The 57,671-nt window shown below is 42.9% G+C and carries 50 protein-coding genes and 1 pseudogene (2 of these 51 running past the window's edge); 16 read left to right on the top strand and 35 right to left on the bottom strand.

Annotated features, from left to right (window positions below):
- The 5 genes from MSG93_RS05360 to MSG93_RS05340 all read right to left on the bottom strand — a co-directional run.
- On the bottom strand, positions 1 to 250 hold the 5' end (the start) of the coding sequence (locus MSG93_RS05360) for a TonB-dependent receptor (RefSeq protein ID WP_324620869.1). 2,912 nt of this gene lie to the left of the window's left edge; the window shows 250 of its 3,162 coding nt (coding positions 1–250); the start codon lies at positions 248 to 250; its stop codon lies beyond the left edge, outside the window.
- A gap of 195 nt (positions 251 to 445) precedes the next feature.
- Positions 446 to 1,456, bottom strand: coding sequence for a FecR family protein (locus MSG93_RS05355; RefSeq protein WP_324620868.1), 1,011 nt, complete (start codon positions 1,454 to 1,456; stop codon positions 446 to 448).
- Complete coding sequence (locus MSG93_RS05350) at positions 1,457 to 1,975, bottom strand: sigma-70 family RNA polymerase sigma factor (RefSeq protein WP_032872596.1); 519 nt, start codon at positions 1,973 to 1,975, stop codon at positions 1,457 to 1,459.
- Positions 1,976 to 2,271: 296 nt separating this feature from the next.
- On the bottom strand, positions 2,272 to 4,680 hold the full coding sequence (locus MSG93_RS05345; RefSeq protein ID WP_420714295.1) for a TonB-dependent hemoglobin/transferrin/lactoferrin family receptor: 2,409 nt from the start codon (positions 4,678 to 4,680) through the stop codon (positions 2,272 to 2,274).
- 106 nt (positions 4,681 to 4,786) lie between these two features.
- Complete coding sequence (locus MSG93_RS05340) at positions 4,787 to 5,479, bottom strand: type 1 glutamine amidotransferase domain-containing protein (protein WP_324620867.1); 693 nt, start codon at positions 5,477 to 5,479, stop codon at positions 4,787 to 4,789.
- 89 nt (positions 5,480 to 5,568) lie between these two features.
- Here MSG93_RS05340 and MSG93_RS05335 point away from each other — a divergent pair, with 89 nt between their 5' ends.
- The 3 genes from MSG93_RS05335 (at position 5,569) to MSG93_RS05325 (ending at position 8,126) form a co-directional block, all read left to right on the top strand.
- Entirely contained in the window at positions 5,569 to 5,988 is a 420-nt protein-coding gene (locus MSG93_RS05335) for a MerR family transcriptional regulator (protein ID WP_324620866.1), read from the top strand.
- A gap of 112 nt (positions 5,989 to 6,100) precedes the next feature.
- Positions 6,101 to 6,904 carry a type 1 glutamine amidotransferase domain-containing protein gene (locus MSG93_RS05330; protein ID WP_324620865.1) on the top strand — a complete coding sequence of 268 codons (804 nt, stop codon included), beginning with the start codon at positions 6,101 to 6,103 and terminating at the stop codon, positions 6,902 to 6,904.
- Positions 6,905 to 7,088: 184 nt separating this feature from the next.
- The gene (locus tag MSG93_RS05325; RefSeq protein WP_324620864.1) at positions 7,089 to 8,126 is read left to right on the top strand and encodes an acetoacetate decarboxylase; all 1,038 of its coding nucleotides are present in this window, start codon (positions 7,089 to 7,091) and stop codon (positions 8,124 to 8,126) included.
- A 310-nt stretch (positions 8,127 to 8,436) separates the two neighbouring features.
- Here the strand turns inward: MSG93_RS05325 and MSG93_RS05320 are convergent, their stop codons facing one another.
- On the bottom strand, positions 8,437 to 9,675 hold the full coding sequence (locus tag MSG93_RS05320) for an NADH:flavin oxidoreductase/NADH oxidase family protein (RefSeq protein WP_005230542.1): 1,239 nt from the start codon (positions 9,673 to 9,675) through the stop codon (positions 8,437 to 8,439).
- A 173-nt stretch (positions 9,676 to 9,848) separates the two neighbouring features.
- Positions 9,849 to 10,679, bottom strand: a complete 831-nt coding sequence (locus MSG93_RS05315) for an alpha/beta fold hydrolase (RefSeq protein WP_199948242.1) — start codon at positions 10,677 to 10,679, stop codon at positions 9,849 to 9,851.
- 426 nt (positions 10,680 to 11,105) lie between these two features.
- Here MSG93_RS05315 and MSG93_RS05310 point away from each other — a divergent pair, with 426 nt between their 5' ends.
- The 3 genes from MSG93_RS05310 (at position 11,106) to MSG93_RS05300 (ending at position 14,369) form a co-directional block, all read left to right on the top strand.
- A complete protein-coding gene (locus MSG93_RS05310; protein WP_324620863.1) occupies positions 11,106 to 12,002 on the top strand; it encodes an acetoacetate decarboxylase in 897 nt (298 codons plus the stop codon).
- A 35-nt stretch (positions 12,003 to 12,037) separates the two neighbouring features.
- Positions 12,038 to 13,282 (top strand): saccharopine dehydrogenase family protein, encoded by a 1,245-nt coding sequence (locus tag MSG93_RS05305; RefSeq protein ID WP_324620862.1) that lies wholly within the window; start codon positions 12,038 to 12,040, stop codon positions 13,280 to 13,282.
- 97 nt (positions 13,283 to 13,379) lie between these two features.
- Positions 13,380 to 14,369: an NAD(P)H-quinone oxidoreductase gene (locus tag MSG93_RS05300; RefSeq protein ID WP_324620861.1), complete on the top strand. Its 990-nt coding sequence runs from the start codon at positions 13,380 to 13,382 to the stop codon at positions 14,367 to 14,369.
- Between the two features lie 58 nt (positions 14,370 to 14,427).
- Here MSG93_RS05300 and MSG93_RS05295 read toward each other — a convergent pair whose 3' ends face one another.
- Positions 14,428 to 15,405, bottom strand: coding sequence for an NAD(P)H-dependent flavin oxidoreductase (locus MSG93_RS05295; protein ID WP_032869637.1), 978 nt, complete (start codon positions 15,403 to 15,405; stop codon positions 14,428 to 14,430).
- Positions 15,406 to 15,683: 278 nt separating this feature from the next.
- On the opposite strand from MSG93_RS05295, the gene MSG93_RS05290 reads away from it, so the two are divergent.
- On the top strand, positions 15,684 to 15,986 hold the full coding sequence (locus MSG93_RS05290; protein ID WP_005230555.1) for a DUF3817 domain-containing protein: 303 nt from the start codon (positions 15,684 to 15,686) through the stop codon (positions 15,984 to 15,986).
- Positions 15,987 to 16,056: 70 nt separating this feature from the next.
- Here the strand turns inward: MSG93_RS05290 and MSG93_RS05285 are convergent.
- The 4 genes and pseudogenes from MSG93_RS05285 to MSG93_RS05270 all read right to left on the bottom strand — a co-directional run bounded on the left by MSG93_RS05285 (position 16,057) and on the right by MSG93_RS05270 (position 20,684).
- Positions 16,057 to 17,092 (bottom strand): annotated as a pseudogene (locus tag MSG93_RS05285) (M20/M25/M40 family metallo-hydrolase).
- A 185-nt stretch (positions 17,093 to 17,277) separates the two neighbouring features.
- The gene (iaaH, locus tag MSG93_RS05280; RefSeq protein ID WP_324620860.1) at positions 17,278 to 18,741 is read right to left on the bottom strand and encodes an indoleacetamide hydrolase; all 1,464 of its coding nucleotides are present in this window, start codon (positions 18,739 to 18,741) and stop codon (positions 17,278 to 17,280) included.
- 68 nt (positions 18,742 to 18,809) lie between these two features.
- Positions 18,810 to 19,541: a helix-turn-helix transcriptional regulator gene (locus MSG93_RS05275; RefSeq protein ID WP_324620859.1), complete on the bottom strand. Its 732-nt coding sequence runs from the start codon at positions 19,539 to 19,541 to the stop codon at positions 18,810 to 18,812.
- Positions 19,542 to 19,664: 123 nt separating this feature from the next.
- Positions 19,665 to 20,684 (bottom strand): AraC family transcriptional regulator, encoded by a 1,020-nt coding sequence (locus tag MSG93_RS05270; protein WP_005285915.1) that lies wholly within the window; start codon positions 20,682 to 20,684, stop codon positions 19,665 to 19,667.
- A gap of 114 nt (positions 20,685 to 20,798) precedes the next feature.
- Here MSG93_RS05270 and MSG93_RS05265 point away from each other — a divergent pair, with 114 nt between their 5' ends.
- From MSG93_RS05265 to cueR, 4 genes are all read left to right on the top strand, one after another.
- On the top strand, positions 20,799 to 22,331 hold the full coding sequence (locus MSG93_RS05265) for an NAD(P)/FAD-dependent oxidoreductase (protein WP_324620858.1): 1,533 nt from the start codon (positions 20,799 to 20,801) through the stop codon (positions 22,329 to 22,331).
- Complete coding sequence (locus MSG93_RS05260; RefSeq protein WP_324620857.1) at positions 22,332 to 23,174, top strand: SDR family NAD(P)-dependent oxidoreductase; 843 nt, start codon at positions 22,332 to 22,334, stop codon at positions 23,172 to 23,174. It abuts the gene before it with no gap.
- Positions 23,175 to 23,483: 309 nt separating this feature from the next.
- Positions 23,484 to 25,970 (top strand): heavy metal translocating P-type ATPase, encoded by a 2,487-nt coding sequence (locus MSG93_RS05255; RefSeq protein WP_324620856.1) that lies wholly within the window; start codon positions 23,484 to 23,486, stop codon positions 25,968 to 25,970.
- Positions 25,971 to 25,981: 11 nt separating this feature from the next.
- Positions 25,982 to 26,440, top strand: a complete 459-nt coding sequence (gene cueR, locus MSG93_RS05250) for a Cu(I)-responsive transcriptional regulator (protein ID WP_005230570.1) — start codon at positions 25,982 to 25,984, stop codon at positions 26,438 to 26,440.
- A gap of 98 nt (positions 26,441 to 26,538) precedes the next feature.
- Here the strand turns inward: cueR and MSG93_RS05245 are convergent, their stop codons facing one another.
- The 3 genes from MSG93_RS05245 to MSG93_RS05235 all read right to left on the bottom strand — a co-directional run bounded on the left by MSG93_RS05245 (position 26,539) and on the right by MSG93_RS05235 (position 30,216).
- Positions 26,539 to 26,727: a heavy-metal-associated domain-containing protein gene (locus tag MSG93_RS05245; protein WP_004653564.1), complete on the bottom strand. Its 189-nt coding sequence runs from the start codon at positions 26,725 to 26,727 to the stop codon at positions 26,539 to 26,541.
- A gap of 164 nt (positions 26,728 to 26,891) precedes the next feature.
- Positions 26,892 to 29,096, bottom strand: coding sequence for an OsmC domain/YcaO domain-containing protein (locus tag MSG93_RS05240; protein WP_324620855.1), 2,205 nt, complete (start codon positions 29,094 to 29,096; stop codon positions 26,892 to 26,894).
- Positions 29,097 to 29,343: 247 nt separating this feature from the next.
- Positions 29,344 to 30,216: a LysR family transcriptional regulator gene (locus MSG93_RS05235; protein WP_324621022.1), complete on the bottom strand. Its 873-nt coding sequence runs from the start codon at positions 30,214 to 30,216 to the stop codon at positions 29,344 to 29,346.
- 89 nt (positions 30,217 to 30,305) lie between these two features.
- Between MSG93_RS05235 and MSG93_RS05230 the strand changes: the two genes are divergently transcribed.
- The 3 genes from MSG93_RS05230 (at position 30,306) to MSG93_RS05220 (ending at position 32,098) form a co-directional block, all read left to right on the top strand.
- Entirely contained in the window at positions 30,306 to 31,205 is a 900-nt protein-coding gene (locus MSG93_RS05230; protein ID WP_324621021.1) for a DMT family transporter, read from the top strand.
- An 85-nt stretch (positions 31,206 to 31,290) separates the two neighbouring features.
- On the top strand, positions 31,291 to 31,650 hold the full coding sequence (locus MSG93_RS05225; protein ID WP_005285929.1) for an ArsR/SmtB family transcription factor: 360 nt from the start codon (positions 31,291 to 31,293) through the stop codon (positions 31,648 to 31,650).
- Positions 31,628 to 32,098: an SRPBCC family protein gene (locus MSG93_RS05220; protein WP_032869608.1), complete on the top strand. Its 471-nt coding sequence runs from the start codon at positions 31,628 to 31,630 to the stop codon at positions 32,096 to 32,098. Before MSG93_RS05225 ends, MSG93_RS05220 begins: the two co-directional genes overlap by 23 nt.
- Before the next feature lie 62 nt (positions 32,099 to 32,160).
- Here MSG93_RS05220 and MSG93_RS05215 read toward each other — a convergent pair whose 3' ends face one another.
- From MSG93_RS05215 to MSG93_RS05190, 6 genes are all read right to left on the bottom strand, one after another.
- Entirely contained in the window at positions 32,161 to 33,324 is a 1,164-nt protein-coding gene (locus MSG93_RS05215; protein WP_324620854.1) for a hypothetical protein, read from the bottom strand.
- Positions 33,321 to 34,613, bottom strand: a complete 1,293-nt coding sequence (locus tag MSG93_RS05210; RefSeq protein WP_324621020.1) for a TolC family protein — start codon at positions 34,611 to 34,613, stop codon at positions 33,321 to 33,323. Before MSG93_RS05210 ends, MSG93_RS05215 begins: the two co-directional genes overlap by 4 nt.
- Positions 34,614 to 34,654: 41 nt before the next feature.
- Entirely contained in the window at positions 34,655 to 36,241 is a 1,587-nt protein-coding gene (locus tag MSG93_RS05205) for a GH3 family domain-containing protein (RefSeq protein WP_324620853.1), read from the bottom strand.
- A complete protein-coding gene (locus MSG93_RS05200; RefSeq protein WP_171067894.1) occupies positions 36,238 to 37,026 on the bottom strand; it encodes a hypothetical protein in 789 nt (262 codons plus the stop codon). Before MSG93_RS05200 ends, MSG93_RS05205 begins: the two co-directional genes overlap by 4 nt.
- 186 nt (positions 37,027 to 37,212) lie before the next feature.
- Complete coding sequence (locus MSG93_RS05195) at positions 37,213 to 38,760, bottom strand: DHA2 family efflux MFS transporter permease subunit (protein WP_005230593.1); 1,548 nt, start codon at positions 38,758 to 38,760, stop codon at positions 37,213 to 37,215.
- Between the two features lie 20 nt (positions 38,761 to 38,780).
- The gene (locus MSG93_RS05190) at positions 38,781 to 39,842 is read right to left on the bottom strand and encodes an HlyD family secretion protein (protein WP_005285944.1); all 1,062 of its coding nucleotides are present in this window, start codon (positions 39,840 to 39,842) and stop codon (positions 38,781 to 38,783) included.
- 718 nt (positions 39,843 to 40,560) lie between these two features.
- On the opposite strand from MSG93_RS05190, the gene MSG93_RS05185 reads away from it, so the two are divergent.
- Positions 40,561 to 41,433 (top strand): bile acid:sodium symporter family protein, encoded by an 873-nt coding sequence (locus tag MSG93_RS05185; RefSeq protein WP_005285946.1) that lies wholly within the window; start codon positions 40,561 to 40,563, stop codon positions 41,431 to 41,433.
- Between the two features lie 54 nt (positions 41,434 to 41,487).
- Here the strand turns inward: MSG93_RS05185 and MSG93_RS05180 are convergent, their stop codons facing one another.
- The 11 genes from MSG93_RS05180 to MSG93_RS05130 all read right to left on the bottom strand — a co-directional run bounded on the left by MSG93_RS05180 (position 41,488) and on the right by MSG93_RS05130 (position 54,189).
- The gene (locus MSG93_RS05180; RefSeq protein WP_324620852.1) at positions 41,488 to 42,489 is read right to left on the bottom strand and encodes a 2-dehydropantoate 2-reductase; all 1,002 of its coding nucleotides are present in this window, start codon (positions 42,487 to 42,489) and stop codon (positions 41,488 to 41,490) included.
- Between the two features lie 155 nt (positions 42,490 to 42,644).
- Positions 42,645 to 43,520, bottom strand: a complete 876-nt coding sequence (hchA, locus tag MSG93_RS05175; protein ID WP_324620851.1) for a glyoxalase III HchA — start codon at positions 43,518 to 43,520, stop codon at positions 42,645 to 42,647.
- A 108-nt stretch (positions 43,521 to 43,628) separates the two neighbouring features.
- Positions 43,629 to 44,633 (bottom strand): NAD(P)H-quinone oxidoreductase, encoded by a 1,005-nt coding sequence (locus tag MSG93_RS05170; protein WP_324620850.1) that lies wholly within the window; start codon positions 44,631 to 44,633, stop codon positions 43,629 to 43,631.
- 4 nt (positions 44,634 to 44,637) lie between these two features.
- Entirely contained in the window at positions 44,638 to 45,516 is an 879-nt protein-coding gene (locus MSG93_RS05165) for an AraC family transcriptional regulator (RefSeq protein WP_324620849.1), read from the bottom strand.
- A gap of 162 nt (positions 45,517 to 45,678) precedes the next feature.
- Positions 45,679 to 45,909: a hypothetical protein gene (locus MSG93_RS05160; RefSeq protein ID WP_324620848.1), complete on the bottom strand. Its 231-nt coding sequence runs from the start codon at positions 45,907 to 45,909 to the stop codon at positions 45,679 to 45,681.
- Between the two features lie 53 nt (positions 45,910 to 45,962).
- The gene (locus tag MSG93_RS05155; RefSeq protein WP_324620847.1) at positions 45,963 to 46,655 is read right to left on the bottom strand and encodes a GntR family transcriptional regulator; all 693 of its coding nucleotides are present in this window, start codon (positions 46,653 to 46,655) and stop codon (positions 45,963 to 45,965) included.
- A gap of 6 nt (positions 46,656 to 46,661) precedes the next feature.
- Entirely contained in the window at positions 46,662 to 50,267 is a 3,606-nt protein-coding gene (uca, locus tag MSG93_RS05150; RefSeq protein WP_324620846.1) for an urea carboxylase, read from the bottom strand.
- Between the two features lie 18 nt (positions 50,268 to 50,285).
- Positions 50,286 to 52,124, bottom strand: coding sequence for an allophanate hydrolase (gene atzF, locus MSG93_RS05145; RefSeq protein ID WP_324620845.1), 1,839 nt, complete (start codon positions 52,122 to 52,124; stop codon positions 50,286 to 50,288).
- Between the two features lie 249 nt (positions 52,125 to 52,373).
- Positions 52,374 to 52,730 (bottom strand): winged helix-turn-helix domain-containing protein, encoded by a 357-nt coding sequence (locus MSG93_RS05140; protein ID WP_324620844.1) that lies wholly within the window; start codon positions 52,728 to 52,730, stop codon positions 52,374 to 52,376.
- Positions 52,731 to 52,789: 59 nt separating this feature from the next.
- The gene (locus MSG93_RS05135; protein WP_032869770.1) at positions 52,790 to 53,899 is read right to left on the bottom strand and encodes an S-(hydroxymethyl)glutathione dehydrogenase/class III alcohol dehydrogenase; all 1,110 of its coding nucleotides are present in this window, start codon (positions 53,897 to 53,899) and stop codon (positions 52,790 to 52,792) included.
- 14 nt (positions 53,900 to 53,913) lie between these two features.
- Positions 53,914 to 54,189: a metal/formaldehyde-sensitive transcriptional repressor gene (locus MSG93_RS05130; RefSeq protein ID WP_324620843.1), complete on the bottom strand. Its 276-nt coding sequence runs from the start codon at positions 54,187 to 54,189 to the stop codon at positions 53,914 to 53,916.
- A 296-nt stretch (positions 54,190 to 54,485) separates the two neighbouring features.
- Between MSG93_RS05130 and MSG93_RS05125 the strand changes: the two genes are divergently transcribed.
- Positions 54,486 to 55,994 (top strand): phospholipase D family protein, encoded by a 1,509-nt coding sequence (locus tag MSG93_RS05125; RefSeq protein WP_324621018.1) that lies wholly within the window; start codon positions 54,486 to 54,488, stop codon positions 55,992 to 55,994.
- A 14-nt stretch (positions 55,995 to 56,008) separates the two neighbouring features.
- On the opposite strand, the gene MSG93_RS05120 is transcribed toward MSG93_RS05125, so the two are convergent.
- From MSG93_RS05120 to MSG93_RS05110, 3 genes are all read right to left on the bottom strand, one after another.
- The gene (locus MSG93_RS05120; protein ID WP_005285974.1) at positions 56,009 to 56,632 is read right to left on the bottom strand and encodes a class I SAM-dependent methyltransferase; all 624 of its coding nucleotides are present in this window, start codon (positions 56,630 to 56,632) and stop codon (positions 56,009 to 56,011) included.
- Between the two features lie 19 nt (positions 56,633 to 56,651).
- On the bottom strand, positions 56,652 to 57,242 hold the full coding sequence (locus tag MSG93_RS05115; RefSeq protein ID WP_005285976.1) for a uracil-DNA glycosylase family protein: 591 nt from the start codon (positions 57,240 to 57,242) through the stop codon (positions 56,652 to 56,654).
- Between the two features lie 151 nt (positions 57,243 to 57,393).
- On the bottom strand, positions 57,394 to 57,671 hold the end of the coding sequence (locus tag MSG93_RS05110; RefSeq protein ID WP_005285978.1) for a hypothetical protein. 646 nt of this gene lie beyond the right edge of the window; the window shows 278 of its 924 coding nt (coding positions 647–924); its start codon lies beyond the right edge, outside the window — the gene reads right to left on this strand; its stop codon occupies positions 57,394 to 57,396.

Here is a 57,671-nt window from a genome sequence, read left to right as displayed (position 1 = left end):
GCGCAAAGTTACCTTTTAAACCCGAACTGCTTTGTCCTTTTAACTGTTGCGCATCAATGGCAATTGAAGTACCGGATTGTTCTGCAAACTGGTTCAATACATTAGCCAGGGATCCTGCCGGAATATCGTAGGTCTTTATATCCACAGTTTCCGCATAGGCGTGTTGTAAAGGCAAAGTCAAACTACCTATACACACCGTATGTATTGCAAATGCGAGTGTTGAAAATCGAAAGAAGTTCCGATTTTGCATTTTCCCTTTTCCAGTGTTGTTCATTGTACCGCCCCGGTAAATCGAAATAAGAATCATTTAACATGTTTGAATAAAATGATCCAAATGAATTGCTTCTACTTACTATGACGAACAGCTTTGAAAAAAGTGGAACCTGAATTTAAAAAAAATTCAATTTTTTTGAAAATGAATAGATAAATGCCCGCCATATTCCGGTCATCGGGTATTTTTTGTGGTAACGACAACCAGATAAGGCGTAATTTGATACACCTCTATCTCTGGAAAAACGCTTGCCAATAATTTGAGTGAATCCTGGGTCTGGTCCAAAGGCAAAACGGCATTGACTTGAATCTTATGTAATGCCGATGAGTTAAATAGGATTTTGCCCTTATAGTTTTGATCCAGTTGTTTTAACACCTGATCAAGCGGCAAATTTTCTACCATCAGCTGATGTTTCTGCCACTTTTGTTGTTCATTATAAATATTGACTGTGGACAGTGCTTGTATGCCGTGCTGATTCAGACTTACAGCCTGCCCTGCGTTGATAATGACAGAGGGTTGGGAATACCCATTGGCCGCATGTACCCGTACCCGGGAATGTAACATTTTTAACTGCGTCGCTTCAGTTGAGTAGTCCACGCTGAACGCCGTACCTAGCGCCTGAATCTGGCCATGCGGCGTTTTGACAATCAATGGCCGGTGCGGATCTTTGGCTACATCGATATAGATCTGTCCTTGTACTAATTCGATCACACGTTGCTTGCCCTGAAAATCGATGTTGACGGCACTCTTTCCACGTAAAATCAGACGAGAACCATCTGCCAGGGTTTGATCGGTCCATTGGGCCGTATTCCCTTGAATATCTGCCGTCAAATAAGCCACAGAATAATTCGTTAAAAATAATATTCCGCAACTGAACGCAAATAAGGCAAGCGAAAAAACACTTCCCGCACGCAGGTATTTATAAGTTTTGCTAGAGCCCAACCCGGCCTTAAGCGCAGATTTAACCAGCTTTTTATCAGGCGTGGCTTGAGATACGATCTGAATCGAATAGATGCATTGCTCAATATCTGCGGCTATTTTCTGATGATGCTGACTGCGCTGTTTCCATTGGTTAAACTTCAATTGAGCATGATGGCGTGTCGATTCGTCATCTGAGCTGAGTTGCACAATCCATAGTGCCGCTTCTTCTACCAGTTGACGCTGATCAGGTTGATCTATCGCCATTTATACCGCATCCATAAGCAGTCGTGCCTGATAGCACTGGACCAGACAGCTTGCCAGATACTTTTGGATCATTTTGCTTGATACACCCAGTTGCTGTGCGGTTTCTTTATGGGTGTAGCCTTCCAGATAGTGCAGAATAAACGCCTGCTGGGCTTTGGCAGACACTCCTTCCAGTGCCTTGCACAGTTGTTCAAGCGCCTGAATAATCTGCATCTGGTCTTCTGGTGAAGCAACGGCGTCCAGCATGTATTCCATCTGGCTTAAACCATCCAGATATGCTTGCTCGATGCGCTTGCGGCGAACCTGATCAATCAGTAAGTTCTTGGCAATAGAGGTTAGATAGGCACGCGGTTCTTTGATCCCTAAAAGTTCATCACGGGTCTGTAGAAGTTTAATAAATGTATCTTGAACCAGATCAGCCGCTTGTTCGGTATTACCCAGTTTTTGCCTCAACCATTGGTGAAGCCAGCCACGATGGTTTTTATATAATTCATCTATAAGTAGCGGGGTTCTGTTCACAATGATCCGACTCAAACAATGTATATTTAAATGATAATAATTATCATTAACAAAAGTCAAGATGGATTGATGCTTTCTCTGATTTTTATGTTAACTAATTGATATGTTGATGGAAATATTAACGAAAACTAAAATTACTAGTGAATTTTAAAAAAGTAAAAATCTTGTCTATTGGTTAATTAATAGTTTTAAGCCAGCAACCACTTCATCTGATTTATACAGCGCCACATGCTGGTTGAAGCGCTGTACGGTTGAGTGATGCATTCAGCTTTAATGAGTGTAGTCTACAGAGACGGTTAAAATTTCTGGGAAATACTGAATTTATAATCCCGGCCTGTGCCAGTCATATATTCACCCAGATACATCTTGTAGTCTCGATTAAACAGGTTATCAATCGACATATTTAAGGTAGGCCCTTTCTGCCCTACAGGTTGCCAGTCCACATAGACACCATGCAATGAATAACCCTTGGTTTTCGGCAGCGAAAATGAAGAGGCAGCGATAGATTTGTCATTGTCCGAAAGACTACGGTCTTGTGCCGCCACAAAAATCCCGCGCCAGCCCATCGTTAGGTGATGCTCTGGCACATTCACGCCCAAAGTTGCTGTGGCTTTTCTCGGTGGAATATCGGTCATCCAGGTTTTCTGGTCAAACCATGGGTTGACTGGGGAGTTATCTCGTTGCCCGCGAATATAAGAATAGGTTAACCCGGTAAACCACATGGGCTGGTTATAGAAAAGCTCGGCCTCATAGGCTTTGATCGTATAATCATTCACATTACGATAAAAACCATGAGGATATTTTCCATTGCAGTCATTGATACTGCCATTGCCGCCGTTGGCATTGTTTTCAGCTTGTGCTTTGCAGAAGGTGGAACGGTTACGGAAGATTTCATCAGATCCACGATTACGATGATAGGTCAGGCGAACTTGTAAATGGTCATCTTCGGCAAATACATCATCGAAGTTCATTTCATTGCCTAAGCGAAGCGCCAGCATTTTTTCAGGCAATAAATAACGACTGGTGGATGGCACAGAGGTGACTGCGGATTGTACATAATATTGTTCATCGACACGCGGTGCACGCCAGGTTTTACTGATATTGGCAAACCAGGTCAGATAATCGGCCTGTTTCCATGCCAAGGCCAAACGCGGCGACCAGCCAGTATAAGTTTTGCTTGAATAATCATGTCCTGCTTCAGGGTCGTTATAGCGTGACGCACGGTTCGGTTTACCCGTGTTGGTAATATGGTCGTAGCGAATAGAAGGCGTAATGGTGACATTATTGATCTGATATTGGTCCTCCACAAAGGCACTCAGCATCTGCTGATCCCCAGCCGGCATATAATTTGGCTCATAATAACCAAAATTATAATCTGGCTTTTTCGAGTTAGTTTTATCGTAAATCAGGGAGTTCTGCTCCATTTTCTGATATTGCGCACCGACTTTTAATTTATGTGTGCCATAGTCAGTCTCAAAATCACTGATATTACTGAGCTTAAGGGCCGTGTTGGTATAAGTGACCCAGCTTTCATTGCCCAAGGTTGCAGCTGATCCATTCACACTTGGTAAGCGCTGGTCATGTTGATCTGTCTTGGAATACGAAGCCGTGGCTTTAAAGTTCACATAAGGATTGGATGCCGGATTGAACTCATATCCAATCGAATAGCTGCTATCTTTCTGGTCACGGTAAACCAGACGGCGTTTCCATGCCTCTTCATAGCCATATTTCTTAATATCGGCTTCGGTTGGTACTGCATCCTGATCACGCATGGCAGCAAAAGGTTCCCAGCCATCATGCCCGCTTTGCATGGCATTGAAAGTGATTTTCTGACTGTCGGTTGGATGGAAATTCAGCTTGGCCAGATAGGTGTTTTGTTCTTGGGCGGAGTATAAAAATTTTGTGCCGTCTGGGCGGGTCACATTGCCACTATCACGATTGGTGTAATAAAACATGCCATCGACCAGGCCATTGTTGCTTTGAGCATAAACCGCGCCGGTATAAGTATTTTGCTGGTTATTGGAAAAACGCGAATACTTTAAAAATGCACCGACCTGCTGATCACCTTCAAGTAAATCCGTTGCATCCTTGGTTTCTAGCGTTACTTTACCGCCAAAACCACCATTACCAACTTCAACATTATGCGGCCCTTTATCGACCGTAATTTTCTTTAAAATTTCGGGTTCAATAAACACTGAGCCCTGCCGATATTTATCAAAACTTTTGACCGAGTCATCCAGGGTAATCGGAACATCCTCGACACCGCCCATCCCTAAAATATTAATGGTCTGCCCACCTGGTCTTGGAGAACCCGCAGATCCTACACTGGGCATATGATCCAGCAATTGTGCGACATTATTGGCTTGATAACGGTCAATGGCTTTCTGGTTTAATACGCTCTGACCAAACTGGATGGTATCGTCTTTTTCGGCCTGTACCACGATCGGTGTCATCTGATAAATCTGGTTCTGGGCATTACTTTGGGCCGAACTCTGAAGTGATTTATTTGATAATGACGCTGTGCTTTCGGCATGGCTTAATGGCTGCACTGCAACGCTTTGGCCCGCATTTAAATTCATGGATAACGCTATCGCAGTTGCCAACAACAACGGTTTACAGACCATACCCTGTGTAAGTGGCTGATTCAGATGTGATTCACCAAGAATTGCACTGTGTTTCTTGGTGAAATTAAGGGAGTGTGTCATTCAATTATAAAACTTTACCTAATTGATAATAATTATCGTTTACATCTGTAATTTTGTAAACAAAATCATGTTATTTTTCTATCAATTAAGCTATTTATCCGCTCATTTAAGCATTTTCTAATGCTTCAATGATGGCTAAAGCAGTCACACGTGCTGAAAAAGGATTCTGCCCTGTAATCAGCTTACCATCCTGAACCACATTTGGCATAAACGGAATCAGTTTCTTTTCATATTTCGCGCCACGTTGTTTAGCAAGTTGTTCGGCATTATAGGGCACTTTTTTCGCCACCCCTGCCAGTACTTCTTCACACCAGGCAAAACCGGTCAGTTTTTTATTGGCAATCAGATATTGTCCATTTGCAAGCTGAACATTGAGCAATCCACAATAACCATGACAGACACTGGCAACGATGCCACCATGTTCATAAATATTGCTGGTGATCTGTTGCAGTTCAGGATTGTCTAAAAAATCCCACATCACGCCGTGCCCACCGGTGTAATAGATCACATCGTAATCTTGCCAGTTGATCTCGGCAGGTTTTTTGGTGGTTTCCAGCAACTGCATAAAGGCAGGATCATTTTTGCGCTTTAAAACAGATGCATCAGCAACGAAACGCTCCAGTGATTTGGGTTCAATTGGAGAGTGACCTCCCAAAGGGCTTACAATATCCTGAATATAACCCTGTTTTTCAAATTCATCGTAGGCATGGGTCAACTCCCCGAGCCATAAACCTGTGGGACGATCAACTGTTTCATATTGAGCAATATTGGTCACCACATGCAGGATACGTTTAGACATTTTTCACCTCAGCTTTTACATTATTTTTAGTCTTGCTTTTAACCCACTATAAGTCTAAAGTTAGCTTTAATGTCAAGAGGAAATCAGTAATGAATATTAGCGAATTATCAAAACAAAGCGGTTTAAGTACGCCTACGATTCGTTACTATGAACAGATCAAACTGTTACCCAAGGCTAAACGTAAATCTAATGGCTATCGGGAATATAGTGAAAATGATCTGAAACAATTGTTCCTGATCCAGCAAGCACAACAGGTTGGCTTTTCGCTGACAGAGATCAAGGCTTTTTTACCGTCGAATGTGACGACTTGGGATCACGATATCCTGATCGGTTTGCTGGAAAGTAAAATTAAGGATATTGAAGAATTAGAACAGAAACTGGCCATAAGTAAACACAATCTTCATATGATGATTACGGCGATTAATAACAAGCCAGATGAGATTACCTGTGAAGAAAATGCACAACGCCTGCTCAATCTTTATTATACCGCTGATAAAGCTGAAAAATAATAATCATCATCTTTTCTAATGGTTTTTCGCTGAGCAACGGATAGGAAGCTATTGACCTTAAAGCCTACTTTAAGCATAGGATAATTGACAGGTGATTGATGAGGAACCTGTCATGTTGCAACGTTGGAATCTTCAAAAGTGGTGGATCAGCCTATTTATGCTGGTCTTTTCGGTTAACCCAGTCTTTGCTGCTGAACTTGGGCAAAATGTACACGCCACGTCCTTAGGCAAAATTCTGGTGGTGATGACCAACCACTCAGCTTACCCCACCCGTTCAGACCATACTGGCTTATGGCTAACCGAACTTACCCACTTTTATGACATTGCCCAAGCGGCTGGTTATGACATGGATTTTGTCAGTCCGCAAGGTGGTGCAGTTCCACTGGATGAGCGTAGCTTAAAACCAATTTATCTGGATAAATCTGCCAAAGCTCATTTAGCCGATCCTAAGTTTATGCAACGTTTAAACACCACGCTTGCCCCGAAAGCGATTGATCCATCCCGTTATAAGGCCATTTATTATACTGGTGGTCACGGCACCATGTGGGATTTTCCAAACAATGAGGGCCTGAAAAAAATCAGTGAGCAGATTTACCAGCAAGGTGGCGTGGTCTCTGCTGTTTGTCATGGTGTGGGAGGCTTGTTGCCACTACAGGACAAAAATGGCAAAGCTTTGATTGCGGGTAGAAGCGTGACCGGATTTGCCAATATTGAAGAAACCCTTTCAGGGATCAAGTCCCAAGTCCCTTTTTCCTTAGAAAATGGATTGGTCCAGCGTGGGGCAGACTACAAGCGTGCCTGGGTTCCATTTACGTCTTATGTGGTTGAGGATGACCGCATTATTACCGGACAAAATCCACAGTCGAGTAAGGAAATTGCAGAAGCTGTAGTCAAACGTCTCGCTACTTTAAAATAAAATATCGCTTGAAAAGCCAGATTCTTGAATCTGGCTTTTTAACATCCCCTCCCTTGTTCAGTGAACTGATATCTCCCTACTGATCGATTCTTCCCGTGCATGGCTTGCATAAAATCCTGCAAAAATGCTTGACCTTAAAGTGAACTTTAATCTTAGCATTTCAAATACGAACTGGAGGAATCTCATGAATTTTAATCATCGTTATTTAAATCGCTCTATCCCGGCGATAGCCGCAAGTGTGTTACTCAGCACTGCAACTTATGCCATTGAGCCGAAGCAACCTGCTAATACCACACAGGACACAGCGCAAACCACAGTGGTCGAATTCGGTCCGTACAAAGTCAATGTACCTAAAGGTGGTTATTACGATCGTTTTCGCATGAATCCGGATCTAGATGAAGTGGCGAAAGACCCGGCAGCAGGAAATATTGATTATTTCCGTACTATTCCGAAAAAGCTGGTGGAAACCCGTGTGGGGAAAGTCTGGTCACCGAATTTTTACTATCGGACCAGTAATGTGCAATTGTTGATGCTTGCCCCAATCGCAAAACTCAAAGCCAAGCTTCCTGCACCCCTTGAACCTTTACAGCCTTTTCCTGGCTATGGTCTGGTTTCACTGACCTTCTTTTCTTATGCTGTGGGTGATGTTGATCCATACGATGAAGTTTCAGTTGCCATTGTGGTTCGTCAGCCCGGTGCCCATCATTTCAATAGCACCGAACTATTGAGCTCAATGCGCAGCCATAAATACTATGGTCATGTACTGGCTTTACCTGTCGATACGGAAATAGCCCGTGTCCGTGGTGTTTATGGCTACCAGTTGCCCAAATGGCTGACACCGATTGACCTGAATATTGGCAGTCAAACACTGAAAGCCCAGATTTTTAATACCGATGGCACCCCAGATCTAAGCCTCAGTGCAGCTTTGCCAAAAATTAAAACAGTAAAGCCACAGTCAAGAATTGAAACCAAGACCATGTATCAACTGGTTGACGGGAAATGGCACAGCACTTCAGTAGAATCAAATACACTGGCATTTGGACAAAAGTTATTTCCAAAGGATGTGCAACTGGTGCGCAGCGGCGGCCCACTGACGAAACTTCTGGATGATTTAGGTGCAGCGAAGATTTTACGTCTAGATGTGGTGAAAGATGCCCAATTGGCACTGAATATGCCAGTTGCTTATCCTGCAATGGATCAAGCCAGTCAGCATAAAAAATAAATGTATTCAGTGACTGGCACCCGCTTTCAGGCTGAAAGCGGGTGTTTTTTATTTGAGTTAAGCTAGTTATGGTTCTAAGCAGAAAACAGATTTGAAAACCACCGTTTTTAATCCATGATTTTTCTTTAGTTTTAAGTCAAGCGAATCATCTTATTCACAACTACATAGAATTGTAGCGCTTTTGCTTTGATCTCATTGTCTGCCTATAGGGTGCAAAAAGAACCATAACTAAAAAAGCCAATGGCAGAGGGACTGTCATTGGCTTTAGCTTCAGGATACACACGATAACAACATGTATAAGCCGTATCTTTTAACAGGCTGCGCTATAGTGACGCATCCGGTTTTTATAGAGACGGGTGCGGCGTGCCATCGCAGCTTGTTGCAGAATCAATGCCCAGGCTGGAGAAACTTTAGGATTCGGACGTTTTCCAAGGCTGAGTTTACGCAACTGAAATTTTACTGTTGCCATATTGGCCAGAGATGCCAGCGTTTTGTTTTTCCAGTGAATAGGCTTTAATTCAGGCGCCGTATTCTGCCCTTGCTGCCACTGATGGGGAAGATTCGGTTCGATAGCCAAAGCAGTGGCAATCCCGACCATATCCACACCGCTTTCAATCACCTGTTCAGCCACCTGTATACGGCGAATTCCACCCGTGACCATCACGGGCATCTTGGCGACCTTACGAATCTCCTGTGCAAATTCCAGAAAATAGGCTTCACGTGCCAAAGTGCGCCCATCGCGTGCCTGACCTTGCATGGCTGGTGCTTCATAGCTACCGCCAGACAACTCGACCAGATCTACAGCCAATCCATTTAGCATCTGCACCACTTGCTGCGCATCTTCGGCACTAAAACCACCACGCTGGAAATCTGCCGAATTGAGTTTTACTGCAACAGTAAAGGTATCAGCAACCACAGCACGTACTGCTTTGACGATCTCGATCAGAATGCGCGCTCGATTTTCCAGAGAACCACCCCATTGATCCTGACGTTTATTGCTGAGTGGTGAAAGGAATTGGCTGAGCAGATAACCATGCGCTGCGTGGATTTCAACACCGGTAAAGCCGGCTTTTTCACCCAGACGTGCGGTATTGGCAAAGCGGTCAATCACTTCCTGAATCATGGCCTGATTCATTTCAATCGGTGTATTAAAACGATCTGACATTTTGCCCAGATCTAATGCAACCGCCGAAGGTGCCCAAGTCTCTTGACCTAAATTGGATTGCATCTGACGCCCCGGATGATTGATCTGCAACCACACTTGTGCGCCTTTAGAACGACCGATTTGTGCCCAGCGTTTAAAGCTTTCCAGATGCTGTTGATCTTCCAGCACCACACCGCCAGGTCCGGTCATGGCACGGCGATCGACCATCACATTACCGGTAATGATTAAACCAACGCCGCCATCCGCCCAGGCCTGATATAAACGCATCAGTTCTTCCGACGGTGCATGATTTAAGTCTGCCATATTTTCTTCCATAGCAGCTTTGGCAATGCGGTTAGGGATCTCGGAACCATTCGGGAAAACCAGTTTTTCAAATACTTTCATTATTGTGACCTCATTGAGTATGGATTTACTTTAAGATTAAAGTTCACTTTAATGTCAATAGGTTTATCAAATGGAATAAGATATTTTTTATAAATATTTTTAGATTCAGTTATTTAGATCATAAAAAATAGAGGCACGTAGGCCTCTATTTTAATTGGGTTGAGTAAAATGGATTATTGACGGATAAATGCCAGCAAATCAGGATTAATCACATCCGCATTTACGGTGAGCATACCGTGTGAAAAACCTTTATAAGTCTTCAAAGTACCGTTTTGTACCAATTTGGCTGATAAAACACCCGAATTTTCATAAGGAACCACCTGATCATCATCGCCATGCATCACCAGTACGGGCACTGAAATCTTTTTCAGATCTTCTGTAAAATCGGTCTGGGAAAAAGCCACGATGCCATCATAATGTGCTTTGGCACCGCCCATCATGCCTTGGCGCCACCAGTTCCAGATCACAGGCTCAGATGGTTTGGCATCAGGGCGATTAAAACCATAAAAAGGACCAGCAGGCAAATCGTAATAAAATTGCGATCTATTCTTGAATAACTGGTTTTGCAGGTCATCAAACACTTCTTTCGGTAAGCCGTCAGGATTATTCGGCGTTTTCACCATAATCGGTGGTACGGCACTCACCAGCACGGCTTTGGCAACATTTTCTTCGCCATGACGCGCAATGTAATGCGCCACTTCCCCACCTCCTGTTGAATGCCCAATATGAATGGCATTCTTAATCCCGAGATGTTGTACTACCGCAGCGACATCATCGGCATAATGATCCATATCATGTCCATCCCAAACCTGACTGGAACGGCCATGCCCACGACGATCATGTGCGACGACACGGAAACCTTCGTTTAAGAAAAAGAGTAACTGGGCATCCCAATCATCTGAGCTCAGTGGCCAGCCATGATGGAAAAAGAGGACCTGTGCATCGCGTGGACCCCAATCCTTATAAAAAATTTCTACACCATCTTTTGTCGTAACGTACGCCATCTTTGTTTCTCCTGTGTAAGATTTACACTGTCGAGTCATGATCTATGTTGTAATTCATGTCAGTAAAATCACATTATTTTTCAGACTATCTGTATGGATAGCCACTCTATACTAAGATTAAAGTTCACTTTAAGGTCAATGGTTTTAGTCCCATTCTGATAATAAAAATGTAATTTTACAATTTAGAAATAAAAGACAAAATCGAAGATGAGCTATTGAAATTCAATATTTTATTAGAAATTAAAAAATATTTATCTGCCTATTCTGTTTACATACATCTAACGAATACAGCGTCTGTTTTTCGAAACAGAAATTTTAGGGCTTGACTTTAAAGTTAGCTTTAATCTTATAGTGATCTCAGTTGAAAAGTGCTTTGGGTTGCATACAGGCATTTTGAATGACTCGATCAATCAAAGGTTAACCAATATGAACAGTGATAAACAGTTTACTGAAGTTGAGTTTGGCGCACATAGGGTAAGCGTTCCTAAAGGGGGCTATTATGACCGTTTTAGGATGAACCCGAACCTTGATGAAGTTGCTCAGGATCCTGCTGCCGGGAATATCGATTTTTTCCGCAAGATTCCAAAGAAACTTGTGGAATCGAGAGTTGGGCCGGTCTGGGCACCGAATTTTTATTATCGCAGCAGCAACGTACAAGTTCTTATGTTAGCGCCGCTGCAACAGCTAAAGCAAAAGTTACCAGCTCCTTTGGAACCGTTACATGCCTTGCCAGGTTATGGATTGGTTGCACTCACCTTCTTCCATTATTCTGTTTGTGATAACGATCCTTATAACGAAGTTTCGGTGGCAATAGTGGTGCGTAAACCCAATGCACATGGGCCACATATTCTGGAGTTAGCAAACTCGATCCGTCAACGTCATTTCTACGCCCATGTATTGGCCCTGCCTGTTGATACCGAAATCGCCCGCGTGCGTGGTGTTTATGGCTATCAACTGCCGAAATGGCGCACCGAGATTAATGTCGAGATCGGCCCGGAGCAAATTAATGCCAATCTGACCGACACTCACGGTAAGGTTGATCTCAGCCTGACTGCGGTGACACCGCCTTTAAAACGGGTGAAATCTGAATCCCGAATGACTGAAGCGACCATGCTACATCAGGTTGATGGCAAATGGCATCAGACACTGGTGCAATCCAATCCCCTTTCATTGGCTCAGCAGTTATTACCGAAAAAGGTCAAGCTGCTTCGTCATGGTGGGCCTTTAAGCCAGTTACTGGATCAGCTGGGTGCCTCCAAGATTCTTCGTCTGGATGTGGTTGAGGATGCTCAGGTGGTACTGAATTTGCCAAAACCGCTTTAAATTTCAAACAACTTAAAAATCAAGGAAAATAAACAATGACACAAAGCAATTATGATCTTGTGGTATTCGGTGCCACCAGTTTTGTTGGGCAGATCCTGACCCGATATCTGGCAGAATATTTTTCAACCCAACATGAACAATTGCGCTGGGCCATTGCCGGTCGCTCTCAACAAAAATTACAAGAACTGAAAAATGGTTTAGGTCGCTTGGGTGAATCTTTACCCATCCTGATCGCGGATGCGGGCAACCCAGCTGAACTGAATGCCCTGTGTGCACAGACACGTGTGGTGGTTTCAACAGTTGGGCCTTATGCCTTATATGGTGAACCGCTGGTTCAGGCCTGTGTTAACAACGGTACAGATTATTGTGATCTGACCGGCGAAACCCAGTGGATCAAACAAATGATCGAGAAATACGAATCTCAAGCCCAACATTCTGGCGCCCGTATTGTGCATTGTTGCGGTTTTGATTCGGTTCCATCGGATATGGGGGTTTATTACTTACAGCAACAGGCACAAAAACAGTTTCATGCGCCTGCAACTCAAGTCAGCATGCGGGTCAAGACCTTAAAAGGCGGTGCATCCGGCGGTACGGTTGCAAGTCTCATCAATGTCATTCAGGAAGCTGCAGCCGATCCTGCCCTGCGTAAAGATCTGGTTAATCCTTATGTGCTTTGTCCACCTGATCATGGCAATAGCCAACGACAAATTTATATTAAAACCGCGAAATTTGATCCTGATTTTAATGCATGGATTGCGCCTTTCGTGATGGCCGCGGTCAATGAGCGTGTCGTGCATCGTTCTAACGCTTTATCGGGTAATGCCTATGGTCGCAATTTTAGTTATAACGAAGCCATTTTAACGGGCGAAGGCTTGAAAGGACGTTTCAAAGCCTTAGGCGTGGTTTCTGGTTTGGGCGTCTTCATGCTCGCAGCAGTGACTAAACCAGTGAGTCAGTTCATGGAACGTTATATGTTACCAAAACCAGGTGAAGGACCGACACCACAACAGCAGCTTGCAGGACGGTTTGATTTACGTTTTATCGGGAAAACCGAAGCAGGTCAAAGCCTCAAGATCAAAGTAACGGGTGATCGTGACCCAGGTTATGGCTCGACCGGAAAAATGTTGGGACAGGCTGCCTTGAGTCTTGCGCTTGATCATTACAAAGAAGGTCAAAAGACGGGGCGCTCAGGGGGCTTCTGGACACCAGCGACCATGTTTGATGCGCAGTTTATTCATCGTTTGACTGAGCATGCAGGACTTGCCTTTGAACAAATTTGAATGATCTTTCCTCCTATAGGGAGATATTCCACATTTTTAACTTGAACATAAAGTGATTGAATCAAGTTCCCAACATGATCATTAAGGAAATAGCTACATGAAATGTATTACCTTTAACGGTTCGGGTGGTCCGGAAGTCATTACGGTCAGTGAAAGACCAATGCCTGAACTGACCGATGACGGTATCTTAATTGAAGTGGTTGCTGCCGGAATTAATGGACCTGATGTCATGCAACGTCAGGGCTTATATGCACCGCCACCGGGCGTGACTGATATTCCTGGACTGGAAGTTTCAGGTATTGTCAAACAAGTGGGGAAATCGGTCAGCAAATTTAAAGCAGGTGACGAGGTCTGTGCATTGGTACCGGGCGGTGGCTATGCTGAATATGTGGTTGCCCATCAGGACAATGTACTCTTTATTCCCGAAGGACTGACTTTGGTAGAAGGCGGTATTTTGCTTGAGACCTTTATGACCGTCTGGTCGCATTTATTCCAGCATGCCAAATTCCGTCCGAATAGCTCGATCCTGATTCATGGCGGAACTTCCGGTATTGGCACAACAGCCACCATGTTGACCCGGGCATTTGGTGCAACGAAAATTTTTACTACGGTTTCAAGTGCTACACAACAGAAGGCAAGTCTGAGTATTGGTGCCGATGTTGCCATTAATTACAAGGAACAGGATTTCGTTGAAGAAGTCAAAAAACATACCGATGGTAAAGGTGTGGATTTTGTTCTGGATATTATTGCAGGTGATTATATCCAGCGGAATTATGAAGTTGCTGCGATGAATGGTACGATTTTACAGATTGGTGTCTTAAAAGGCCTCGCACAGAACCTCAATATTTTTCCGATGCTGGCAAAACGCCTTATCCATACCGGCGCAACTTTACGCTCACAGTCACCCGAAGCCAAAGCGGAAGTCATGTCAGCCTTGCAGGAAAAAGTCTGGCCTCTAATTTCTAAAGGCCAAATCAAACCATTACTTTATCAGTCTTTTGATCTGGAGCAAGCACGTCAGGCACATGAGTTTCTAACCCAGGGGCAACACGTAGGTAAACTGGCATTAATTGTTAAAAAACAATGATGATATTGCTTTGAAAAGCGCTAAAATTATGATTTTCAGCGCTTTATTTCACCAAAGGCTAACCCAGCATTAAACGTTGTCTGGCTGCAAGATATTCTCTTTCAAGACGATCCACCAGCTCGGCAACTGAAGTGGTTGCTTTCACTGCATTTAAACCTTGACCACATCCCCAGATATCTCGCCATGCTTTCACTTTATGCTGTGTGCCATCTTCGCTGGAGGTGCTAAAGTCCATGTCTTTTAGGTTGCCTTCTGGAAGATTGGCCGGATCAAGCCCCGCTGCACGAATACTGGGGGCCAGATAGTTACCGTGTACGCCGGTAAACAGGTTGGAATAGACAATCTCATCTGAGTTATGGTCTACGATAGCCTGTTTATAAGCAGCCGTTGCATTGGCTTCATGGGTTGCAATAAATGCAGAACCGATATAACCAAAATCAGCGCCCATTGCCTGCGCCGCCAAAATGGCATCCCCTGTCGAAATTGCGCCTGATAAGGCCAAAGGTCCATCAAACCATTCCCGGATTTCCTGAATCAATGGAAATGGATTTTTGACGCCTGCATGTCCGCCTGCACCAGCAGCCACAGCGATTAAGCCATCTGCGCCCTTTTCAATCGCCTTTTGGGCAAAGCGATTATTAATCACGTCATGCAAGACTACGCCACCATAGCTATGCGTGGCCTCATTAATTTCGGTACGGGCGCCTAGAGAGGTAATCACGATTGGCACTTTATATTTAACGATCAGTTCCATGTCATGTTCGAGGCGATTATTACTTTTATGCACAATCTGGTTAATCGCAAATGGCGCCGCAGGACGGTCAGGATGTAAGGCATTGTGTTCCGCAATTCCGTCAGTGATTTCCTTGAGCCATTCCTCCAGTTTTTCTGCCGGTCGCGCATTCAAAGCTGGCATTGAGCCCACCACACCCGCTTTACACTGGGCGAGCACCAGTTGCGGTGTACTGATGATAAATAATGGAGAGGCAATCACAGGAAGTCTGAGGTTGTTGAACACTGCTGGAATTTTTGACATGACTTCTACTCTTTTAACGATACATTATTATTTCCATAGACTCAGCCATTCAAAATCATGAAGGCTTCGTTGTTGATTCAGTTGATCATATCGGGACAATAATTTTTATGCAACAAGTTGCATAAAATCAATTAATGAAATGATTTTATCAATCCTACTGGAGCAACGGGAATGAAGCCATTTCCAAGCAAGTGACTCAGTTGCGCAAGCGTTATGACCGATAAAGATGTTATGCTTCAGTCATTTTTACGTTTTTATTCTTCTCCTGAGACGATGTTATGAGTATTACCACCCAAAAACTGCAACGTTTGCGCCTGGCCTCCATCCTTGAAGCGGTAACTTTATTACTTCTGTTTGTGGTTGCCATTCCTGTTAAATATGCTTTTGATCTGCCTGTAGCGACCAAAATTATGGGACCAATCCACGGCGTGGCATTTCTTTTCTATTTGTGGAATCTGATCAGCACGGCTGCGGTATGGTCGAAAGCGGAATTACTGAGATTATTTATTCTGGCATTTATTCCTTTGGGTGGTTTTTTTAACGAAAAATATATTGCCCAGCGACAAGCCAAGCTTAAATAGGACTAGATGCCCTGATATAAAAAAGGAAATCCTGAGATTTCCTTTTTTATCATTCAAAATAATTTTAGAATTATTTTTTATCGAGTGACTGGAGTAAGTAAACTACAGCATCACCTGCCAGTTGCATCGATTTTGGATCGACCTGCTCAATGGTGTCACAGGCTTTGTGATAGCACGGCGCGAACTCAAGCTCATCACCTTTCATTTGTTCATTAAACAAGATGACGGAGGTCACAGGCACTTTACCTAAAAATGGAGCCGTATCACTGGCGGTTAAGGTGGCGACATCCTCTTTAATTTTTAAATTTTTTGCTTTAAAAAATTCTTTGAGCGTATTCTCCAAGGCTAAATCACCGCTATGGCTTGGTATACTGCGTAAACCATCGAGTAATGGCTTATAGTCCTGCTCCTGCATACCACGTTCTTTTAACATTTTTTCCATCTCGTCTACTGATGACTTATCACCATCTGCAATCAGGATTTCAGGGTCTTTGGTGCCCACCATATCCACATTGATATAAGCCTTAATCGCCTTTAACTGATCAGCAGTCAGTTTTTTCACATAGGCTTGAGACCCTGCGATTCCTGCTTCTTCCGAATCCCAGAATGCCAGATGAATGCTATGCTTGGGCTTTATTTTCTGTTGAGATAATTGTGCCATTAACTCAAGTAACAAGGCGACGCCGGAGGCATTGTCATTGATTCCAGGCCCCATTTTGACCGAGTCATAATGTGCTCCCAGTAGAATAATGTCTTGTCTCGATTCTCCTGGAATCTCTACAATAATATTCTGCCCTTTGGTTTTTTCACGATTTTCGAAAGCGTGAAGCTCTGCCGTAAAGCCTGCTTTCTTTCTTGGCGTGATCTAAAATATAATCTGCACTGGCCACACCACCTTGCGTCCCCACTGCGCGATTGCCTCCATGCTGTTTGGCAATTTGTTCAAAAGCATGTAAGTGCGTCATCATCTGTGCCGCATCCATTTTTAAACCAGATCGACGTACCTCTTCAATTTTTTCTTTGGAATCTTGCTCGTTTTTTTGACAGCCACTGATTGCAAACATGCTACTTAATACACAAACAGCTAAAATTTTCTTTAAAAACATAAAATAAACGTAAACCAATTTTTATAAAGTCAGTCTAATACTAGGGTTGAGCACGCGGATTTGCCATTTCATTTTGTATCCTTTGCCGTTATTGATTGAATCAGCGTAGGTTACTAGTGATTTCAAAAATGACAGACCAAGCCCGTTTACAATTAAACGGGCAATATTCTGAAAATGGAGTTCTTTTAGTGAAGATTTAAATTGCTTAAAATCTGTTCCAAGACCTGCCCGATGGCTAAGAGTTGATGATCCGTATGCGGTAGTCCATCGATTTCCAGCCCTACAGGAAGTTGTGATTTTTTTCCTAAACCAATTGGAAAACTGAGCCCAGGCAAGCCAATATTACTGCCCAGGTCGGTATTGCGGATCAGTCTCTGGAACTGATCAATCGAACTGACCTGCTCATCCACGAGTGGCGCCACAATCGGTGAGGTGGGAAAGATCAAGGCATCAAGTTGATGCTCCTGAAACACTGTCTGGTAAAGCGCCAGCAGTTGTGGTCGAGCTTCCTGTATGGCTTTTTGATACAACGGTTGTACGGATAGCGATTGCCCCGTCTCATCCATGAGCATTTCCGGCAATATATTCTGCTGAAAGATATGCTTTACGTCTGGACTTGAAATCTGCTCGACCAGTGCTTCCAGACCGAGATTGATCTGCTGATGTTTTAAATACTCAATCAGATCATATTTACCTTCATAAATCACCAATGGGAATGAAATACGTTGGTTGAGTTGAGCTAAATCCGGCATATTTACGGGAACAATTTCGATGCCTGCGGTTTTTAAGCAATGCAGTGCCGCATGTGCCTGTTCATGCACATCCTCATCCAGATCCTCCCAAAAATAGGCATTGACTCCAAGCCTGATCGGTCGGGTCGGCAATGCAACAGGCTGAGCTGATGGTGCAATCAACTGGTCCACCAGAATAATATCGGCCATACAATGTGCCATTGGCCCTGCGGTGTCCCGTGTATGTGAAATCGGGGTGATATCTGCTTGAGCATAGCGTCCAACCGTTGGGCGAAAGCCAACACAACCATTCAAGGCACTGGGTAATCGAACCGATGCACCTGTATCCGTCCCCATAGCAATCGGCACCATGCCAGCAGCGACTGCAACGGCACTGCCAGAAGAAGAACCACCCGCAATATGTAAAGGATTAACCGCATTACGCGTACCGATCACATCGTCAATATGCATAGCGGTATTATAACCCGTCACCCCGAATGCCAATTCATGCATATTGGCTTTGCCCACCACAATTGCACCTTGATCAATCAGGGCCTGAATCACGGGAGCCGTCGTTTTAGGCCGGAAATCAGTCAAGCCTGGCGTTCCTGCCGTATTCGCAAAACCAGCAACATGGATATTATCTTTCACTGCAAGCAATACCCCAATCAAGGCGGGGCAAGCTTTCCCATCCGCCATATGTTGATCCCAGAACTGGGCTTGTTCAAGGGCCGCTGCTTTATCGACATTAATAAAGGCATTTAAGCCTTGCTGCTGTTCAATCTGGTCAAAATGAAAATGGACGAGCTGTTCACAGCTGACTTTGCGCTCACGAACCAAACGGGTAACTTGGTCAATGCTGGCTTTATTGAGGTGAATGATCTGATCCGAATGTAGTTTTTTATTGATGTTGAGCATGGTGACTTAAAATCCATTTAAGTAATTGTTGTGCTAATTTAGTACAGATATAAACTCACGTGATATCCTCAAAATTGAGGAGCTGATTGACAATGGATGAGTCGTGCCATTTCGGTACGATTATGACAGCCCATTTTTTGCATGGCATTTTTAAGATGGGTTCTGACCGTGGTAAAACCAATCTCAAGTAAATTGGCAACCTGTTTATCGCTTAGTCCTTTCGTGACTAACATTACGACCTCCTGCTCGCGTGGCGTTAAAACATCAAAGCAAGTTAAATCTATGGCTAAGGCTTGGGTCAGATAAGGTTCCAGCAGGTTTAAGATCCTTTTCTCACGTTCACTGAACATGACTGAATCTTTGGCGCGCCAGATACGCAGGTCTCCAAGATCCATGCCATTTCCAACAAAATAAACATTCAGGCCATGATAGAGACCATAAGGCCGTAAAAATTCATTGTAGTAATCTGTTTTTTTAAGCGCGCTTGCAGAAATGATTTCATTCACAAAGGTGGGATGTTGCCGCTGGCGAAGCTGTGCCGTGATCGGATCATTGTGCTGCCAAATGGTGTCATATTCCAACATGGCTTTGGGATCAATTTGCCACATGATGCCTTTTCTGGACAAACGCTGTTTTGCATCCCAGATATAGGATGCAGCAAAATCTGCACGTAACAAGGTCGCAATGTCTGCAATAAGGTTTTCGCGTAAACTTTGCTGTCCTTTTCCCGAGCCTAATTTCCAGAGTATTTCGGAAAAAAGACTAAACTCCGCTGGACTTAAATCCTGTTCTAAAAGCATGGCTTGCTACCTTTATCTTCCTGATACCTGTCCACGCTACAATCAAGCTGAACAGTGATTCCCTTTTGTTTATTTTGCTTTCCTCTATCTTTTATATGCCACGGAATCGTTATTTTCTACACTTTATTTTTTTAATCGGCTTGCATGAGGTGTTTTACCATACCAGCGTTTGTAGGCATGAATGAAACTGGCAGGCTCAGCATAACCCAGCCATTCGGAAATTTGCTCAATAGACGTTTGGGTCAAAGACAGATAATAGTCTGCAAGAATTTTTCGTACCTCCTCTCTGATCTGGAGAAATGTCACCTGCTCTTGGGCCAAATAACGACGCAAGGTACGTGAGTTTAAATGCAAGTAATCGGCGACCTCCTCCATCGACGGAATTTCACCTTTGTTATTCATCAAGACTTGCTGAACCTGATGGGTATATTTCTTTTGGGTTTGTCGTTTATCCAGCATCTGTCGGCATTGTTGTTCCGCAGCCTGTAGCACCAGCTCATTGGCCATACTGAGTTTCTGGTCTATTTTTCCGGCATTTAATACAATCAGGTTTTTTAATGCGCCAAATTCCGGGCTAATTCCAAATAGCTCAACATAAGCCTGAGTTTCTCCAGGAGCTTGAAATGAAAACATGACCTTTTGACAAAGTTGATCCTGAATTAAATCGCGTTGCACGGTCATCAGTGCAGCCACATCCCGCTCAATAATAAATTGCCATAAATTTTGTGGTATTGCTTCATCCACCAATATCTCAATTTGAATATTCTGTGTATCAAGCTGTTCTGATACAACAAACTGGCTAAATGCAAAGGACAAGGGAAAATAGGCCAAGGCAAAATTTAAGGCTTCACGAATATTGGCACTACTGATCAAAGCCAGTCCTAATGAACCAAAGGTGGTAAAGTGATAACGGGTTCCGATTTCCAGCCCGAGCAAAGGTCGATGTCCGAACAGCTCTACCAGATTACGGATCAGTTGCAATTCTTGCTGCCCTGTCACCAGCATATTCGGATCAAGTAACTGGTGTTGCTCTATACCAGTTCCGGTCAGAATCTGGCTATGACTAGTTCCGAGCTCTGCGGCAAAATCAGCCATCAGGCGAACACTATGGATACTTCGTTCGTAAGTCCATAAGTACTTCAAGCGTCTTCTCCGTGTCCGCTAATCACAATATTTTGTCCTGATCCATCCTCTAAATCAATGCATGAAACGATTATTCTGCATGCAGTACATGATATTTATTCACTTGAGTCGGTTATGTCTAAACAACAATTATCTTCAAACAACAATATACGTATCGCCATTATCGGAACAGGCTTTGGTGGTTTAGGGCTGGCGATTCAGCTCAAACGTGCCGGTTTTGAACAGTTTACCTTATTTGAAAAAGCCGGTGATGTGGGTGGTGTCTGGCGTGACAATACCTATCCCGGTGCTGCCTGCGATGTGCCTTCCCATCTATATTCCTTTTCCTTTGAGCAAGAACTGGGCTGGAAAAATCGCTATGGTTCATCACAGGAAATTCATCAGTATTTGAAGCATTGCACAGAAAAATATCAGCTCTATCCACATATCCAGTTTAATACTGAAATTGCCAGCGCTGATTTTGATGCCAGCCAAGGTGTCTGGCAGATCCAGAGCTTAACCGGAGAAAAATTTGAGGCAGAATTTCTGATTGCCGCCGTCGGTCAGCTCAACCGACCTGCTTATCCCAAAATTAAAGGCTTGGAGACTTTTAAGGGTAAGACTTTCCATTCTGCACGCTGGGATCATGACTACGACTTAAATAACAAACGTGTGGCAGTCATTGGGACTGGTGCCAGTGCGATCCAGTTTGTTCCTGAGATTGCCAAGCGAGTGGCGCATTTAGATATTTATCAACGTACTGCTCCTTATGTGATTCCTAAACCAGACCGTATTTATACCAGTCTGGAACGCAAAGCATTTCAAAAGCTTCCGGTTTTGCAAAGCCTTGATCGTGTCTTTCAATATAGTTATAACGAAATTCGTTTAAAAAGCTTTACCGCCACGCTGAACGAAATTCCATTAGCCGAATATATTTTCCAGCGGCATATCCGTGCAGAAATTAAAGATCCGCATTTTCGCCACCGTCTGATGCCTGATTATCCGATTGGTTGCAAGCGTATCCTGATCTCCAACCACTGGTACCGCAGTCTGGTCCGCCCCAATGTCGAAGTTATTGATAGCGCGATTCAGCAAGTCACTGAAAATGGTATTGTCGATAAAGAGGGTATACACCGTGAAGTCGATACCATTATTTACGGAACCGGTTTTGCGGCAACCGAGTTTATGGCACCCATGCAAATTACAGGACTGAATGGCAAAAGATTGAAAGACCAATGGGCCGATGGCGCAGAAGCGTATTTAGGATTAACCGTTAGTGGCTTCCCCAACTTCTTTATGCTGTATGGCCCCAATACCAATCTTGGGCATAACTCCATCGTGTATATGATTGAAAGCCAAGTGAATTACATCTTAGATGCACTTCAAGCCCATATCCAAAACAATTTAGCCTTTACCGACCTTAAACCAGAGATTCAGACCCAGTTTAATCAGGAAATTCAGGAGCGCATGAAGTCCACCATGTGGTCGCAAGGCTGTACCAGCTGGTATCAAACCGCGACGGGGAAAAATACCAATAACTGGCCGGGTTTTACACTGGAATACCGTCAGCGCACCCGTCGTTTTGATCTGGAAAACTATCATCAGTTGACCCGGTCATCCCATCCTCAAGTGCAGACACAAGCTTTAGAACAACAAATGGCGGTTTAAATGAAAACATTCAAGAATAAGGTGGCTGCGATTACAGGTGCGGGTTCAGGTATTGGTCAAGCCCTTGCCGTTGCGTTGGCAAAACAAGGTTGTCATCTGGCTTTATCAGATGTCAACGAATTGGGGCTAGCCAAGACCCAAAACCTGTTAAAAACCTATCCTGTCAAAGTCACCACGCAGGTGGTTGACGTGGCCAAGCGTCAGGAAATGGCAGATTGGGCGAAAACGATTGTCGAGCAGCATCAGCAAGTCAATCTGATCTTTAATAACGCAGGCGTTGCCATGGGCAGTACCGCAGAAGGTGTCAGCTATGAAGATCTGGAATGGCTGATCGGGATTAATTTCTGGGGTGTCGTGTATGGGACCAAAGAGTTTTTACCTTACCTGAAACAAAGCGGTGACGGACATGTGATCAATGTCTCCAGCATGTTTGGGCTGACCGCACAACCGACGCAAAGTGCTTATAATGCCAGTAAATTTGCAGTTCGCGGTTTTACCGAGTCCTTACGTCAGGAACTGGATTTACAATGTTGTGGAGTCAGTGCAACCTGTGTACATCCGGGAGGCATCCGCACCAATATTGCCAAAGCAGCGCGTATTAACAACAGTGTTGAGATTCTGGGAATGGACCCGCTAAAAAGTCAGGATGCTTTTGACAAGATATTGAGAACACCTGCAGAGCAGGCTGCCCAACAGATTCTCACTGCTGTGCTGAAAAATAAACGTCGTTTATTGATTGGTGCTGACGCAAAAGCAGTCGATGTATTGCAACGAATTTTACCACAGGGATATCAGAAGATTTTTGCGACAGCCACTGCCCTACAAGCCAGATTCTTGTCATAAAGCCTAATCTAGGGTGATCGACCATTTGTTCAATAGCCAAATGGTCGATCGATGATTGCACAACCCTTTTCCGATTTTTTTTATTCAAATCCTTTCGCTGACGATAAAATATCATCATTTCAATATCTTCATTTAAAACAGTCGGTTTTATTCCGACATCACTTCGCTTGCTTGTTAAATTTTGACCAAAACGAACAATTTGTCTGGCTTAAGCAATAAAACAGTCCATATTGAAAATCCCCTCTTGACCTTCCCATAATGTTAAGGTCTATGCTGAAAGCAATCGGATTAGCGCTATAGGTATAACTTATGGAAACGCAAACAAATACAGATGCTCAAAATATAAAAGTTTCACTTCAGGTAGAAGGCATGACTTGCGCCAGTTGTGTTGGACGCGTTGAAGCAGCACTCAAAAAAGTTGACGGCGTTCAGTCTGCATCAGTGAATCTAGCTACAGAACGTGCAGATATCACGCTTGCTAAGCCGGTAGACCAACAAGTGCTGATTCAGGCCATAGAACAAACAGGCTATGACGTCCCTGCCAGCAGGGTCGAATTGTCGATTGAAGGCATGACCTGCGCTTCATGTGTTAGTCGTGTTGAAAAAGCATTGAATGCGGTTACTGGCGTAAAAACTGCCAACGTCAATTTAGCAACTGAACGTGCCACGGTAACGGGTACGGCTAGCATAGAAAGCTTAATCGCAGCGATTGATAAGGCAGGTTACGATGCCGAAGAGATTCAGGCATCCATTCCAGACCAAAGTGAACAACTTGAGAAAAAAGATCATGAACGAGCTGAACTCAAACGTGACCTGATTATTGCCACTATTTTAGCCTTACCCGTCTTTATCTTGGAAATGGGCTCACATTTGATACCGGGTGTTCATCAACTGATTGACCAAAGTATGGGCATGCAAAATAGTTGGTACTTACAATTCGTTTTAACCAGCTTAGTCCTGATTATTCCGGGGCGTCGTTTTTATCTTAAAGGTCTTCCCGCTTTAGTCCGTTTAGCACCCGATATGAACTCCTTGGTGGCAGTCGGTACACTGGCGGCTTACCTATTTTCACTGGTTGCAACCTTTGCACCACAGTTACTACCTGCAGGCACGGTCAATGTTTATTACGAAGCAGCCGCTGTGATTGTAGCTTTAATTCTACTCGGTCGTTTTCTTGAGGCCAAAGCCAAAGGACGTACTTCCGAAGCCATTCAACGTTTAGTCAGCTTACAGGCCAAAGTTGCCCATGTTTCTCGTAATCATCAGGTTATTGATATTCCAATCAATCAAGTGCTAATGGGTGATCTGGTTATCGTGAAACCGGGTGAACGAATTCCTGTCGATGGCGAAGTCATTGAAGGCCAAAGCTTTGTGGATGAATCAATGATTACGGGTGAACCAATTCCTGTTGAAAAAAACATTGGCAGCCAAGTGGTGGGTGGAACCATTAACCAGAACGGAACTTTAAGTTTTAAAGCGGTCGCTGTTGGTGGCGACACCATGCTGGCACAGATTATCCGTCTGGTCGAGCAGGCACAAGGCTCTAAAATGCCGATTCAAGCTGTGGTCGATAAAGTGACCTTATGGTTTGTACCCGCAGTGATGATTGCCGCTTTACTCACCTTCCTTGTATGGCTGATTTTTGGCCCATCACCTGCTTTAACTTTTGCACTGGTCAACGCCGTAGCCGTACTGATTATTGCTTGTCCATGTGCTATGGGCTTGGCAACCCCGACTTCGATTATGGTCGGTACCGGACGTGGTGCAGAACTGGGTATCTTGTTCCGTAAAGGTGAAGCACTACAGCTGTTAAAAGATGCCCAAGTGGTTGCCGTTGATAAAACAGGCACCTTGACCGAAGGTCATCCTGTGCTGACTGATTTTGAAGTGGCATCGGGCTTTGAACGCAATGATGTGCTCAGTCTTGTTGCCGCAGTGGAGTCACTTTCCGAACATCCGATTGCCAAAGCAATTGTCGATGCGGCAAAAAATGAAGGTTTAGATTTACCAAAGGTTGAGCGCTTTGATTCAGTCACTGGGATGGGTGTCAATGCCACTGTAAATGAACGCCAGAATATCTATATCGGTGCAGATCGTTATATGATCCAACTTGGCTTAGATATCGGCCCATTTTCCCATACGGCACAACGTTTGGGTGATGAAGGCAAATCTCCGCTTTATGTGGCAATTGATGGCGCTTTGGCAGGGATTATTGCGGTTGCCGATCCAATTAAAGACACCACGCCTGCTGCCATTCAAGCACTGCATCAACTGGGTTTAAAAGTAGCAATGATTACCGGTGACAATGCACGTACCGCACATGCCATTGCCAAACAACTTGGGATTGATGAAGTCATTGCCGAAGTGTTACCTGAAGGTAAAGTCAATGCCGTGCAGGAACTGAAAGCAAAATATGGCCATATTGCCTTTGTGGGCGATGGGATCAATGATGCACCAGCACTTGCGCAGGCAGATGTGGGTCTGGCAATTGGTACAGGGACTGATGTGGCAATTGAATCTGCGGATGTGGTATTGATGTCAGGCAACTTGCAAGGCGTGGCCAATGCAATTGCCTTGTCTAAAGCAACCATTGGCAATATTCACCAGAACCTGTTCTGGGCCTTTGCCTATAATACTCTATTGATACCAGTCGCTGCGGGTGTGTTATACCCTGCTTATGGTATCCTGATGTCACCGATTTTTGCCGCGGGTGCGATGGCACTTTCAAGTGTATTTGTACTGGGTAATGCGCTACGTTTACGTCGTTTCCAACCCCCGTCTGTGCATAAAGGCTAATGGAGAACCTTATGAATATTGGTAAAGTTTCTCAAGCTTCAGGTGTAACCGCCAAAATGATTCGTTATTACGAGCAAATTGGTTTGATTCCTGCGGCAGGACGCAGCAATGCAGGCTACCGTTCTTATTCAGACAATGACGTGGAACGTTTGAAATTTATCAAACGCAGTCGTGAACTGGGTTTCTCGGTCACGGAAATCACCGATTTACTGGATTTATGGAATAACCGCAATCGACAAAGTGCCGATGTAAAACAATTGGCTCAGGCACATATCCAAAAGTTGCAAGAGCGTATCCAGGACCTGCAACAAATGGCGCAAACACTCCAGAACTTGGTTGATTGCTGTGCGGGTGACAATCGCCCCGACTGTCCGATTCTGGAAGGCTTAAAAGAACCAAGTCATGAAATCAAGGACATCCATCATCATAATGATCTGCTCTCGCTGTCCCCACTCACTGGGCGCAAGTAGAACACAATAAAAGGCGATCTTGTGATCGCCTTTTATTTTTTTCCATTCTTTTGACACAAAAAAGCGGCTGTTTTAGCCGCTTTTGATTCCAGAACAGATTAACGTGGTGGAAAACCGGCTTCAGATAAAGCCTCGACCACTTGTTGTTGTGAGGCTGTCGTTTCAACCTTAACACTACGATTTGGTGGATCTGTAATGACTTTTGCATTGGCATCTACCGCTTGGATTGCACGGGTTACGCCACGTGCACAGCCACCACAAGTCATATTTTCAACGTGAAATTCCATTGCAAAACTCCATTCGGTTATTTAACAAGATAAACACACTATAAAGCTTCCTATCATTGTAAGGTCAAGCGTTTTTTCTTAAAATTGCAATTTTACTCAGCATTCTCATCATTAAAAAAAGTGCATGATCAACATGCACTTTTTAAAACAATATTTATTGAGTTTTAGCCATTTAAACCGACTGCCTTAGCACGTGCTTTATGCAATTTCTTATAGCTGTCGATCAGACGTAAATGACGGTCAAGCCCTTCCAGTTTCATACTAGTTGGTGTGAGGCCATAGAAACGGACCGTACCTTCAACAGAACCAACTACAGCATCCATACGCTCATTGCCAAACATACGGCGGAAATTGGTTTCGTAGTCTTCAAGCTCCATTTCATCATCGAGTAAGACTTCCAACACCACATTCATGCATTGATAGAACAAACCACGTTCTACCGTGTTGGTATTGTATTGCAAGAAAGTCTCAACCAGTTCTTTCGCTTCTTCAAACTGCTCTAAAGCAAGATAGATCAACAGTTTTAATTCAAGCAGGGTTAATTGTCCCCATACCGTATTGTCATCAAACTCAATCCCGATCAAGGTGGTGATTTCGGTGTAATCATCCAGTTCGCATTCTTCTAAACGCTCAACCAAGGCCTCCAACTGCTCGTTATCTAAACGATGTAGATTAAGAATATCTTCGCGGAATAAGATCGCTCGGTTGGTATTGTCCCAAATCAGGTCTTCAACCAAATAAATTTCAGAATAATCAGGCACCAAGATACGGCATGCGGTTGCTCCTAAGTGCTCATATACCGCCATATAGACTTCTTTGCCCATTTCTTCAAGGATGCCAAACAATTCTGCTGCTTCTTCAGCATTGGAGTTTTCACCGTTATTGGTGAAGTCCCATTCCACAAAGTCATAATCCGATTTGGCACTAAAGAAGCGCCAAGAGACCAAGCCGCTTGAATCAATGAAGTGTTCAACAAAGTTGTTTGGTTCAGTGACTGCATTGCTTTGGAAAGTTGGTTGCGGTAAATCGTTTAAACCTTCAAAACTACGGCCTTGCAACAATTCAGTCAAACTACGCTCTAATGCCACTTCCAAACTTGGGTGCGCCCCAAATGAGGCAAATACACCGCCTGTACGTGGATTCATTAAAGTCACACACATCACAGGGAATTGACCGCCTAACGATGCATCTTTGACAAGGACTGGGAAGCCTTGCTCTTCCAAGCCTTGGATCCCTGCCACAATACCTGGGTATTTGGCCAATACCTCTTGCGGCACATCCGGTAATGCAATTTCACCTTCCAGAATTTCACGTTTAACCGCACGTTCAAAAATTTCCGATAAGCATTGAACCTGAGCTTCTGCCAAGGTATTGCCCGCACTCATCCCGTTACTGAGATATAAGTTCTCAATCAGGTTTGAGGGAAAATAGACAATTTCATCATCGGATTGACGTACGAATGGCAATGAACAAATACCACGTTCTGTATTCCCTGAGTTGGTATCGTATAAATGCGTACCGAGTAACTCATCATCTGGGTTATAAATTTCTAGACAATATTCATCCAAGATTTCTTTTGGTAATTCGCCATTTGGACCCGGTTTAAACCACTTCTCATCTGGATAATGCACAAATTCTGCATTGGCAATGTCCTCACCCCAGAATTGGTCGTTATAGAAGAAGTTACAGTTTAAACGTTCAATGAACTCACCTAAAGCCGATGCCAAAGCACTTTCTTTGGTTGAGCCTTTACCATTGGTAAAGCACATTGGCGATTGGGCATCACGGATATGCAAAGACCAGACATTCGGTACGATATTGCGCCAAGATGCGATTTCAATCTTCATGCCAAGACCTGCCAAAATCCCTGACATATTGGCAATCGTTTCTTCTAATGGCAGGTCTTTACCTGCAATATAGGTGCTGCTTTCCGAAGTCAGGCTTGGCATCAATAAAGCTTGTGCATCGGCATCAATGCTTTCAACTTCTTCGATTACAAATTCTGGACCGGTCTGGATCACTTTCTTGACGGTACAGCGATCGATTGAACGCAAGATGCCCTGACGGTCTTTTTCAGAAATATCAGCGGGTAATTCAACCTGAATTTTAAAAATCTGCTTGTAGCGATTTTCAGGATCAACAATATTGTTCTGAGATAAACGGATGTTATCTGTTGGAATATCACGTGCGGCACAATACACTTTGACAAAGTAAGCTGCACATAACGCAGATGAAGCAAGGAAATAATCAAATGGCCCTGGTGCAGAACCATCGCCTTTATAACGAATCGGCTGATCGGCGATTACCGTAAAGTCATCAAACTTCGCCTCTTGTCGAAGATTGTCGAGATAATTAACCTTGATTTCCATGCGAGCACCTAAATATTCTTATGTGTTGCAAGTACATAAGATTGAAAATAATAATCGATAAGCCGAATCGTGGATCACAAATAGACTTAAAAAACTGTGGCTAAGGTCGTCTTATGACTCTATCTAAACACTGACCTTAGTATTGATGGGCGCTATTATAGAAGTATTTTGTGTAATTGATAACTTTTGTCTGTTTTTCTAGCCTATTTATGAACAATTAAGCAGGTTTTAGCATACTGACCCAAACCTAGAGTTGCACGGCAAGCTCAACAAAGGCTTTTGCAGTCGGTGACATCTGCTGTTTATTCTTTACTGCCAAGCCAATAGAACGCTTGATGTTGGGAGATAATGGGCGTTTGACCACATTGGGGTAAAGCGAAAGAATATTTGTGTCGAGTGCTAAATCTGCCACAATTGAAACCCCTGCACCCTGATTGACCATATTTAAAATCGACAGGATTTGCGACAAGTTATATTTAATCTGTGGAGTGAGTTGTGCAGCCTTAAACAGTTCCATGACATGGTTTTGACTGCCCGCACTGGTCATTATAAAAGGATGATCAAGCAGCTCTTGCAATTGCACTGCTGGCTTGTGTGCGATCTCTAAATCGTTTGGCAATAAAGCGACAAAGATATCCTCCAACAAAGCAAAACTATCAAAGCGGGTTTCAGGCAGTACCACAAAGCCAAGATCAACTTTGCGTTCATCGATCCACTGCAATACTTCTTTATCCGTTCCTTCCATCACCAGTACCTCAACCTCAGGATAGCGCTGTGCAAACTGTTTTAAAATCAGCGGGATCAGCACATTGGAAGACGATGCGCCAAAAGATCCGATCCTCAAGCTTCCTGTTTTCAGACCTTTGAGATCCATCACTTCTTGCTGAATCATGTGAGCAACATTCAGGATTTCATTCGCATAAGGTAGTAAGCGTTGTCCTGCAGCGCTCAGCTCGACTTCATTATTATTTCGATAAAACAGCTGGGTGTGCCACTTCTTTTCCAACGATTTAAGTGCATGCGAAATCGCTGACTGTGAAATATTCAGTTGTTGTGCCGTATGCGTAAAATTTTTTAGTTCCGCGAGCTTGGAAAATATTTGGAGTTGAGTCAGGGTCATCACGACGCATTCATGAGTAAAAGCTCATTTTACTATAAAAATAAATTAGTTTTACGATCTGATTCAATTCCATGTTGATTGAAAATTTCATGCGTCACTTCGCCATTGCGCTTTCGAGTTCCACTGTTTATTTGAAGCTGATCTGTGTTGCCCTAATGTGGGGTGGAACCTTCATTGCAGGACGCATTGTTACAGCGGAACTCTCCCCAACCCTATCTGCATTATTACGCTTTGGCTTTGCTGCCATCTTACTGGTGTTGATCTTATTGAAAAGCACGGGAAGATTTCTCCATCTTTCTGTACAACAACATGTCTATGCCATCTTGATGGGATTGACGGGGGTATTTGCTTATAACTTATTTTTCTTTGCTGCTCTGTCCAGAATTGAAGCAGGCAGAACTGCACTATTTGTGAGCTTATCCCCTATTTTAACCATCTTGGCCATGCGGATATTCTTTCACGAAAGGCTACAAAGAATAAATTATTTAGGTGTATGTCTCGCTTTAATCGGCACACTCATCGTGGTGAGTAGAGGTGAATTTTTTGCTGCCTTCACTCAATCTTTTGGAACGGGTGAAATGATGATGTGCGGTGCAGTTTTGAGCTGGGTCATTTATACGATTTGTTTTAAACAGACTCAAGCCTCTGCTTTAACCATGACCACCTATTCGGTACTATGGGGTACAGGTTTTCTTTTACTCAGTGCATGGCCGGAATTACGTGCTAGCGGGTTGATGGATATTTCGTGGAGCAGTTGGCTATCCATTCTTTATTTAGGTGCTTTTGGCACAGTTCTGGCTTTTATCTGGTATGCCGAAGCAATTCATCACATTGGACCATCTCGAACCATTATATTTAATAATCTGGTACCTGTATTTGCAGTCTTACTGGCATTTCTGATTCTGAAGGAACCCATCACCTGGTCTATGCTGCTTGGTGGTAGTCTAAGTTTTATTGGGGTTATTTTAACCAATAAACAAGAAAAATAGAGCGATAAAAGTTGTAATAGAAACTTAGCTTCTTAGCTAAGTTTTTTGTTGACAGCTGTCTATTTTGTGCGCAATACTTAGCTTTATGGCTAAGTATGATTCTAAACTCGATGTGTTATTCAGTGCTCTCAGTGATCCAACGCGTAGAGATATCTTAACGCGACTGTCTTTTGGGGCAGCATCGATCACCGAACTGGCTGAACAACATGACATGGCCCTGCCATCTTTTCTAAAACATTTAAATAAATTAGAACAAGCAGGACTTATTCATTCAGAAAAAAATGGACGAATCAGAACTTGTGCCCTGACACCCGAAGCTTTCACCCCCATGCAAAATTGGTTAAGTGAACAACGGGCAATCTGGGAACAAAGACTTAATCAATTTGATCGTTATGCACTCGAATTAAAAAGGAAAAGAGAAAATGAAACTAGATCCAAAGACTGATTTAAAACTGGAAAGAGTGATAGATGTTCCGCGTGAGCTGGTCTGGGAATGCTGGACCACACCTGAACATATCCAACACTTCTTTATTCCTCGCCCTCACTCGATTAAAGCCTGTGAAATTGATTTACGAGTGGGTGGAAAGTTCAATACCATCTTTGATGTGGATGGTAATGAAATCAAAAATGAAGGGGTTTATCTGGAAGTGATTGAAGGCGAAAAACTGGTCTTTACCGATACCTATACCGAAGACTGGAAACCTGCTGAAAATCCATTTATGACCGCAATTCTGTTGCTTGAAGATGCAGGCGATGGTGCAACCAAATATACCGCAATTGCCAGACACCGTACTGCCGAAACTCGTCAACAACACGAAGACATGGGTTTCTTTGAAGGTTGGGGAACGGTGATTGATCAACTGGTTGAGTATGCTAAAGGCCTGAAAGCATAATTTACACATTACACCTAGAAAATTCCTCAAGCTTTAAATCGCTTGAGGAATTTTTTTATGACTCAAATGCGTCCCACTTCTAAATACGGAATTAGATGCTTATTAAAGTTGGGACGTGGATCACCCTGAAAACTAATAAAACCGTGCATGCCTGTTAAGCGTTCACCTTTATAAAACTGATTGAGCTGGAAACGAGGATCTTGATGCGACAAGGTAAAGCTCACAACTCCTACACCTCGCTGCTTAGAGATTTTCTGTGCATCTTCAAGCATTAAATGATGCAGTGCTAACTGCTGGGGATGGCACAACAGGCTATGTAATACATGATATCTCACCGAGTCACCAAGTTTAGGCAATGGCATGCCTTTAGTCACTTTGGTCAATACATTATAGATTGGACGTACAAGGCCAATCGCTGAACTGTAATGCAGGATTTTGGTCTGTTTAATAGTATGTTGATCCCACAATCCAAACATCCCCACAAGTTTTCCATCTTGAAAGTAAAGCTGAAAGTCCGAGAGTTGTAGTCCCGAAAAATAAGGGTGCCCTGCATGTAACTCTGCGAAATTATAAGCCGGGATAAAATTATAATGCTGCGACATTTCGGCAATAAACCGGTTCATTGCAGTAATATGTTCGGGTCGAGCCTGACATGATTTAATCTCCCCCCTCTCAGTTTCAGTCCTGTGATTTAAAAAGGCTTTAATTGTTCTCTTGTTTCCCAGATGCGTTAGTGTCAGTGTTTCGATTAAGCCCTCATCATAATAATCAGGAATCCCGCTTTTTCCGGTTTGTATGGCTGCTCGTGCCGCATAGTTATCATTAAAGATAATCATCTGGCTAAAATCAGGTTGATGCAGGGTCTGCTTGACATGCGCACCCAATACTTTGACTAAGGATTTGCCACGATAGTTTGGATCTACACGCAAATCACTGGCATAGCGCACATTCTGTATTGCCTTATCGACATAGCACGGGCGATGACCATTGCTATAACAGGCAACATTCTTTTGATGTTCAGTATCTTCAATCACAACATGCAGCTTATGTCGATACAGAATATCTGAAGCTTTAAAATAGCTCGGTTCACGCTGAAAACTGATTTGTACGCCCTTGGTGGTCATCGGCACCGCAATCAGTGCTCGCAAGGCCTGATCATCTGCCAAGGTTGCTTCACGGGTAATCAAGCTGTTTTGATGAGGGGATGTCGGTGGGTTTGTTTTCATTGATTATTCACCTGTGTAGCCGTCTGGTCTGGAACCAGCTGATTTAATTGTCCCATCTGATCCAGGAGTTGATAGACATACACGACTTCGTCCTGTTCATTGACGGTTTTTTGGGTCTGTACGTCTAATAATTTTTGTTCGGTATTGAGCAGATCAAAGGTGGTTTTGGTGCCTAAGTCGAACTCTTTTCGGGTGTAGACAAATGCAATCGATGCTGCATCTATGGCATTTTGCAGTGCCTCTTTATTTTGTCGAATGCTTTGCAGCTGTGCATATGTAGTTCGTGCCCGCTGATTTAAATCAAGCTCAAGCGTCCGGATCTTTTGCTTAGCCAGATCGACATCGGCCTGCGCTTTCCTTGTATTGGCCCGGTTCAGGCCATCATCGAACAAAGGCACATTCAGTTGTACGCCCACCATGTAATTGTTACTTTCAGAACCGATATAACTTGCTTCATGCTGCTTGCCTGCTCGGCTGGTCAGCATGACTGTCGGCCAGAGTTCCCGTTTGGTTAAGGCGTATTGTTTCTCGGCAGCCTGTTTTTCATATTTGCCGCGCATCAATGCAGGATGACGGTTAGTTCTCGCTAAAACTTCATCCACGCTGTTTGGAATTGCAGGCAACTGTTTGATTGCAATAAGATTATCTGCGGTTAAACCAGTAATTTGATAAAACTGTGCTTCACTCACCGTAAGATTAGATTGAGCCTGTGTAATATCAGCTTGGCCTTGGGCCACTTGGGCCAGAACCTGAGCCAGATCGGCACGGGTAATCATGCCCACGTCAAAACGCCGTTGTGATTCATAGAGCGAACGCTGCAGATTTGACATGGTTTTTTTCCGTAGCTCTAAAATCGCCTTTTTCTTTAATACGTCGGTATAGACCATCACCGTATTCAAAATGGTTTCCGATCTTTGGTCAGATAAACCCTGCGCCTGTGCGGATAACTGGTTCTTCGCTACTTCAACGCCCAAACCATGCCGTCCGGACGTATAAACGGGATAGTCCAGCTGTAATTGCAGACTTCGGCCTTTGCGGTTGCCTTCGGTTGGAAACATGACCTGAGCAGGTGTTTCCACCCGCTCATAATCAAGTTGACCAACCAGATTGACTTTTAAGCCATCCCGTTGTTTAGCCTGCTCAAGCATTGCAGTAGACTGACTGACACTTAAACGGCTGACTTCGAGTTGACTTTCATGCCTTAAACTTGCGGACAAAGCCTCGTCTAAAGTCATGGCACTGACTGTATTTGAAACGAATAGCATTCCCATGCACAGTACAAGATGCATAGGCTTTAAAAACGGCTTACTAAATTGCGTCTTCCCTTTCTTCATAGTTGTTCCAAACTATTCAGGGTAATTTTCTTTAAGGGTTCAGGCTTGATATTGCCTTCGATAATGCCATCAAACATCACCAGCTTTTTATAGGCATTCCAGCCATTCGGCGCTTGACGAATCTGAGGTTGATCTAGCTGACCTAAGTTCCGGGCAAGTTCATAATGAAAATTCTGACGCAAAATACGATCAATATATTCATCGTTAACACTGTGATGAATTTCCCCTTCAAACAGAACACAATAAAATGGTTTAACCTGCTGCTCGGTATCAATCGCCAGCAAGGAGATGGCTTTAGAGTCGGTTTCGTTCAGTTGTGAAAGCAGTTGCTGTGCTGTCTCTGGAGCAAGCTTTTCACCGACCAGATCGACACCAAAACGGCGTCCCTGAAACTCAAAGCAAGGAATCTGTTGCAGAAAACCGGTGACCCGTAAACAATCATCAAGACAATAACGTAGTAAACCATTCCCCGATGTGATGATTGGACTCACCACATCACCCACTTTAAGTTGCCATGACGGGATAATCTGGCCCTGTTTCTCTCCCTCAAGATATTCAAACTCATAAAAATGACTTTGATAAGCTAACGGATATTGATCGTTATATGGAATGGTCACCACACCTTCAGTTGCCCATAGACCTTTGCCCTCGAACTGCACATCAGGCAGTCTCTGCTTTAATTTTTCAGCCCAGGCTTTAGAGCCCGCGGTATCCCAACTGGAGACCAGACTTAATTTTGGCCAAAGCTGCTTAAAATCAATGTGCTCACCATTAGAACTGTTGATTAAGGCCTGTGCACTTTCAGGACTATAAGGTGCCGTGACGTCTTTCAACGAATTTTGGCGCATACCCCATAATCCACTTTCCAGCACTTCAATCACTTCCTGTTGCAGCGCTTCCAGACGTTCCAGCAACTGTAGTGCAAAGGTTGGACTCCACACCGAGATCATGGCTAGATTTCGATTAGCCACCAGATAACAAATGGTCGCAAACAATGCATCATCGGCATTTGCAGCAAAGGCCACATTACTTGGAACAGCTTGGGTAAACTTGGATAAGATCCGTTTACCCATGCCTAATAATGCACTGTCATCATTCAGGTTTTTGTCTTTTAAAACTTCACGCTGGCTTTCCGGCAACCATGACACGGACCAATAGTGAGTTCCTGCGCGCAATTGAGGACACTTGCGGTACATGCTGGCTAACCAGGGAGCAATGGCATGATCGAGTTGATCTAAAAACAGTTTGGTATAAGGAATAAACTTAATCTGTTCACTTGAACCACTGGTTGGCTGAAAACGCACCAGCTTGCTGCTGGAAAGCGCAAGCTTTTGTTCACGATAGCGCTGGATATCTTCTCGCCAGGCGCCGTAACGCGTGGCTGGGAATGATTTTATAAACTGTTCATAATTTTGCACTTTTTTATCTTTAGCAAAGGTTGAGGTCTGTAAAATCGAATGCAAAATTTGACGCTGAGTCGCTTCTAATGCATTAAAGCGTTTGGTAAAGTTACGATCAGAGGCATCACACCATTGTTTTAAAATAAGATGCGAGCCTGTTGTCAGCCATTCAGCAGCTTTCATTGGATCGCCTCCCGACGGTTGGTTTTAGAGATTGAAAGCGCCTCACATTTGCCTTTACTGGTCGGCTTTGTCATCAACTTTACCGGAAAACGGGCAATGTCTTTCCAGCCCATACGTCCGATGCATGGGAGTTCTGTGCCAATAGTCCAGGTCGGATTTTTCTGTTCAAAGAAATCAATATTCGGATTTTTCTCTCTCATTTCAGCCGTGATCGGGGCAATTTCACCTTTTAATGGCTGATAATCCTCGCCAAAATTTAATAATCCTGCTTCTTTATCATAATATTCGCCAAAGAAATTTTCACAGTAATGTTCAATCACTGAAGAGAGATGCTGGTTTTCATCTTTAATATTGGGGTAATACACATAATAATTATTGGCAAGTAGTAAATAGGTTTTATAACCTTTAGAAATCAGTAACCAATACAGCTCATTAAATGGATATCTGATTCTTAACTTGATCATCAGTTTGAGCATGGTGCTTTGAAGGGAGCGCGTTCCCCAAAACTCTTTTAAAATAACGGTATCGCCACTAAATAAAACGGTATAGTCCTTACCATTTAGATAGAAATGTTGCACCACGACGGTAGAGAAACCAACAATTTCATTGGTCTCTGTATTAAAAACCAAGATTGCTCCGCTTTTCTTTTTAAAATCATCCACAAAAATAGAAAATCTGGTGTTTTCATAATATTGCTCATAAATCGAGTACATCACTTTTAAGCGATCAAGATCGATTTGCTCTTTTTCAAAATATTGACCATAGGTACGTTCTTTCTGGTTCAATTTTGAAATTAGTTTATATGTTGTATTAATCATAATACTTAACCTTCCACATCTAGATACGCGAGTTCCCCGACCTCATACAGAGATATTCAAAAACTCATCTAAGTGTTGTTTTTATAAAGGGATCTTTTTTATATAAGCCCTATTGTTTTTGATTGTTTAAAATTACCCTCTCTTTTTGGATTTCTACATATTCATTTTTTTCCCCCGATCCATAAATATGGTTAAAAATGCGGTCACAAACATAATGATTGCGAGCATACGTAATAAATCATTAAAACTTGATGTCAGCGCCTGATAATGAATGTCACGATAAATCACGCTCAGCGCAATTTGCTGGGCGTTTGAACCAACTTCCTGATATTGCGCCGTAAGCTGATCCAGTCTTTCGACGAAGATCCAGTTCTGGGGATTCATATACTGATTAATTTGAGTGACATGTAACGCTGTCAGCCAATCCAGTGAAGAATTAATCAGCGCCAATCCCACTGCTCCGCCAATATTACGCATCAGGTTGTAAATCCCGCTGGCATCAGCAACCTTACTCAGCGGTAACGTACTCATGGCCAGATGTGAAACCACAATCAGGCAGATCATCAGGCCTATTCCGCGATAAATTTGCGGCCAGAACATAAAGTCATAATCGCTGTGAATGCTGAGATGTGAATTCAGCCATACACCAAAGCCCGCCAGAATCATGCCGACGAATACGGTTTTACGGGTATCAAAATTAGGAATCAGCCAGGCAAGGAATGGGGCAAAAAAGAACATCACTACGCCGGTGACCATCATGACGTGACCAATCTGGCTACTGTTCATTTCTCTTACCTGTCCAAGAAAGACCGGAATCATATAGCCCAAGCCATAAAGTGCCATGCCGATCACAAAGGTGGTAATCGCGCTGAGGGTGAAATTCTTGTTCCTGAATACGCTTAAATCGAGTAAAGGTTTAGGCTGAGTAAAGCTTCTGGAGAAGAAAATCATGCCACCGATCAGACAGACCATAAAGGCAATACGCACACCCGAGTCTGCCAGCCAATCGTGCCGTGCACCTTCATCCAGAAAATATTCCAGTCCACCCAAGAACATCGCCATACCAAGCAGGCTCAGCCAGTCCATAGTTTTAATCAGTGAATAATTAGCGCGGTCAATATTGGGCCCTGAGTAAATCACGGTGGCAATAATAATCCCGGGAATGATGTTAATCAGGAACATCCAGTGCCATGAAAAATTATTGGTGAGCCAGCCGCCTATGGTTGGACCAATTGCTGGACCTAGAGTACTGACCATGCCAAAGGTCACCAACGGTAAGGAACGCTTTGCCTCAGGGAACAGCAGATATAATGCCGTCATTGAAGTTGGAATCATGCCACCGCCCATAAAGCCCTGAATCGCACGAAACACCAGTAAACTTTCCAGATTCCATGCCAGTGCGCAGAGTAAGGAACTAATGGTAAACCCCACTGCACAAAGGGTGTAATAGACACGGGTCGAGAGAACACGCGAGACAATACTGGACATTGGAATGGCAATGATCTCTGCAATCAAATACACCGTTTGAACCCAGGTCACCTCGTAACGGCTCGCACTCATCCCTGCCTGAACTTCGTTTAAAGAACTGGCGACGATCTGAATATCAAGAATTGCCATAAAATTGCCAAAGATCATGGCAGCGAAAATTGCCCATGCCGTTTTCGGGGGAAATTTCCACTCATTTTCAACAGCCTGATTCATCACTTATACCTGATTTATGCTTAAGTTCTGAGATCAACGGTCGCACTGACCGACATGCCTGGCTTAATCAGATCGATGTGCGGACTTGAATCGATACTGATGCGTACCGGAATACGTTGTACGACTTTGTTAAAATTCCCTGTTGCATTGTCAGGAGGCATTAGCGAAAAAGTTGCCCCTGATGCTGGCGAAAAGCTTTCGATTTTTCCGGTATAAGTCAGGCTTGGATAGGCATCTATTTTGAGTTTAACCTGCTGGCCAATATGCATTTTTTCTATTTGTGTTTCTTTGAAATTGGCCTGCACATATAAGCTTTTGTCTGGAATGATCGCCATCAAGCGCGTTTGCGGTGAGACACGCGATCCCTTCTGGATTGCAAGACTGCCAACTTTACCGGTCACAGGACTGACTACTTTGGATGAAGCCAGATCAATCTGATAAAGGTCCAGACTGGCATTGGCATTTTCAATGTCGGCTAAAATCTGGGCTCTACTTGCCTGCAAGCTGCCCAGTTGTGCTTCAGCAGCATTGACCGCGGCTTGCGCCTTGCTTAGTTGTGCCTGTGCGGTCAAATATTGGGACTGAATGCCTTCAAAGTTTTGTCGGGTAATCACCCCATCTTTTAACAGGTCTTGATAACGTTCAAAATCTTTTTTCAAGCGCGATAGATCAGCTTGCGCTGCAATAACACCACTATTTGCTTCACTGATGGATGACTTGGCTGATTTTTCATTTTGTTGCTGCACTCCAAGTGCTGCTTGTTTTAAGGTCACCATAGAACGGGCCTGATCATAACGGGCCTGATAGTCGCGATGATCCAGTATTGCCAAGGTTTCGCCTTTTTTAACAACCTGATTGTCTTTAATGATCAACTCAATAACTTCACCCGATATCTTTGGCATCACCCAGGTCAGATCTGCCTGAACATAGGCATTATCGGTAGACTGATAATATCGATATACAAAAAGATAATATATAATGCCGATGAGAAGTAATAACAGCAGCACACTAAAAACTGCTCCTGTTATTTTTTTTCGACTTTGGAAATTAGTGTCAGTTTCTAGCTGAGCGACGTTATCCATATTGATTCCGCTTATTTGTCATACTCAATTTTTTATTCTCACCAATAAAATATTGGGATCTTTTTTACTTAACTTTTCACCTGCTTTTATTCAAAAATCGTCACAGGGTAAAATTGCTGCTGATTATCATTCTTAAGTCAAATAAATATCATTGACCATTTTGACATGCATCTTTTCTATTTCTGTCAGTAGTACGAATCTTATAAAAACTATATTTAAAAATGATGTAATTTAAGATATGGCCTATTTTGTTGAGTTAAATTTGTTTTTTATAAGGTTCTATTCTATTGTTAATGCTATATATATTTTATATAAGTGAGTTAAGAAAAAATTTCTACTGAACAGAACAGGTCTATACATTTGCTTATTTTGTATACATAATCTGCTTTTTGTAACCGATTTAAAATAACGTTGTAAAAATGTAAAAATGATGCAAATAATTTTTATATCTTATTTTTGTATAATCTAATTTTGGATCATTTGACAGATTTATGACAGTAAAACAAATAAATTATTTAATAGTTATAAATATTTAGAATTAATAAAATAAATTTATTGATTGGTTATTTATGATTGATAATAATTGGATTTGTTTGTGTGGTAGTTATTGTATTGGCTTAATTTTGCCAAATGCATCAAAAACTATAGGTAGATATTTTTATAGTCAATAATATATAAATTTTTTTAATATAAATTTAACCTAAAGGAATAAATAGTAATGGATTCTGGATTAATTACCCTTTTTTTACCCATTGCACTGGCGATTGTCATGGCTGGTTTAGGCTTGGAACTCACTTTAAAAGATTTTGCCCGTGTCACCAAACACCCCAAAGCCGTCATCATTGCCCTATTTTGCCAGTTGGTTTTATTGGTCGGGATTGCATTCCTGATTTGTAAACTACTGTCTCTTCCTCCATTACTTGCTGTCGGTTTAATGCTGCTGGCTGCCTCACCCGGTGGATCGACTGCGAACCTGTTCAGTTACTTATATAAAGGCGATATTGCTTTAAACATCAGTTTGACCGCCATTAATGCATTAGTGGCAGCCCTGTTCTTACCTTTTATTGTCAACTTCGCCATTTTGCATTTTATGAATGAAGGACAGCAGCTTGGACTACAGTTTTCTAAGATTCTGCAAGTTTTCCTGATTATTTTGGTACCTGTGGCAATCGGTATGCTGGTGCGTCATTTTGCGCCGCATATCGCAGAAAAGTTAAATCGGCCAGTCCGAATTTTTGCAATTGTTTTCCTGCTTATCATCATTGCTGGGGCGATTTTTACAGAACGGACTAATTTGTTAGCTTATTTGGGGCAAATCGGTTTCGCCACCGCATTATTCTGTGCAATTAGCCTCGCGGTCGGTTATTTTGTTCCCCGATTGTTTGGTATCAGTTCCTATCAGGCCCGTGCCTGTGCCTTTGAAATCGGTATTCATAATAGTACTCTTGCCATGACCATCGCGCTTACCGTCATGGCCAGTACAACCATTGCGATGCCAGCCGCGGTGTATTCCATTTTTATGTATATCTTCGCAACGATCTTTGGCATTTTGATCACCCGCTTCGGTCCACCCATGACTGAAAAGTCTTAAGTACTTATTATCGACACTAGCGTATGACTGATTTTCAGTGATACGCTATTTTAATTATGAGACTTCTAGCTGTTGTTTAAGCGCTTGTGCTGACCATGCCTTGGGCGATGTTTCAGCCTGTTTAATCAATTGAATCAGTTTGGCATTGACTGGTGCTTTCAAATTGAGTTGTTGTGCTAAACCAACAACTTCTCCATTAATCCAGTCAATTTCTGTGCTTCTCCCTGCCATGAGATCATCGGCCATCGAGGAACGTGCCAGCGGATCAATCGCTAACATATTTTTGCTAACGGCATTAAAAATAAAATCTGGCAGGCTTAATACCCTAGGAACAATCTGCGCTGGCAAGGCCGTCAGTTGAGCAGGTTTAATTCCTGCAATTTTAAGCAGTTTTAACGCTTCCATCTGTGCCATTGCCAGACATTGACGATATCCCCGAATAGAAAGCTGTTGCTTTAAAGGAAGTTGTGACAAGGCATTCACTGAATTATTCAGATTAAGAATTAACTTGGCCCATTGTACTGCCTGCATATCAGATGCAAGTTTGAGTTCCAATCCAGCAGTTTTAAATGCACTTATCAACTCATGCATTGGCTCGTGCTGCTGGGTATATAGAGCTCCTTCTGTACCTTGATGAAACCTACCATTTCCCAAAGCCGCGACATTAAAAGGAACCATGCCTGCAAGAATGGTTTGGTTGGGCAGAATCTGTTTTAAAATCTCCGCATTTCTTAAACCATTTTGAAAACTGATAATCAAGGTCTTGTTTGTTAAAACAGATTTTAACTCATGCGCAACTTGCTCAGTGGCGGCCGATTTAACACAGACAAAAATAATATCTGCTTGCGCTGCAAGCTGTGGATCATCACTCAGTTGCAACTGGTCTGCTGTAATGGTGTGTTGATACCCAAGATAGTCCGAAACGGTCAGGCCGTATTGTTGTAATTGCTGGCGAATTTTGGGGCGGACAATTAACTGGACATTGCATCCTGCAGCGACCAGTCGACCACCCAGATAACATCCAATATTACCCGCACCATAAATACATATTTTCATTTAACATCCTGTTCAGTTCACATCCATGTGAGTGACTTTAACCTTAAGTCATAATAGAGATTGTCAGTAAATTGACAATTGATACAGCTATATAGATTTAAAAGTTAAAAAAGCCCAACATTAGATGTCAGGCTTTCATTTTTGATCTCAAGCAATTAACGTAGCTCTGGATCGGCCAATAAAGTGCTTGCTGCCAATTTGCCTAGGTTATTGGAAGCCAGCGGACTATCACCCGTCAGTAATTTTCGGTCCTGGTGCACCTGACCTGTAATTCCTGTGTTCAAAATTTTAACGCCAAGCTTTTGCAGATTTTCACCCACCAGCCATGGCAGTTGTCCTGGCATATAACCAATATCAATATTCGCGCCTTTATCTAAAGCATCAGGGAAAACACAAAGCTGATAGTCTTTGAAAATATAGTCTTGTGGATTTTCATCAACCGCTGCGGCAAGTAAAGCTGCTGGTCCATGACATAGCGTAATTACATATTTATCGTTGGCAAGGGCCCACTTTAATAATGCTTTGACTTCGGTGCTTTGTGGAATCTTCGCCAATACACCATGTCCACCTGGGATGAAAATACCTGCATAAGGTGAATCAGCGCTTAAGGCTTGCTCGAGTACATCAGCAAGTTTTAAGGGGGCTTTGAGCTGTTTCTCATATTTTTTATAGGTGTCTAGTACCACTTGTTCTTCGTTGGGCATCGCCCACATTTCCAGCTTGACCGGATTGCCTGACAGTGTTGCCACGTCAAAGGCAAAACCTGCATTATCCAGATGGAACATGGGCAATAGCATTTCCACTGGGTGATTGCCGGTAGAAAAGAATTTTTCATTTTGCATCAAGATATAACGTTCGTCTGTCGCGATCATCAAAATCTTTTTATCGCCCTGATACGGCTGTGAATAGGTTATACCCTCATAATCCGTTTTAGCAGAAGTATACTGGCTCAATGAATACGGCGATGGAAAGAAGGCATTATCTTCCGCACGGTCTGGTGTTGGATTACGATCATCGGTATTTGTTGTCATTTCAAGTTTCCTCATTGCATCGTTTTATTTATAAGCATATTGCGTGAGCAACCTGCCATACTCAAGGACTGAATACGAACAGGCATAGAATGAATATAATCAGGCAAATTAAGACTTAATTTCGAGTACCACCTTGCCAGTATGCTGGCTGCTTTCCAGACATTGGTGTGCCTGTGCGACATCCTCAAAAGCAAAGGTTTTATAGATGATTGGCTTACATTGCCCTGCCTCAATCAAAGGCCAGACAAACTGTTCAAGATCCTGAGTAATTTTAGCCTTTTCTTGATTTGTTCTGGCACGCATGGTTGAGCCAGTGACCACTGCACGTTTGAGCATTAATTCCTGTATATCAAAGCCGTCAACTTTACGCCCGCCCATAAAGCCAATAATCACCAGCCGACCATCACGCTTTAATAATCTCAGGTTTTGGTTAAAGTATGACGCACCGATAATATCCAGAATCACATCCACGCCCTGTCCATCGGTCAGCGCCAAAACTTCTTTTTCAAAATCCTGCGTTTTGTAGTTAATGACCTGTGACACAGCAGATAATTTTTCAACTTTGTCATCACTCCCCACCGTGGAGAAGTTTTTAATGCCCATGGCATGACACAAGCTGATCGCGGTTGAACCAATCCCACTGGCACCACCATGAATCAGCACGGTTTCATCTTTCTTTAATTGACCAATCTGGAACAGGTTTGCCCAGACGGTGAAATAAGTTTCGGGAATCGCAGCAGCCTCAATAAAACTGAGATTTTTTGGAATCTTCAAGCTTTGATTGGCGGGTACGGCACAATATTCAGCGTAGCCACCGCCGTTGGTGAGTGCGCAGACTTTATCACCCACTTTAAACTGAGTGACTCGAGCACCTACTTGTGCGACCACTCCTGATACTTCCAGTCCGGGAATAGGCGTAACGCCTTTTGGCATCGGATATAATCCTTGGCGCTGTAAGATATCCGGTCGGTTAATTCCAGTTGCGTAGACTTCAATCAGGATTTCATCTGCTGTAATTTCTGGGCGTGCTCCCTCGGCAAGCTGTAACACTTCAGGACCGCCTGCTTGAGTAATTTCGATATATTTCATTTGCTCTACGCTATTTTGATTCATCTGATCATGACTCCGTTTCAGTATTCGATTCAGCATGTTTGGGCGGAAAACCAAACTGCTTTTTAAATTCTCGGCTAAATTGAGAAGAGCTCTGATAACCAACAGCATAAGCCGCCTGAGCCACACTTTGGTCTGCGTTTTGCAACAATTGTTTTGCCTTATGCAAACGGACGACTTTTAAATATTGCAACGGTGAATGTTGTGTCACCTGTTTGAAGGCTTTATGAAATGCAGAAGTACTCATATTGGCTTGCTCTGCCAGCATGTCTACAGTGAGCTTTTCGGTAAAATGGTGCTGGATATATTCGCAGATTTTATAAATGGGTCTGAGATTGCCTTGTGCCACCAAACCTTTTAAGGCATCTGCGCCTGCATTTTGTATCACTCGATAAAGCAGTTCTCGTTTAATCTGCTCGCCTAAAACCAGCACATCCTGTTCCGAGGTCAATGTCTGTAATAAACGATTCAGCACACTCGAAATGGCCTGATCATATTCGATCACACTCATTCCTGTGGTGAGTGGCTTAAACTGGTAATTCTCGAAATAGGTTTTTGCAAGTAGCTCATTGACAGTGTCTGCTTCCAGTTTCATGCTAATCGCAATCATCGGTGCTTCCGCACTGGCAATGGTGTCACAATCAAAAGGCATTGACACCGAGACAATCAGGCATTGACCTTGTTGAAAGGAATAGGTTTCTGTGCCGATATAACCGCGCTTTTGGCCTTGTAAAACAAATACTTGGGTGGGTTCCTGCAATACCGCGATCGGTGGTGTATTGTGGTCTACGCGCATCAGCACAATGCCATCAATGGCTGTAGCAAAAAAGCCTTCTTTCTGAACCAGTTTTAGAAATGAGTTGATCAGTGTTTGGTCATTCATCATGTGTCATCTGATGATTGGAAATGTGATTTTTATTATTAAATAGCAAACAGATAAAAACTGTTAGTTTTATGCAGAATTAGGCATGGAAAAGAGAGTTTTTGATGAAACGCATTTCATTGTCTATAACTACTAAAATTTAGTTTTCAACACTAATTGAAATATTTATAAATTCTTTAATAATTTTTTTAATTCATGGGCGACCTGATCTTCGTTATACATATATTCTCCTCCACTAGGAGCATAGGAAGCTAACATTAGAATAATGTTATCTACTAACTCTTGTTTTAACTCCAGGTTTTCAAGTAGAAATTCTATATTATTAGCATTCTTTTTAGATATATCCTTTTTATCTAGAAATTGTTCGATACAATAAATTAACTCATTTCTAACCATCTTTATTCCACAATGAATTTAAACTATTCAACTAATCTAGCTGATAATTATCTTTAATAAAACTGACTCGAATCCAACATCTGTAGAGTAATTTTTTTCACTTCATCACGACTTTGCATGATATGCGCTTCAATCGCGCTGATCGCTTGTTCGGTTTGTCTTTCAAAAATAAAATCTAAGATTTTTTGATGTTCCTGATAAGTTGCCTCAACCCGATAATCTTTGGAAAAATCCAGACGGCGGATAATCCGGATGCGTTCACTCAAATCACGATGAATCCTTGCCATTTCATTATTTCCCGAAGCACGGACCAAGGCACAATGAAAATCTTCATCTTGTTGAGAGAGCTGCTTAATATCCTTTAAATACTCAGAAGGTTGTATCAACCACAGTGCTTTTAATACTGACAACTCAACTGAAAGATGGTGATCCATCTGACAGAGTTTTCGAATCGAATCTTTTTCCAAAACAATCCGTACATCATACAATTCTTCATAATAACGAAAATTGAGCGGTCGAATCTGCCAACCGCTCCGAAAGCTCACATCGACATAGCCCTCTTGTTGCAGGCGATACAAGGCTTGTCGGATGGGGGTGCGACTCACCTCATAGGCCTTAGCAACTTCAGACTCAGTGAAGCGTTCACCTGGCATCAACTTGAAATCAAAGATGTCATTCTTGATACGTTGGTAAACCAGCTCAGACAAATTGTCTGAGCTTTTTGTTGTTATTTTTGTTTCTTTCATTCAACCCTATTCCATATATACCAATGGTTCACCACTGTGTACGGTTTGCCCTGCCCTGCAAATAATGGCTTTTACAATGCCATCCTCTTCCGCATAAACTGGCAGTTCCATTTTCATGGCTTCAATAATAGCAATAGTTTCTCCCTTTTTGATCTCTTGGCCATGTTCAACAAAAATTTTCCAGATATTGCCGGTCATTGATGCATTTAAAGCAGAAAGATGGCTGTAGTCGGCCTGACTGGCTTGTTCTACCTGCTGTTCAGGTTGTGCAGCAAACTCTTCTTTCCAGCGGCTGACTTCAGTACTAAAGGCCTGTTGCTGTTTTTCTTTAAACGCGGCAATGCTTTCTGCTTCATTCTCCAGGAACTGTACATAGTCAGCATAGTCGAACTCGGTTTCCTCAAACTGGATCTGGGCTCGGCCATTTTCAAAATCTGCACGCCATTGATTGAGTTCGGCTTCAGTCACAGGGAAATATTTAATCTGGTCAAAGAACTGCAAGAACCATTGTTTATCACCAAATTGCTTGTTCTTTTTAAACTTGTTCCAGATCGGCAGCGTTCGCCCAATCAACTGATAACCACCCGGTGAGTCCATACCATAAATACACATGTACATCCCACCAATCCCCACCGTACCTTCTGCGGTAAAGGTCCGTGCAGGGTTGTACTTGGAGCTGAGCAAACGGTGACGGGGATCGATTGGCACAGCACAAGGTGCTGTCAGATAAACGTCGCCCAAACCCAGGACCAGATAGTTAGCATCAAAAATGATATCTTTGACTTCATCACGATGTGCTAGACCATTAATACGTTGGATAAAATCAACATTATTCGGCAACCACGGCGCTTTGGCGCAGACACTTTCCTGATAGCGTTCCACTGCACCTAAAGTTGCACTGTCTTCAAATGCCATTGGTAAGTGCACAATACGCGATGGAATCTTAAGCTGGCTTAAATCCCCCATTTGCTCTTCAAGTTTAAGCAATTGTTGAATCAGCTCAGCTTGAGCAATCACTAAACCATCATATTTAATCTGTAGTGAACGTACACCGGGTGACAGTTCTAAAACTCCAGCAAGATTGGCAGCGCGAATCATTTGAATCAATTGGTGCACGCGTAAACGTAGTGCCAAATCCAAAACGTTTTCACCGTATTCGAGCAAGATATAGCTATCTCCTGCTTGGCGATACACCGTTTTTGGCGATAATTCTGTTTCTTCACGTTGTGCCAGAATGGTGGTAAAGACATCTTGAGCTGGCTCAATGGTTTCAACGACTTTGGCAGCGGCAGCAAAGTTCTGGATACTCTCAATTTGCTTACGTTCTAGCTCGTTGGCCTGCTCGACTGTAATTGGATAAAAACGGATTTTATCATCGGCTTTCAACTGGCCTACTTTCCACAGTTCTGCTTTGGCAATGGTCACCGGACACACGAAACCGCCAAGGCTAGGACCATCTTTTGCTAAAATCACAGGGAAATCGCCGGTAAAGTTGATCGCACCAATTGCATATTCACAATCATGCACGTTGGATGGATGTAGGCCTGCTTCACCGCCATTCTCTCTTGCCCAGCTCGGTGTCGGCCCTGAAAGTCTGACGCCTAAACGGTTTGAGTTAAAGTGAACAGTCCACTCAGAAGCAAAAAATTCTTCCACATATTCAGGTTTAAAGAAATCAGGCGCGCCGTGTGGCCCATACAGCACCGCGATTTCCCATTCATTGCTATATTCAGGAATAAGCTCTTTGGATAAGGCTTGAGGCTCATCAATCGCAAGCGGTAATTCCGCACTGGCAAGTTCTGCATCAACCATTTTGATCATGTCACCAACACGTAAAGTACGTCCTGCATGACCACCGAAATTACCCAATGCGAAGGTTGAACGGCTACCCAAATATAGGGGTACATCCAGTCCATCACGTACCGCTAAATAAGTACGACAGCCTGATGCCACTTGACCAACTTTCAGGGTTTGGCCTGCTTTGACTTTAATCGGTTGCCAAAAAGCAATAAGTTGATCATCCAACACAGCAGTACAACTTGCACCTGTCAATGCAATGGTGGTATCGGCATGGAACTTTAAGCTTGGCCCCACCAAGGTAAATTCAAACCCCGCGGCTTTAGCGTCATTACCTACAATTCGATTGGCAAGTTGGAATGCATAATCATCCATAGGACCTGATGGCGGCACACCAATATCCCAATAGCCTGTTCGTCCCGGATAATCTTGAATTGAACTCAATGTACCTGCTTGAATCACTTCAATGACTTTTGGTGAATAATCAAAATCATCCAGCATGCGTGTCCAGATTTGCATGGATTCAAAACGTTGGTCTGAGACAATCGCGCGTGCATAATCCAGATTGGTGCTGATACCATTTAAACGGGTTTCAGCCAGAACTGTTTTTAATTTTTCGATTGCAGTAGCACGATCGTCAGCATGCACAATAATCTTGGCAATCATTGGATCGAAATACTGGGAAATTTCGGTGCCTGTCTTCACCCAGGTATCGACACGAATGCCTTCTGGGAATGACACTTCGGTAAGCACACCCGGGCTTGGCTGGAAATTTTTAACAGGATCTTCGGCATAGATCCGAACTTCAATCGCAGCACCTTGCGGTTGGATATTGCTGAGGTAGTCCCAATCCAACGCATCGCCCGCCGCGACTTTGAGCATACACTCAATCAGGTCGAGACCTGTCACCATTTCCGTTACCGGATGCTCGACCTGTAAACGGGTGTTCACCTCAAGGAAATAAAACTCATCCCGTTTGGCATCATAAATAAACTCAACCGTTCCTGCACTGCGATAATGGACGGAACGACCCAGTTCAACTGCAGCTTGATGGAGCTTTTTACGGGTTGCTTCAGGCAAGTTTGCTGCGGGGGTTTCTTCAACCACTTTCTGGTTACGGCGTTGCAAGGAGCAATCACGCTCACCAAACGCGACCACTTGACCTTTGCCATCGCCAAAAATCTGTACTTCGACATGACGTGCTTGATCAATAAAGCATTCAATAAACACACCTGCATCTTTAAAGAACTGCTCACCAAGGCGTTTTACACTTTCATACGTTTCAGTTAATGCTTGCGGAGAGTCACAACGGGTTAAGCCAATTCCACCGCCACCTGCAGTGCTTTTGAGCATGATTGGATAGCCAATCCGTTCAGCAGCTGACAATGCCTCATCTAAACTGTCCAGCAGTCCTGTGCCCGGTGTCATTGGAACATTTGCCGCCGCAGCCAATTCACGTGCGCGATGTTTTAGGCCAAACTCCAGAATCTGTTCTGCGGTTGGGCCCATAAAGGCAATGTTGTTTTGTTCACAGGCACGAGAAAAATCGGCACTTTCGGACAAAAAACCATAGCCTGGAAAAATCGCTTCTGCCCCAGTTTGTTGAGCAGCTTGAATCAATTTTTCGATACTTAAATAGGTATCGGCAGGTTTTAAGCCTTCCAGCGCAATGGCAATATCGGCATCCTGCACATGTTGCGCATAACGATCGCTGTCTGAATAAACCGCGACACTGGTAATGCCTAATTTTTTCAGTGTTCGAATTGCCCGAACAGCAATTTCACCACGGTTTGCAATAAGTACAGTCTTAAACATGATGATTTCCCCTAAAAATTAATTGGCTGTATTGGCGAGTTGCTGATCTGCTTGACTGTTCCGATGCTGGATATATGCTCTCCAGCCGCCAAAATGGCTGATATTCTCGGCATCGCCTAAGCCATAGGGTTCACAAATAAAGCCTTTCACCCAACGGCCATCTTCAAGTTCGACATTGCCCATGCCCAATGGGGTTGGAATTTCTGCCACAAACTCACCGAAGCGTGCTGCAGGTACATCCCAAAGCTCGACAATGATGCTTTGCCCATCTTGCTGGCGAGCCAAACCCGGTTTGGGTGGAACGGTGCCATTCAATGCATACAGTGCATAATTTTGAGAAGTCTTGGTGGTTTCGACATGCACTGCACCACGCGTGGTGAGTTGGAAATTCAATGGCATCCCGGTTAGATGAGCCCCTACAACTGCGACCCGAATATGGTGAGGAGACAGTAAAGTTGGGGTATTTGTAGATAAAGGCTTATCTAAAGCACCGAGTTTCAGTGCTAGATAGTTCTGCCAGGCTTTGCCGAAGTGCACCAGCGCTGCGTCATGCCAGGCAGGTGCAATCAAGGTGATACCAAAGGGTAAATTGTCTGCTCTAAAGCCCGCAGGTAATGCCAAGGCACTTAAATCAGCGAGGTTGGTGAAATTGGTATAAGTCCCGAAATGCGCGTTATATTCAATCGGGTGCTGCTGCATTTGTTCAATGCGATAAATCGTCGGTGACGTTGGCACGATCAAGGCATCAAACTCAGCCAAACTCGTTTGAATTTTTCGGCTTAAGTCCTGCTTTAAATATTCAGCATTGTAGGCATCCACCGCAGAATATTTTTCACCTTGTTGAATGATCTCTAAAACAGTCGGGTCAAAATCAGCCGCATTGGTTTTGAGTAGACTGGCAGCCGCAGCGGTACGCTCTGCCACCCAAGCGCCTTGATAAAGTTGTGCTGCAAGTTGCTCAAAAGCAGAAAAATCAATCGGCGTGATTTCTGCATTTAAACTTTCCAGTAATTGGATGGTGTGTTGAAAGGCTTTCTCTGACAACTGGTCACCAAAGAAGTTCAATTTATCCGGAATGGCAAATTTCAATTTGCTGGAAAAACGTGCAGGTACATTTTTCGGGTGCTGACGTGAATAGCTATCGAAAGCATCATAGGCTTCGGCCTGATTCGCCACCAATTCCGCATCAGAAACCGTCAATGCAAAAATAGAAATACAATCAATACTTTTTACTGCAGGTAATAAACCCCGATTAGAAAAACGACCTTTGGTTGGTTTTAAACCGACAATATTATTGAAGGCTGCTGGCACGCGTCCTGATCCTGCAGTGTCAGTTCCCAAAGAAAATGGCACCCAACCTCTGGCCACAACACTGGCCGAACCGGAGCTTGAACCGCCACTGACATATTCAGCTTTAAAACTATTCGGTACTGCCCCAAATGGCGAACGTGTGCCAACCAGACCTGTGGCAAATTGATCAAGGTTGGTTTTGCCAACAACAATCGCTCCGGCTTGTTTAAGTAAATGAACCGTTTCAGCATCTTGTGTTGCAACAGTATTCAATGCCTTACATGCCGCCGTCGTAACAAAACCAGCCACATCAATATTGTCTTTGACTGCAAATGGCACACCGTATAACGGAAACTGTTTATGCAGATGGTCAGCATCTTGAGTCAGTTGCGTTAATGACTGAATCTGTTGTTCCAATAGTTCTGGGCTGACAATAGAAATCCAGGCAACATCATGAGGATCAATTGCTGCAACCAGTTCTTTTAAAATATCCAGCTGAATTTCTTTGTTTAAATACGCAGCTTGCCATTCAGAAATTGTCCAGCCCAAAGTTTTTAGTTGATGCATTTTATGAATCCTATCTTGTATACAAGTTTGAATAGATAAATGCAGAAACTATGCCAATTTTATTTTTATATATAAATTAATTACTTAATATCTTATATGAACATGAGTGAACATCTAGGGTTTCGTTGTGGTGCTAAAAAATATGTTGTGCGAATCAATGTGCGCTATAAATCAGCAGATGATTAGCGAGACATCAAAGCTGGACGAAATTGTGGAATAAGGCGTGTTAATTTTTTTATGCTTATCGGATTATTTATTTACTTTTAGATAGTGTGCTAAATCTTCAAACTCAGTTGCGACAGCCTGAATCGCTTGCTGCTCCATAGTTCTAAATTTTTTAAGTACCTCTTGCCCTAATTCAGTTACCACTGCACCACCACCATGCGTTCCGCCTGTTTGGGTATCGACCAGATGAGAATGAAAGCATTGATTCATGGTGTCTACCAATTGCCATGCACGGCGATAACTCATCTGCATGGATTTTGCCGCCTGGGAAATTGAGCCTGTACGCTGGATCGCTTCGAGTAGCTCCGCTTTACCGGGACCAAAAGCAATCTGCTCCTCTGAAAAAACCCGGACATGCAATTTTAAACGTGGTTTTGACATCAAGATCCACCTGAGATTTGATGATGCATTTCACATCATCAAATCCTATCATTATAAAGTTAGAAATGAATCACGGTACGAATCGACTTGCCTTCATGCATTAAGTCAAAGGCTTCATTAATATCATCCAATGGCATGGTATGCGTTACGAATGGTGCCAGCTCAATCTCGCCCTTCATTGCATCTTCCACCATTTTTGGTAATTGGCTACGGCCTTTTACACCACCAAAAGCAGTTCCCATCCATTTACGGCCTGTTACCAACTGGAATGGACGGGTTGAGATTTCCTGACCTGCACCTGCAACCCCGATAATCACCGATTGTCCCCAACCGCGATGTGCGCATTCAAGTGCAGAACGCATGACATTGGTGTTGCCGATACATTCAAAAGAATGATCAACGCCCCAACCGGTCATTTCAACAATCACTTGCTGAATCGGCTGTTCATAATCTTTTGGGTTAAGGAAATCGGTTGCACCAAACTGTTTTGCCAACTCAAATTTATCAGGATTGGTATCAATCACGATAATCCGTCCAGCTTTGGCTTGACGTGCACCTTGTACCACAGCAAGGCCGATACCGCCTAAACCAAATACAGCAACACTGTCGCCCTCTTGGACTTTCGCCGTATTATGTACTGCGCCAATACCAGTGGTCACACCACAACCCAATAAGCAGACTTGTTCATGATTGGCTTCAGGATTGATTTTTGCCAGAGACACTTCTGCAACCACGGTATATTCACTAAAAGTTGAACACCCCATATAGTGATAAATCGGTTGCCCCTGATAAGAGAAACGCGTGGTACCATCTGGCATCACACCTTTACCTTGGGTGGCACGTACTGCCACGCATAAATTGGTTTTACCCGATTTACAGAATAAGCATTCCTTACATTCAGCGGTATACAGCGGAATCACATGGTCGCCGACTGCAACACTGGTCACCCCCTCACCAACTTGCACTACAACCCCAGCACCTTCATGCCCCAGCACTGCCGGAAAAACACCTTCCGGATCATCACCTGATAGAGTGAAAGCGTCAGTATGGCAGACCCCGGTATGGGAAATTTTAATCAGGACTTCCCCTTTCTTGGGTGGTTCAACATCCAGCTCTACGATTTGTAATGGTTCGCCTGCGGCAAAAGCAACGGCTGCACGAGATTTAATCACAATGACACTCCTTACTTTAAATAAGATTTAAGAATTTTACTGACTTGAATGAGCTCTTGACTGCGTTGTAACTCCGAAGATTCACCAACGACCAAGGTATCTTTTAAATGAATTTCGAGAAGTTCGGTCATCAAACCATTTAATGCGCCACGAACTGCACAGATTTGCTGCAAAATATCAGCACATTCTGTGTCATTTTCCAAAGCACGCTCTACACTTTGAACTTGCCCCTGGATTCGTCTTACACGTGTGAGAATCTTAGTTTTATCCTCTAATTGTTTAGGCATAATGTCGACCACATTAAATCTAAAAATATACTATACACCAGTATAGTAATATAACTCAATGTTTGCTCATTGATAGACTTAAAGCGCTCGCTTTCAAGAAGAACTGAGATAGAAAAATTAAGTTTTTAAAATGATAAAATATTGATTATATTTATTATTACATTTAAACCTTGGAACCCAAAAGCGTTTAGAGATATAACAAAATCAAACATCTATACATTATTGTTGGACTGGCACGCTTGATCAATAAAATCATAAACAATTCATACCATTTTAAAATCATGGCTCTTGTTATTATGTTTGGAATGGGCGGCTGTTCTTTGCCCCCTAATCAGAACCATGATCGGAGTAACTTCTTGAACACTAAAACAAAGTGGATGAATGATCCACAAGCCGATCTTAATATTGAAAACGGTTTAACGGCTTTTTTAGCTTTGGATGATGCCTTCTTAAGTATGGCCTCACGGATACATTTGATTCGAAATGCCCAGCATCAGCTGGATTTACAATACTATATCTGGAATGATGATGTCATCGGCAACATGATGTTGCATGAATTGCTCAAAGCAGCAGACCGCGGGGTAAAAGTCCGTTTACTGATTGATGATCAGAATGGCATAAAATTAGACAAAACCTTAAAAGCCCTCGCCCGACATCCAAATTTTGAAATCCGTATTTTCAATCCCTATAAGTTTAGACATTTACGTTTTATTGATTATGTATTTAGGCTGAAACAGATTAATCATCGTATGCATAATAAGCTTACCATTGCCGATCATTCGATTGCCGTAACAGGTGGCCGTAATATCAGTAGTGAATACTTTGATGCAGGTGAGCAATTCCAGTTTAGCGATATGGATATTTTATTCTACGGTAAAGCAGTCGATCGCGCAGAACAGGTTTTCGATGAATTTTGGTCCGATCCACTCAGTTATTCAACAGAACAATTAATGGGTGCGGCTTCGCCGCAGCAACTTGAGGATTTAAGAAATAGCTATAAAGCCTTAGATCAGGTTGATACCCCGACCGAAGATAAACTCGAGGCCGCACAAGATTATTTAAAACTTCGCCTACAAAACTATCCGGTGCAATGGGCAAAAGCGCATTTTGTCGCTGATCACCCGAGTAAGGCCTTAGGAAAGGCCAAAAATCAGCAGCTTTTATATGCTCAAGTTCTGAAAATTATGGGCAAACCTGAACAACATATGGAGCTGGTCTCTGCTTATTTTGTACCGACTCAACAAGGAACTGCCTACCTCAATCAACTCTCTAAAGACGGGATAAAAGTACGTGTTCTGACCAATAGTCTGGTAGCCAATGATGTCGCCGTGGTGCACTCTTTTTATAGCCAATACCGAAAACCACTACTACAAAGTGGTGTACAGCTGTATGAATTTAAACCGAATATTGAACGTAAAAAACGAACATGGTATGAAATTGCGACTGGGAGCGTAATCCCGGTGAAAGGCAAGAATCGCTCCAGCTTGCATGCCAAATTCTTTGATGTCGATGGAAAGGTGTTTATTGGTTCATTTAACTTTGATCCACGCTCTGCGCATTTAAACACTGAAGTTGGTTTAGTAGTTGAATCTGATCATTTACAAGACCAGATTACGGCTATGCTGGATCAGCATTTGCTACAAGTGGCCTATCAGCTCAAACTAGATCAAAATGGCAATATTGTCTGGTATGAACATAAGCCAAATGGTGAAGTGGTTGAGCATCATCATGACCCTGAAAGCACCAGATTCCAGCGCTTTACCATGCACGTTGTGTCTTATTTTCCAGTTGAATGGATGATGTAACGAAGCTTGTTTAGTTAAACCCAATTGATCTCAAATAAACATAGCCCTTCTATCTCTAACGGCATCTTGATTTGTGTAAAAGATGCCTGTTCAAGTGCATTCACATGCTCTTGCCTGGTCATATAAAGCTGATCATTCTGCATTGCATGTGCTGCACACAAATGATCACATACTAAATAATGGCCTTGAGGTTTTAACAAGGTTTTTGCGATTTTATGAAAATTGGTTGCATAGCGTTTATGTCGCAACTCGTGTAATGCTTGATGGATAATGATCAGATCATATTGCTGAGTAAAAGTATTTTGCCAGCCCGTCTCTTTAAAATTTCCAACAATATAGGTTGCCCGAGCTCTCTCAGTATTATTAAGTTTTTCTTGTGCCAGCTGATGCATTGCTTCTGAAAAATCAAAAGCGGTATATCGAAGATCAGCAAGTTGTGAGAGCAAATGTTGAGCTAAAAATCCAGGTCCAGAACCAAGTTCCAATACATGACATTGTCCAGACACATGCTGTCTAATTAGATTGACATAATATTCAAAGAAATCCTTTCGCCACGGTCTTTTCACATTCGCCGTTTGTTGCCATTCCAAAGCATCAGCGAAAATTCTTAAATCAATTGGGCTCTCAACATCCTTCATTTATTTCCCTTTTATATAATTAAATTAAACCAATTTGTTTAAAAAATTGCTGATATACCTCTGCTTTTTTTTCCAGTGCTAATGGATATGCACGTGATGACGACGGTAAACGATATAAATTCAGTTCCCGATCGAGATGTTTAACCTGTACAGATTGACCAATCAGCGGTTTGATCGGCTGATCGGGGAAATGCTGCATCAATGTATCTGTGGCCTTATCTCCCGTGGTCATGATGGTATGACACATGGGAATCTGTTCAAGTAACTTTGATAAATCTGTAGGTGTGACAATTTCTAAAAATTTATCCGAAGCATTCCCTTGTAAGCGTTTTATCTGATACGCCGTATCAAATATTCCGACACCAATCTGAGTCAGAAAATCCTGAATCAGTTGCTGTTTAAAGTTTTTATTAGGTAAATCTAAAAAATGATTTTTATCTTGAAAGAAAATCAGACCAAATATCCGCCACATATCGTTCTGATAGTTAGGATAGTAAAAATTCATCTTCCAGCGGCTTTGCGGCGGCGGGAAACTACCGAGCATCAATAGCTTGGCATTGGAAGGTAAAAACGGTTGTAATGGATGTGTTTCTATTTCTATATCAGTCATTTATGTCAAAAGCCAAATTTTAAATTGAGTAAATCATTTTGTTTATTTTATAGAATTTTCCAATTTTTTGCTCGGTTCTTTTGTTGGTGAAAATTTCGCCTCAATAAAATTTTTTCATAAAAAACCCACCTTTGGGTGGGCTTAATAGTATTTATTGATTTAAGAATATATTATCTATAGATTTCAGAATAAACTTAGGTCTACTATTTCCTATAGTTGCGACAGCAAAATTAACTGTAACTGATTTAAATAACCATTTAGGATTAATTAAATCCTTATGAGGAATATCAGAACTGATCTTACCCTTAATCAAATCACCATCAATCTCTGTCCTAAACTCAAATGAATGTGTTGATGGTAAAATCCCTTGAAAGATACCTCTATATGGAATTATTTTTTCTAAAAAATTATCTTCATTTAAACGAGATA

The sequence above is a fragment of the Acinetobacter sp. IK40 genome (assembly GCF_035615075.1).
Lineage (GTDB): Bacteria > Pseudomonadota > Gammaproteobacteria > Pseudomonadales > Moraxellaceae > Acinetobacter > Acinetobacter courvalinii.
The sequence above is the reverse complement of the archived record's forward strand: the minus strand, read 5'-3'. Positions and strand labels throughout refer to the sequence as shown.

Coding starts and splice junctions, on each gene's coding strand:
- MSG93_RS05255 (WP_324620856.1), top strand. CDS start 23,484: ATGGAAACGCAAACAAATACAGATGCTCAAAATATAAAAGTTTCACTT.
- MSG93_RS05345 (WP_420714295.1), bottom strand. CDS start 4,680: ATGACACACTCCCTTAATTTCACCAAGAAACACAGTGCAATTCTTGGT.
- MSG93_RS05170 (WP_324620850.1), bottom strand. CDS start 44,633: ATGAATCAAAATAGCGTAGAGCAAATGAAATATATCGAAATTACTCAA.
- MSG93_RS05320 (WP_005230542.1), bottom strand. CDS start 9,675: ATGAAAGTATTTGAAAAACTGGTTTTCCCGAATGGTTCCGAGATCCCT.
- MSG93_RS05355 (WP_324620868.1), bottom strand. CDS start 1,456: ATGGCGATAGATCAACCTGATCAGCGTCAACTGGTAGAAGAAGCGGCA.
- MSG93_RS05215 (WP_324620854.1), bottom strand. CDS start 33,324: ATGAAAACAAACCCACCGACATCCCCTCATCAAAACAGCTTGATTACC.
- MSG93_RS05335 (WP_324620866.1), top strand. CDS start 5,569: ATGAATATTAGCGAATTATCAAAACAAAGCGGTTTAAGTACGCCTACG.
- MSG93_RS05120 (WP_005285974.1), bottom strand. CDS start 56,632: ATGAAGGATGTTGAGAGCCCAATTGATTTAAGAATTTTCGCTGATGCT.
- MSG93_RS05130 (WP_324620843.1), bottom strand. CDS start 54,189: ATGCCTAAACAATTAGAGGATAAAACTAAGATTCTCACACGTGTAAGA.
- MSG93_RS05235 (WP_324621022.1), bottom strand. CDS start 30,216: ATGACCCTGACTCAACTCCAAATATTTTCCAAGCTCGCGGAACTAAAA.
- MSG93_RS05190 (WP_005285944.1), bottom strand. CDS start 39,842: ATGGATAACGTCGCTCAGCTAGAAACTGACACTAATTTCCAAAGTCGA.
- uca (WP_324620846.1), bottom strand. CDS start 50,267: ATGTTTAAGACTGTACTTATTGCAAACCGTGGTGAAATTGCTGTTCGG.
- MSG93_RS05315 (WP_199948242.1), bottom strand. CDS start 10,679: ATGGCGTACGTTACGACAAAAGATGGTGTAGAAATTTTTTATAAGGAT.
- MSG93_RS05340 (WP_324620867.1), bottom strand. CDS start 5,479: ATGTCTAAACGTATCCTGCATGTGGTGACCAATATTGCTCAATATGAA.
- MSG93_RS05230 (WP_324621021.1), top strand. CDS start 30,306: ATGCGTCACTTCGCCATTGCGCTTTCGAGTTCCACTGTTTATTTGAAG.
- MSG93_RS05260 (WP_324620857.1), top strand. CDS start 22,332: ATGAAAACATTCAAGAATAAGGTGGCTGCGATTACAGGTGCGGGTTCA.
- MSG93_RS05165 (WP_324620849.1), bottom strand. CDS start 45,516: ATGATGAATGACCAAACACTGATCAACTCATTTCTAAAACTGGTTCAG.
- MSG93_RS05305 (WP_324620862.1), top strand. CDS start 12,038: ATGACACAAAGCAATTATGATCTTGTGGTATTCGGTGCCACCAGTTTT.
- MSG93_RS05180 (WP_324620852.1), bottom strand. CDS start 42,489: ATGAAAATATGTATTTATGGTGCGGGTAATATTGGATGTTATCTGGGT.
- MSG93_RS05265 (WP_324620858.1), top strand. CDS start 20,799: ATGTCTAAACAACAATTATCTTCAAACAACAATATACGTATCGCCATT.
- MSG93_RS05195 (WP_005230593.1), bottom strand. CDS start 38,760: ATGAATCAGGCTGTTGAAAATGAGTGGAAATTTCCCCCGAAAACGGCA.
- MSG93_RS05240 (WP_324620855.1), bottom strand. CDS start 29,096: ATGGAAATCAAGGTTAATTATCTCGACAATCTTCGACAAGAGGCGAAG.
- MSG93_RS05300 (WP_324620861.1), top strand. CDS start 13,380: ATGAAATGTATTACCTTTAACGGTTCGGGTGGTCCGGAAGTCATTACG.
- MSG93_RS05205 (WP_324620853.1), bottom strand. CDS start 36,241: ATGAAAGCTGCTGAATGGCTGACAACAGGCTCGCATCTTATTTTAAAA.
- MSG93_RS05225 (WP_005285929.1), top strand. CDS start 31,291: ATGGCTAAGTATGATTCTAAACTCGATGTGTTATTCAGTGCTCTCAGT.
- MSG93_RS05245 (WP_004653564.1), bottom strand. CDS start 26,727: ATGGAATTTCACGTTGAAAATATGACTTGTGGTGGCTGTGCACGTGGC.
- MSG93_RS05310 (WP_324620863.1), top strand. CDS start 11,106: ATGAACAGTGATAAACAGTTTACTGAAGTTGAGTTTGGCGCACATAGG.
- MSG93_RS05325 (WP_324620864.1), top strand. CDS start 7,089: ATGAATTTTAATCATCGTTATTTAAATCGCTCTATCCCGGCGATAGCC.
- MSG93_RS05275 (WP_324620859.1), bottom strand. CDS start 19,541: ATGCTTTTAGAACAGGATTTAAGTCCAGCGGAGTTTAGTCTTTTTTCC.
- atzF (WP_324620845.1), bottom strand. CDS start 52,124: ATGCATCAACTAAAAACTTTGGGCTGGACAATTTCTGAATGGCAAGCT.
- hchA (WP_324620851.1), bottom strand. CDS start 43,520: ATGACAACAAATACCGATGATCGTAATCCAACACCAGACCGTGCGGAA.
- MSG93_RS05160 (WP_324620848.1), bottom strand. CDS start 45,909: ATGGTTAGAAATGAGTTAATTTATTGTATCGAACAATTTCTAGATAAA.
- MSG93_RS05220 (WP_032869608.1), top strand. CDS start 31,628: ATGAAACTAGATCCAAAGACTGATTTAAAACTGGAAAGAGTGATAGAT.
- MSG93_RS05330 (WP_324620865.1), top strand. CDS start 6,101: ATGTTGCAACGTTGGAATCTTCAAAAGTGGTGGATCAGCCTATTTATG.
- MSG93_RS05125 (WP_324621018.1), top strand. CDS start 54,486: ATGTTTGGAATGGGCGGCTGTTCTTTGCCCCCTAATCAGAACCATGAT.
- MSG93_RS05295 (WP_032869637.1), bottom strand. CDS start 15,405: ATGTCAAAAATTCCAGCAGTGTTCAACAACCTCAGACTTCCTGTGATT.
- MSG93_RS05290 (WP_005230555.1), top strand. CDS start 15,684: ATGAGTATTACCACCCAAAAACTGCAACGTTTGCGCCTGGCCTCCATC.
- MSG93_RS05185 (WP_005285946.1), top strand. CDS start 40,561: ATGGATTCTGGATTAATTACCCTTTTTTTACCCATTGCACTGGCGATT.
- iaaH (WP_324620860.1), bottom strand. CDS start 18,741: ATGCTCAACATCAATAAAAAACTACATTCGGATCAGATCATTCACCTC.
- MSG93_RS05115 (WP_005285976.1), bottom strand. CDS start 57,242: ATGACTGATATAGAAATAGAAACACATCCATTACAACCGTTTTTACCT.
- MSG93_RS05210 (WP_324621020.1), bottom strand. CDS start 34,613: ATGCATCTTGTACTGTGCATGGGAATGCTATTCGTTTCAAATACAGTC.
- MSG93_RS05140 (WP_324620844.1), bottom strand. CDS start 52,730: ATGTCAAAACCACGTTTAAAATTGCATGTCCGGGTTTTTTCAGAGGAG.
- MSG93_RS05155 (WP_324620847.1), bottom strand. CDS start 46,655: ATGAAAGAAACAAAAATAACAACAAAAAGCTCAGACAATTTGTCTGAG.
- cueR (WP_005230570.1), top strand. CDS start 25,982: ATGAATATTGGTAAAGTTTCTCAAGCTTCAGGTGTAACCGCCAAAATG.